Source organism: Thermoanaerobacterium butyriciformans, from assembly GCF_017874545.1.
Lineage (GTDB): Bacteria > Bacillota > Thermoanaerobacteria > Thermoanaerobacterales > Thermoanaerobacteraceae > Thermoanaerobacterium > Thermoanaerobacterium butyriciformans.
This window is the reverse complement of the sequence record NZ_JAGGLT010000002.1, coordinates 1-57,671: the sequence shown is the minus strand read 5'-3', so window position 1 is coordinate 57,671 and position 57,671 is coordinate 1. Positions and strand designations below refer to the sequence as shown.

Genomic DNA, 57,671 nt, shown 5'->3' with positions numbered 1-57,671 from the left:
AAATGACTTTTTTGCCTTCTGTTCTGAATATTACTTGTTTTCCGGTATCTATATTAAGAAGTTCACATATTTCTTTCGGAATTGTAATTTGTCTTTTACCTGTTACAGTTGCTTTTAGGTATAAGTTTTTGTTCATTTATAATACCTCCTTGAATTTCCTTGATACATAAATTATACATCATTTTATTAATTAAGTCAAAGAAAAATATTGATAAAGGCATATATAAGCCTATAAAAGAACCTGAATTTGCTATTGGATAAAAACAAATAAAATATTCAGAAAAATTGCAAAAAGCTGATGTAATGTAGTATAATACCTAATAAGAGGGACTTTTTCTCCGTTGTTCCTCCCGCTAAAACAAAAAGGTATGCGCATAAAAACGCATACCTAATTTTCTGTTATGTCATTATCAGTGAAAGAGTCATCAGAGGTAGATTTAATTTTGTCAAAGGCCAAATTAAAGTTCTCTCTGATTTTCTGTTCAATTTCGTCAGCAAGCTCTTTGTGTTCTTTTAAATACTGTTTGGCATTTTCACGTCCTTGTCCAAGCTTAATGTCGCCATACGAGTACCAAGCACCGCTCTTCTCAATTATTTCGATGTTAGTTCCAATGTCCAAAAGACTTCCTTCTTTAGAAATACCTTCACCATACATAATGTCAACTTCAGCCTGCTTAAAAGGTGGTGCAACCTTGTTTTTCACAACCTTGATGCGTGTCCTGCTACCGACTATATTACTATCTTGTTTTATGGGATCTGACTTCCTGACGTCCAGCCTGATAGTTGCATAAAATTTCAATGCACGTCCGCCAGGAGTTGTTTCAGGATTTCCAAACACCATGCCAACTTTTTCACGTAGCTGGTTAATAAAAATAACAGTAGACCTTGTCCTGCTTATAGCACCAGCAAGTTTTCTTAAAGCTTGTGACATAAGCCTTGCCTGAAGTCCAACATGAGCGTCACCCATGTCACCGTCAATTTCAGCTTTGGGCACAAGAGCAGCGACAGAGTCAACAACGATAAGATCGACTGCACTGCTGTGTATAAGTGCGTCAACAATCTGGAGAGCCTGTTCGCCAGTATCAGGCTGCGAAACTAATAAGTTATTAATATCAACGCCTAACTTTTGTGCATATGTTGGATCAAGTGCGTGTTCAGCATCAATAAAGGCACTGGTACCACCTAGTTTTTGTGCTTCAGCAATCATGTGCAATGCTATAGTGGTTTTGCCAGAAGATTCAGGACCAAAGATTTCTATAATACGTCCTCTAGGAATTCCCCCAATACCTAAGGCAATGTCTAACTCAAGGCAGCCTGTAGGAATAACTTCCACGTTCATCTTTGGAGTATCGCCTAATCTCATTATTGCACCTTTGCCGAACTGCTTTTCTATTTGAGCAATAGCCTTTTCTAATGCCTTTTGTTTTTCTTCTTCCATCAAAATTCCTCCCTTGCAGTGGTTATATCTTAATTATAGCAGAAACAAGCGGAACAATATCGCTGAACAAAAAGATTTTTCATATAAGATGGCAGATATTACAAGGTATGCGCATACCGAAAATATGCAGTAACTGCATAAAAAGTACACAATACAAAACATGTCTAGAAAAATACAGGGTATATATACACTGTACAAGGACATTATGAAAAATTATGCAAAAATTAAATAAAAAAACTTAAAACGGACTTAAATAAGTTCGTTTTTTTTATTTACAAAAAATGAAAAAAAGGAGAGATAAAGATGTCTAAAATATTCATATTGCCATATAAGGGTGAAATAATAAGCGAAATACGTCCAGCTTATTTTTTAAAGGCTTTTGGAAAGGAACCGTTACCAATGCGAATATTTTCTTTTGGTAAATGCAATTTTAACTGCGAGTATTGCAAAAGAGAAGGACAATGGAAAAATAAAAATGGAAGTATTTTGCATTCCGTACAAGTAGAAGAAAATATCCTATATAAAAAAATAGACGAAACAATAAGTTCACGACAAGTTATAAGACTGTCGGGAGGAGATCCGTGTATGTACAAAAGATTATCATTAAAAATGCTCAAATATGCAAAACAAAAAGGTGGAATAACAAGCATAGCACATAATGGATCATCTGTAGAACTAGCAAAAACAATATATCCTTATCTGGATTTTGCCTCAATAGATGTAAAAGCATCTAATGCAGCGAAATTTGCAGAGCTTACAGGTTTAACCGAAAGCAAATCGGAAAAAATGCTAAATAATTCATATAAGGTCCAAAAAATATTATCAGAAAATGGAGTATTGGTAGATGTAAGAACATGCGTGTTCGCTGATACGACAATAGAAGATTTATTGATAATAGGAAAAAAAATACAAGAAAGTGGAAATATTACAAATAAGTTTTGGACTATAAGGTTATATAATGAGATTAAAGGTTCGAATAAGAAAACATTAAAAGAAGAAGATGCATTAAAAATGTTAGAAATAGTTAAGAAAGAAATACCAAATTTAAAAATTGGAATAAGAACAAAATGGGAACCTGAAGGTTTCATATACCTATAAAAAGTTTATTATATCAATCAAAAATAACAAAAATGTACTTTGCATGTACGTCAAAATACTTGCAAAAGGCTTAAACTCAAGTTATAATAAGGCAGAACCAAAAATTTCAAGGAGGCGTTTTTATGAACAAAAGCGAATTGGTTAGTAAAATAGCCGAAAAATCAGGCTTGACAAAAAAAGATTCAGAAAAGGCATTAGATGCTTTTGTAAAAAGCGTTATGGAAGCTTTGCAAAAGGGTGATAAAGTGCAGTTAGTAGGCTTTGGTACGTTTGAGGTGCATGACAGAGCAGAAAGAAAAGGCAGAAATCCTCAAACAGGTGAAGAAATAACAATACCAGCAACAAAAGCACCTGCATTTAAGGCAGGCGCAGAACTGAAAAAGGCGGTCAATAGTAATGGCAATTAAAAAATTTACAGTCAATACAAGAATTGACTATAAGACATTAACCAAACTACAAAATCAGTGCCGAGAAATGCACACAACACCATCATCTTTCTTAAGAGATTTGTTAGAGAAATCTGTTAATGGAAAAAATGTATGTACTGCTGAAGAAGTTTATAAAACTTATAACGAAACCGCAAGTATTTTTTATGACAGAAATAATATTTATGTAATAGGCAGTATATCTATCGACGAAGATATAATTAAAAACAAAATTAATGAGTATGTTAATCAACACAATTATGATGTTATTAATGTTATTTATACGGAAAATGCAAATGTTATAAATATTGAGAGAAAAAACGAGAAAAATAAATAAAATTAAATATAATATCAAATAATCAATTATAACAATGAATTATTGTTAAAAATCACATATTATGAGCGTATACAAAGTAAGCAATATGTGCTATGATAAACATGTAAGATAAAGATGAGGCGCAATGAGGGGTTACTTCGTACATTTTGGGTATTAGAAAGCACCTCTCAAAATCTTTCCTCATTTGTTACATATGTACGAGGCGTTAGGACGGGTTACTTCGCTTGTTAAGCCGGGAATCGCAGGTTCGAATCCTGCCCGCAGGAAATCCTGTGGTAGCCAAGAGGTAAGGCACCGTTATGTACCTGTCCGCTTCATTCCTCGTATTCCATGTAAAATAGAAATGCGCCTCCAAAGATAAAAAGGAGGTTATTTTTATGTCGAGAGCAAAAGAATTATTTTCAGTAAAAATGGCAGACACGACAAATAGAGAAGGTTATCCAGCTTATACTAGATCACTGGAAGAACAATATGTACAGACATTGCTCACAAACACTATCGGAAACACATTTTATGCCGATAGTGATACGTTGTTAAGTGAAGCTGATGCATTGCATGATCAGATGTTAGAAAGAAATCCGGAATTTGTTGCAAAGGCATTAGTCTTTGCACGTAATAAAGGATTAATGAGATTGCAGCCTATATTTGGACTTGCAAAGTTATCTTCTATATCAACAGAATTATTTGCAAAAATTTTTGACAATGTTGTGCTTATTCCTTCAGATCTGCAAGATTTCTTTACGATATTAGAAGGATTAGGAAGAGGACAGGGAGGACGTTCTATAAAGCGTCAAGTAACCAGATTTCTCAACAATATCTCCGAATACTGGGCTATCAAATACAATGGTCGTGGACGTGGATATAGCCTTGGAGATATTGTTAAAACAGTGCATCCGAAACCGATTAATGACAAACAGAAGGCTATATTTGCATATCTTGTCGGCAAGGAATATGACAAGACACAAGTGCCACAAATATCAGCTTATGAGACTTTAAAGAAAACAATAAATACAAGAGAACAGATTGCACTTATACAAGAAGGCAGACTTCCGCATGAGGTAGTAACAGGTGTTATAAAGCCAGATAAAGAAATTTGGAATGCTATTCTCCATCAAATGCCAATTTTTGCTTTGTTGAGAAACTTAAATACACTCGATAGGGCTGGTATACTTGATGAGAATAGAGACTATATAACATCTGTTTTAAATGATCCAGAAAGATTAAAAAAGTCTAAAATACTGCCATTTAGGTTTGTCACTGCCTTTCATCAGGTAGAAAAGGCATGGGTAAAGGACGTTTTAAGACAGGCTGTAGAGCTTACTTTTGATAACTTATCTGAAATTTCTGGAAAAACAGCAGTATTTTTGGATGTATCTGGATCTATGAAAGGAGATTATTTGCGTATTGGTTCAGTATTTGCACTTGCCTTATACAAAAAAACAAAAGGCAATGGCATATTCTGGACGTTTGATACACGTGTATATGATCCAAGCCCTTCTATGTACGATTCTATCCTTTCACAGGCCGAAAAGATAGAGGCTAGAGGCGGTACAGACACAGGTGCACCTGTTGAGAAGTTAAGGAAAGATAATGTCTGTGTAGATAACATAATAATTATCACAGACGAACAGCAAAACACCGGTTCACCATTCTACAATGAATTAGAAAAGTACCGTCGTTCAATCAATCCGAATACAAAAGCCTTTGTCATAGACATTGCACCATATCGTTCTTCAATGGTCCCGCCAACCGATAAAAACACTCATTATATCTACGGTTGGTCTGAAACAGTGCTTGAGTATATTGCAATGTCGATCAAAGGTTATGGTAGCATGATCGAAAATATCAATAAAATAGAAATAGGACAGGCATAATACCTGTCCATATTTTTTTTTAAAAAATGTATTGACACGAAGGAAAAATGTGCTAAAATAAAATTAAGTTAAGTTTTTTAGTCTACCTAGTAAGGGATTGAAACATTTTTAAAAAATAACTAAAAATCACAAAAGATATTTTTTTAGTCTACCTTTAGGTTTTTTAAAAACTTTTAGTCTACCTATAAGGGTGAAATAAGTCTTGCATATCCAAAAAGGGTATTGCAAGGCTTATTTCTTTTTTTGTAAATATGTTAATTATACCTGCTGATAGATTTTTATCAATAAAAAAGACTTACATTCCCTTGTTGGATTTGTAAGCCTTTTTTATTGGAGGTGATAACCTTGAATGATTTTTTCACCTATGCCACGTTAGGCACATTAGCAGGTACAATAACAGCAACGACGTTAATAGTACAATTTATCAAAGATTTAAAACCATTTAAGCAAATACCAACAAGACTTTTGGTCTTAATTGTATCATTTACAATCATTTTAATAACATCTTTAATAACAAAGCAATTTTCTATAAAAAACATTCCTTTGTACCTTATAAATTCACTGTTAGCAACAACATCAGCAATAGGAAGCTGGCATAGTATAACTGACATAAAAAATGGAAAACAGACTTAAAGACCTTTTCCAAAAAGCACAAGAAGGCAATAAAGATGCCTTGTTGATGCTAATAGAACAATTCATGCCACTTATAAACAAGTATAAAAGAAAACTAGACTGTGATGGATCTGAAACGGATCTGTTAATCAAATTTATTGAAATTGTAAAAAGCGAGAAAACAGTAAACCTAATGACCGACAAGCAATTAATCAAGTATATAGAAACATGCATAAGAAACGAATATATAAGACTATCAAAAAATCAAAGCAAAGTACAAAAAAGCGAATTGTTAATATTGGATGATGATATACCAGATAAGATGGATTTATATAATGAAATAAACATAAAAACAACGGTAATACAGGCATTAAATCAATTGACGTCGTTGCAGAGAGAAATAATAATACGAGCAATTATGAATAACGAAAAAGAAAAGGACATTGCAAGTGATTTAAACATTTCACAACAGGCAGTGAATAAAGCAAAAAACAAAGCTTTAGAAAAACTGAAAAATTTTTTTGATTGGAGGTTGTAAAATCGATATAAAAACACTCTTTAATATATAGAGGGATAAATCGGCCGATAATTTCCTTCTGAAAAAACTAATGAAAGTGAGGTGAAAAAATATGTATTGGACGAAAGAATATGCAGATACTTTGACAGTTAGTTTGCAAAATCTTAGAGATATGCAGAAAGCACAATATGATATGTGGAATGATGGATTTGAAGAACAAAACTTTTCTAAATTGTCAAGTGATTTAGGGTTAGTATCTACTATATTAGGTTTTGCTTTTGGAACACCAACTGTAGTGGCTGCCGTGGGTGCAATATCAGGATTGGTTAGTGCATTAGGATCTGGATTCAAAACTACAGAAGGTATTGTAAAAGAAGGAGAATGGGAATTAGAGGGACTTGTAAGTTGGATGACAGACCATCCACAATACGATTTAATAAAAGTAAAAATGTCATTTTTAGAATTCTATGGAGATTATAATATAAGATTTGTGGAACATACAAGTCCAGATTATATAACAGCCGTTCACACTAGTGGTGGGTGGATAATGTCTGCTTAAGTAAAATGTGGCGGAAGAGAAGTTTATTATTCCCTATCCGCCTATTTTTAATTATGATTTATTAAAAAATTATCATTTTAATAAATTGTTAATATCCGTGAAGTCAATTGGCTTATTCAAAATTCTATATTTTTTATATATAATTTTATTTGGTATCTTTAAGCCAATTTCAATAAAATTTTTGTTTAATATTGTTATTCTTAATGAATTATTAGTTTTTGAATTCTCAAAACTTATCATATATTTATTTGTGCTTTTTGGAATATCATTTTTTAAAGATTCTATAATTGTCAGTTGTTTCATATATGATAACAAATTATTGATTTTATTTTTATCTTTTATTGTCATAACTGAATTGTTATCATAAATATAAAGATAATTAAATTGTTCTCTTGATAAGTTATTAGAAGTTAATATCTCATTAACTGTTGTTGGTTTGTAATAAATAGTATATGTTATAAAAATAAACACAAAAAAAATAATTATATAAGATACTATTTTAATACGTTTCATATAATATCATTCCTTCCAATAAAATACTTTTAACAATATTATACAAAATAAAAAAGAAAAAAGTAAGCCAAATTAAGAAAAATTTTAAGTTCGGATAGAAAAATTAATAAATTTTTTAAGTTCTTCTAACGCATTTTTCCATGTTTTAAAATGTTTGATAATGGTCTTGTGTGAAGGCTTAAAATGTCCACTACTGTATTCATTAATGCTCGGCAAATGTCCAAAGTATTGATAAGCCTCGTTAAGTCCTTTAACACAATCATTTTTCGTATATTTGGTTCGGTCATTATAAGGTATATTTAAAGCTTTTTTAAATTTTGTAATACCTCCGTGTCTTTCTATTTGGGATTTTGTAACGCCATGTTCGACCATTAGGTTTATATTCACCGTGCCATAAGCTTCATAAATTTTTTTAGCAACGTCTAAAATTTCTTCATCAGAAAGATCTTTATGAGAAAAACCTTTATGTATTTCCAAATTAGGCTTAAAACCTGCCTGCTTTAAGGCATTGTTCCAAGAACCAAAAATTTTCACGTAAACAAATGATGAAGAATAAATACTGTTTTTTGCCAAACGATCTATTTCAAGTATAGAAGGAACATGACCTAATAGTCTGGCAATCTCTTTAAGTTCATCAATAAGCTGTTGTTCAGATATATTCTTGCGAAAAGAATATATAAAAATATATCCATGTTTCTTAAGCAAATTAGCAGCAGACATGCCAAAACGTTTTATATATGTAGTAGGACTAGGAAGTCCATACTTAGAAAATTCAGAACCTTTTGGTATACGTCCTAACTTTTTGCAAACTCCAACTAACATGTCCAACATTTCTTCATTTGATAATGACCTATAAGAAGCTCTAACAGGTACTTTTGCAGCCTTAAGTGTACTTGACCATGTACCCCAACGCTTTCTAAAAAGTTTCGAGTCACCGAATAGCTTGATAAATTCAGACTCAGAAGGTGACCGTCCATTGGCTTTATAAAAATCCTGAATCCAGCCTAATATGTCATTATCGGAATAAAAATGCCGATTAACAGGCAGACCAGCCTTAATCAAAGCATTATTAAAGCTGCCAAAATGTTTTCTATAAGGGCTTTCACTATATTTTTTTAAGTCTCTTTTTCTAGGAGTTCTGCCAAGTTCTGTATAAAGTTCTTTCAGATACTCAATAAGTTCTTCATCAGAATATTGCATAACCTACACATGCCTTTTAATTTCTTCTAATGCAAGTTCCTTGTTAAGTTTAGAAATATATCCGACTTTAATGTTTCTTTTACGTACTTCATTAATAACTTTATAATAAAGAGCATGACTTAAAAAGTTCGGGAAAAAGAATACAATGTCAATATTGTCTAAAACTTTTATATCAAAGTTTTCTGAATTAATAAAACTAAAATTTGGCAAACTTTTTTTAAGTTCTTTTTGCCATGTTTCTTGACCACCTGCTATAAGACCTTTAATAGATGAAAGATCAACTTCTTTTTCAGAATTAGAATAAACTTCCTTTGTTTCCAGTGAAAACATAAATTCACGCAGTGCATTAAGCTCTTTGTCCTTTTGATGTTCTTCATCAAGCTGCATTTTAAGATCCTTAATAGTTTTGTTGAGCATCTTGATTTCTTGCAAATATTTGTTTTCCAGTGATTTTTTGTAATCTGCAAGAGTTTGAGAAAGTTCACTGATTTTATTTTTCAGCATGTTATTTTCAGATTTAAGTTTTTCTATTTCCTCGTCACGTCTTTCCATTTCAAGAAACATAGTCTCCTGATTATGCTCAAAAAAATACGTTTTTACCTGTTTATAAGCCTTAAGCAAACACTTTATAGTTGTTCCTGACACAAAATGTTTAGTTGCACTTTCTACGTCTATGTTTTTAAAAACACTATAATACAGCGCAAGAATCTCGATAATATCCTTTTTACTGATGTCATTTTCAAAAAAAAGAGCATCCATGCTCAATTTTTCAGAATTAAACAAAAAAGATATAAAATCTATTTCACGTTTTACTATATCGACATCACTGTCAAACAGTTTTTCGTATGTAGATATTTTCCCTATTTCAGCAAAAATATGTTTTCTTAAATCAGCAGCATATTTTTTAATATTATCAGGCAATTTATCAAAGGAATATGAAGTTGGCTCTAGACCAAGATAATGCTTTTCACGCTGCAAGAGATTTTCTTCAAGAACCTTAAGCCCTTCATTTATGACGAATTTTTTATTGAAATTAATTGCAAGAAAATACAGAACAGCAAGTTCTGAATTAAAGATGTCAATATGCATGTTATCAATTTCTGAGTTTAAATTAACTATGTATTGCTCAATGTCAATATTATCATGTTTTTCAACATAAGAAAAAGCACGTGGCCATCCTTTTTTAAGAATTTGCAGGAACTTTTCGGCAAGATTAGTGTCTTTATTTGCACATAAAATTATACCAAGTGCTTTTTTGGCATAAACTTCACGATAAATATCACCTTCTTTCACGATAAGGTTATTATACCACTCTGATTCCTTTGCCTTCTTATAAAACCTGTATTTGTCCAATTCATATAGCATGTCAATGTCTTTTCTGATTGACCTTTTTATACTTAAAGCTTCAATCAGAAAAGGCAAAATATTAATTGTAATAGGCTCTTTTTCTGCTTGTTCCATAATTAATTTACCCTCCCAAATACACGTTTCATTCCATCACGTGTAACAAGCCAAGTTGAGCCTGATTTACGACACTCATAGGGCATAAAACGTCCTGAAATACAGGCTTTTCTGATAGTAGACACACCTATACCATAAAGTTCCGCTGCTTCAGCAACAGTTAACACACTGTCCAAAGCTTTTTTGCCTTCATCAGCGATAATTCCGCCTTCTTCATCATAAAATATACCTACAAAAGAAGCAAACGGAGAATTACGATTGTTTAATTTAAAAGCGTTGCAAATGGCTTCATCATCATAACGTCCTTCCCACTCAATTGCATCTTCGTCATCAGAAAAAATAATTTCCTCGCCTTCTATCTGTGCGTTATGCACTTCATCAGGCTTATCAAAAAACCAAAATTCAGGATCGTCCAATAAATAATCCTCTATAATATCATTTTCCTCAAAAAAGCACTGTCCATCATTAAAATACACAATATCAACAGGATCGCCGTACAAAAAAGCATGTACAATTGCATACATAGGCATATTACCAAATGCTTTAGCGTTCTTATATTCTTCATATTCGAATTTTGACAGTACACCTATTTCATTTTCAATTAAATAATCAGCAAGATTAAGATCAGGCATTTTAAGCTTAATCACAACAATCATCTCCTAATCACGAATTCGTTCTTATTTAAGTATATCATATCACGAATTCGTGAAATTAGCAATATAAAAATAACTTTTTTCAGGCTTAAATGCCTGCTTTTTTTTATGTATAAAAATTTTTTCAAAAAGGAGATGTTATTAATGGATTTAAAAAACAAAGTAACATTAGGCTTAATAGGTACTGTAATGTACTTATTAGTGAGCGTGTGGCTTTTAATGCCATTAGTTAAATTTTATCAACTAGCAATAAGTTTAAACCAAAATGTCAACTCAAAAGCAGATTTTTCGCCTATAAAGCAAATGTATCTAAATCCGCTTTTGGACTTTAAATCGCTGCAAGATCCAACTATGTTTAAGGGGTATCTTGTTGCGTTGATGTTATTGACTTTAGCGATAGTGTTTCTGATAGTCGCAGCGAAAAACAGTGCAATAAACGATGAAGGTGTAAAATACCTCAAAGACAATGGTACGCACGGTACGGCAAACTGGATGACAGAAGGAGAAGCAAAAAAAGTTCTAGGCATAGGCACAAATGAAGGCTTGATATTAGGCAAGATAAATGGCAGAACAGTAACACTTCCAAAAAAGACGTACTTCAATAGAAACGTAGCAGTATTCGGTGCACCTGGCAGTATGAAATCAAGGTCATACGTAAGGACTAATATATTGCAGCTTGCAAAAGAAGGACAAAGCATAATAGTAACTGATCCAAAAGGCGAACTGTTCAACGATATGGCACAATTCTTAAGAGACATGGGATATAACGTAAAAATATTCAATCTTGTAAGCATGATACACTCTGACAGGTGGAATCCAGTAGACGTGATACAGGACGATATAGACGCACAGACATTTGCAGAGGTAGTTATATCAAACACAAAGATAGCAGGTTCAAAATCAGGCGATCCATTCTGGGACAGGGCAGAGCAGAACCTTTTAAAGGCACTTGTATTGTACGTAGCAACGGAATATTCAGGACGTGAAAGAAACCTGGCAAGCGTCTATTCACTTCTGGCAAGTTCAGATCCAAAGCAAATAGACATGATCTTTAAAGGACTTCCTAACGGACATCCAGCAAAAATGCCATATAACATCTATGCACAGGCTAATGACACAGTCCGTACAGGCGTTGTAATAGGACTTGGAACAAGGCTTCAGGTGTTTCAGAACAGGCTTGTACAAAGGCTTACTGAAGAAAGTGACATAGACCTTGAATTACCCGGAAAAGATAAATGTGCATATTTCTGTGTATCCAGTGATATGGACTCAACATTCGACTTTTTAGCAGGACTTTTCTTCTCGTTTTTGTTCATAAAACTTATAAGGTACGCTGACATGAACGGAGGACATTGTGATCCTAACGTTTATTTCCTGCTTGATGAATTTCCTAATATAGGCGCAATACCAGACTTTACAAAAAAGATTAGTACAATGCGTTCAAGAGGCATACATTCAAGCGTAATATTCCAAAACATAGCACAATTAAAAAACAGATATCCTAATGATGCATGGCAGGAAATAATAGGCAACTGTGACACGAGACTGTTTTTAGGCTGTACAGATACGGCAACGGCAGAATTTGTGTCTGCCTTGTTAGGACAGGCAACAGTACAGTCACAGTCAATAAGGAAAAAAGCAGGCTTTGAAGGCATGTTTGACTTTGGAGACGTGTCAATAAGCACACAAAAACGTGCCTTATTAAATCCTGATGAAATCTTGAGACTTGAACCTATGAGTGCACTTTTAATACTGCGTGGTCAAAAACCGTTTAAGGTTGAGAAAATGGACTATACAAAACACCCGTTATCAAAACAGATAAAGCCTATTCCGATAAGTGAATACAATCCTGAATGGGTACAGCAGGAAGGCGGAGATTACAGTCCTGTATGGGACATTAGAGTTAAAGAAAGGCTTTTAAAGAGCAAAGAAAAGCCTGATAAAAAATCTAAAACAGAACCTGATATAAAACGTGAAAAGGAAACAGATCCTGAACAACTGACCTTCTATATTAGTAATGAACCTATTGCAAAAGAGGTAAAAGAACCTGACGAGATCGTAAAAGAAACAAATATAGAGCCTGAAACGAACCATGAGACAGAACCTAAACAAAAACCTAAAAGAAAAAAGAAAAGCGTGTGGTAGGTATGCGCATACCTTAAACTGTGCATAAGCGGGCGTTAAGCCTGCTTTTTTTATGTGCAAAAAAAATTCAGAAAGGAGTTTTGATTTATGGAATTAACGATTTTGGATGAAATCAAAAATCAATTATTTCCTCTGCAAAAGGAAGAAATGGAACTATTGGAAGAAAGTATTTTAAAAGAAGGCATAAGAGAACCGCTTATTGTTTGGAATAATAATGGCAAACAAATATTAGTAGACGGACACAACAGGTACGAAATTGCACGTAAACATAATTTAAGTTTTACGACCATAACAAAGGAATTTGCCGACATAGACGAAGCAATTGACTGGATAAACAAAAACCAATTGGGCAGACGCAATTTGACAGATGAACAGCGAAAATACTTAATAGGCAAGATTTATAACCAACAAAAGAAAAAACATGGAGGAAACAGAGGAAATCAATATGCTGGAAAAATTTCGGAAGTGGCAAAGTGCAACTTTTGCACTTTGCCAAATACAGAAAATACCAAAAAAGAAACGGCTGAAAAACTTTCTGATACAACAAAATATTCGCCAAGAACCATAAAAAACTGTGGCGATTTTGCAGAAGCAGTCGAAAAAGTCAAAGAAATTTCTCCTGTTGCAGCGCAAAAAATATTGCAAGGAGAAATAAAAGATGCTATTACAGCCTTACCTCAAATAACAAGAAAGGAGCCTGAAAAACTACCTGAAGTTGTTAAAAAAATAGAACAAGGAAGTCAAAAAGTTAAAGAAGCGGTTAAAGAAATACGCAAAGAAGAAGAAATTAAAAAAGCAGAAATTGTAACACTTCCTCCAGTGATTGATATAAGGCATGGTGATTTTCGAGAAGTCCTAAAAGACATTAAAGAGGTAGATGCGATAATAACAGATCCGCCATATCCAGCAGAATATCTTTATCTTTGGGAAGATTTAGGCAAATTCGCCAAAGAAAAACTTAAAGAAGGCGGTTATCTTGTGGCGTATACAGGACAATATCACCTGCTTGAGGTTTTATCAATGCTTTCTAAAAGTATAGATTATGTATGGACGTTTTGCCTGTATCATGAAGGTCAGACACAGATAGTTAATGGCATAAATGTTATGTGCAGATGGAAGCCTGTTTTGATATTTCAGAAAGGCAAAACAAAGTTCACAAGAACAATTCAGGATTATATTGTGTCAGAACAAAGAGAAAAAGACGGACATGACTGGCAGCAAAGTATGTCAGGTGTAAAGAAATTTATAGAACTTTTTACAGACGTGAGTGACACTGTATGTGATCCGTTCACTGGCAGTGGAACAACAGCAGAAGCCTGCAAGCAGTTAAAAAGGAAATTTGTTGGCGCAGAGATAGACGAAGAAACGTATAAAATAGCAGTAGGACGTGTAGGTGTAAACATATGACACGCCCTGAAATAACACATAAGAGAGATCTCACTTTTAGTAGCTGGATTCGTGAAAATCTACCTGACAGCAAAACAGGTTTTTGGGTGTCTGACATAGACTTTATTTTTTTCAACGGCAAGAAACGGACACTAATGCTTTTGGAGGTTAAACAACATAACAGCAATTTGCGTCCATTCCAAAACAAACTATTTGCTTTTCTAGACAAAGTTATTCAGAAAGGCATACCAAAAAGTTTCACATATTTAGGCTTTTGTACGTTAAAATTCCAGAATACTTGTTGGCAAGACGGCAAAGTTTGGCTAAACGGAAAAGAAATAGACGAAAAAGAATTTGTGGACTTTATTTATAAGTATTTTTAAGCAGGCATTAAGCCTGCTTTTTTTATGCCTGAAAAAATCTTAAGAAAGGAGTTTTTGATATGGAAGATAAACTTAATAGAATAACAGAAATGTTGGACGTTAATTTACTTAAACCGCACCCATTAAATAAAATCTATTTTGATGACATAGAAGGACAGGCATGGCTGGACTTTTTAGAAAGCGTAGAAACAAGTGGAATAATAGAACCACTTATTGTTACTAAAAATTATGTACCTGAACCTCTTAAAGAAAATGAAACAGACAAAAACGTAGAAATAACAGAACTGACTGAAGAAGAATTAAAAAACTGCTATGTGGTTGTAGCAGGACACCAGAGACTACGTGCAGCAAAAGAATTAGGTTTACCAAAAGTGCCATGCGAAGTGCATGAGTACGTAGATAAAGACGGTATTAGTGCAAATGATTGGATTTTAAAAGAACTGATTGAGACAAATTTAAGACAGCGTGGTATAGGCAATACTAATCCTATGAAATCAGCAAGATGTCTATTAAAGCTATATGAAATATATGGAATTAGGAAAGGTGGATATAGAGGTGATTTACAAAATTTAGGAGGTCAAAGCGACATAATGTCGCAATCATTACCTAAAAAATACCAAAAATATTTAGCTGATATTTTGGGAATTTCAGTAAGACAACTACAACGCTTATATAAGCTTAACGATCTAATACCAGAACTCCAACAGCTTGTAGAAGAAAAAAAGCTAACAACAACAGAAGCGATGCAGCTTGCATTGCTCGATGAGGAAGTACAAAGCAAACTCTATCATGCTCTCGGAGACGATATAAACAAAATGACAGCAGAACAAATAAGAGAAATAAAAGAAGAAGCTGAAAGAGACCAACAGTCACTTCTATCAAAAATAAACGAACTTGAAAAAGCATATAAAGCAAAAGAACTGGAATTAAAAAACAAGGAAAATGAAATAAGCCAGAAAGAAAATTTAATTAAGCAATATGAAGCAGCAATAGAGCTTAATAAAAAGCGTTTAAAAGAACTTGAAAATAGAACTGTTGAAAAAGTTGAAGTAGTGCCTGACAGCATAAAGCAGGAACTGGAAAGACTTAAAAAGGCACAAATCGAGTCTGAAGAAAGATTTAAAGAAACTTACAATGAACTTTTAAGTTTAAGGCGTGAATATGAAAAACTCAAAAACAGCAAGATTGAAATCAAAGATGACAGAAAAATAAAAGATGCTATAAAGCTTCTTGATGAAGTTCATTTAAAACTTATGGAGATTTATCCTGAAGATATAAAGAAGTGTAATCCTGAAACTTTAGAGAACTTTAAAATAGTCCTTTCAAACTTAAATGAAACTATAGAAACAATATTGGACCGCGAAATGAGTGAAACTATTAACAACTAAGGTATGCGCATACCTTTTTCTGTGGATAAGACAGGTTTAACGCCTGTCTTTTTTTTATGTCCAAAAAAATTTTGTAAAGGAGAGATGAACATGATAGACGAAAGATGGCAAGACATTTATGCATCAAGACAGACAAACAAAATCTTGACAGGAGAGTTAAGCGCAATTGAAAAAGTAAAAATAGGAGGTGATGAAGCAAAAGAATGTGCGGTAGTTTTCTACAATGGTGCAAAGGTATTGATTCCATTTGAAGAGATGGGACTGCCGAGAGAAGATGTCACAATAGTACGTTCAATGATAGGTGCAGAGATAGACTTTGTTGTACGTGGCATTGACACTGACAGAGAAATAGCAGTAGGCTCAAGAAAATTCGCAATGGCATTAAGAAGGAAACTCGAATTACCAAAACACAATGTAGGCGACATTATACAAATAAGAATTGACGCTGTTGGAAAAAACAGTGTAATAGCTGAAGCTTATGGCATTGAAACAAGAATACCAAAAGAAGATATAGACTATGGTTATATAGACAACATTAACGATCTCTTGCAAGTGGGTGATAAGGTTCAGGCAAAAATAACAGAATTAGACATTGAACAAGGCATAATAAAAGTCTCAATAAAAGAGACAAAGCCTAATCCATTCTTAACAGTAGGCACAAAATACGTAAAAGGAGGTGAATATTTAGGTACAGTAAAAGGCGTAAAAAGATATGGCTATTTTGTAAATCTTGAACAAGGTATAGACGTTTTATGCCCCAACACGTATTGGAAAGATGTGCCTAAACGTGGTGACAAAGTGACAGTACGCATAACGTACATTAACAAAAATAAACAGTATGTAAGCGGAATACTGAAGAGAATTATTAGAAAAGCTTAATCGCAGGCGTGGAGCCTGCTTTTTTTCACAAAACGTATTGAGAATAATTATCAGTTGTCTTTGTTTTAAAAAACTATTGATTTTTAACAATTTTGTGCATATACTAAATTAGAAAATCTAATGTTGAGATCAGCATAAAAAAGTAGGTATCTTTTCCAGCAAGGTTGTCTATTACTGTACCGTTCATTTACAGTAATAGACATAAAAGAAAGCCTAAGAACGGTTGCTGATCAGACATTAGCGGTGGCTCAATCGCACCGATAAAACGGAGCTTTAAGTGCATTGCAGAAACACAGGTGCAAATCCTGTACGTGCAATTCCTGTTCAGGGAAAAGATATGAACTGAAATGTTCATATCAATGCAGGTTAGGTCAGTAAAGGAGACCGCTGCATTTGCACTTAATATAAAGGTGAAATGGCACTTCACCAGTGCAAGTTTGTTGGTTTCTTGCAAGCCCAACGTTTCGGTCTAATCGTCATGGCAACTGAGAAACGTGGCACCAATACCAACTGGGTAGAAAGGCAGGGAAATCGGGTTAGGACGATCCTGCTACCGAGAAAGCACTCCTGACAAAGCTCTGGACAGTGCCAGTAATGAGAAGGAGCATCCAGAGGACTTTTTCGGGACAAGGCTAACCGAAAAAGGGAAAGGCTCCCACGTGAGGAAGGCGGATTTGCATCATTCCGTTAGCGAACAGCCTAACGGTCAGAATGGCAGACGTATCGTCCTATACGTTAAACTGTCTACCTGATGAGTACTTAACGGTGTCAGTGTGACACTGTATGGGCATGTCAACAGCGTGATGCACTGTTGGCGGAAAGGCTTTTGCAAGGTGTGAAAAACTTTGTAAAAGTCTTTTTTTTATTGTTTCATCCCCACTGCAAAAAAATTAAAAGGAGGAGTTTTTATGTCAGTAATTTTGTCAAATGCTTTTTCTCTGCAAATGTTAGATTTGCAGAGAACATCTAACGTCGAGGTTGAGCCTTTGACGTTAGATGAGGTTCGTCAAATTTTAAAAGAAGGTTTTGTCAGCGCAGTTGGACATCAAGACACAGCAGCAGTCCTTTCGGATATACTTGGTCTTGACGTTCCATGTAACCGCATAAATGTTCATCTTACACCAGATGACGTTCTTGTGGTTGCGCAGCTTGTCGGCGGAAGGCTGCCTGAAGGCAGTACAAAGCTGCCTGACGGTTTTTCTTTCCAGTTTGTGAAGGTTAGAGTTTTGTAAGGCACAGCCGATGTGCCTCATTTAAAAATTAAAGGAGAATAAAGAATGTTTAATGAAATCGAAGAAATCAATCAAGAAAAACTTACTAATCATTTAAACAAAAAAGTAAAAAAATCAAAACAAAGAAAACAAAAACTTGCAAGTAAATACAAACACTTGCAAGTAAAAGCTCCATGGTGGATAAAAAGTATGAAGCCATGGAAAAGGAACTACATTAATTCTGGCAAATACAGATTTTATGCCAGAAGAAAAGCTCGCAGATGGTACAATAATATAAATAAGGCAGATAAAATCAATAATACGTCATATAAAAAAATCTACGACGTGTGGTGGACAATATTTTAAAAGGAGGAGTATTATGATAAGGACGTATATTATATGCAGTTGCGGTAAAAAATTTATTAATAGTTCAGAATCTGGATATGCTTTTGCAATTGTTAATCACAGAATAAAACAATTATTTTATAATTTTATAGCTCAAATTCATTTTTTACTATATAAACATAAAAAATTTCAAACATACGAAACTTTTAAATAATCTTTTAAGAAAAATTTCAAAAACCGTTAAAAAACAAGGCTAACAAAAGCCTTTTTTATTTTTTAAAAAAATTTAAAGGAGGATTTTTTTTATGAAAAATCAAGTAGAAGCATTGTCAATCGCAGTACAGGCAGGTGTTCCAGTACTATTATGGGGTTCACCAGGAACAGGCAAAACTAGTGCTATAACAGCTTTAGGTGAACAATTAGGTTTATTAACGGAAGTCGTTATAGCGTCAATCAGAGAGCCTGCTGATTTTTCAGGATTGCCTATTGTCGTTGATGGCAGCGTAAAAATGGCACCTCCTGCATGGGCGAAAAAATTAGCAGAAGCAGGAAAAGGACTATTGTTTTTGGATGAAATTTCAACGGCACCTCCAGCAGTTCAGGCTGCACTTTTAAGAGTTGTCCTTGACAAGACTGTTGGAGATTTAAAATTGCCTGACGATGTTTCAATTGTGGCAGCAGCGAATCCACCAGAAGAAGCAGCAGGCGGTTGGGATTTAACACCACCACTTGCTAACAGGTTTTGCCACATTGACTGGAACATAAACGCAGAAGCTTGGATAGAAGGCTTTACAAACGGCTTTGAAACAAACAAAGTCAAAAAGTTTCCAAAAGATTGGCAAAAAACATTAAGACAGAATAAAAGCCTTATTTCAAGCTTCATACATTTGCGCCCACATCTACTTTTGCAAGTTCCAAAAGAAGAAGTACGTGCATGGGCAAGTCCACGTTCGTGGGAAATGGCAGCGTACTTAATGACAGCGTGTGACTCGGTTAATGCTGATGATGACGTTAAAAATACGCTTGTCATTGGCTGTGTTGGTGAAGGAACAGGCATAGAGTTTTTGTCATGGCTGAAAGACCTTGACCTGCCTGATCCTGAAGATTTGCTAAAAAATCCTAATAATTTTAAGCTTCCAACACGTGGCGACAAAGCTTATGCAGTGCTTTCATCAGTTGCAACAGCAGCCGTAGAAAACCTGACAAAAGAACGTTGGATGGCTGCTTGGGACATCTTTGCAAACGCAGCAAAGCAAGGCGGAAAGGACGTAGCTGCTGCAAGTGTAAGAACATTAGCACAAGCACGTAAGTCGAATTTACCGCTGCCAACCAAACAAATACAGGAATTTATACCACTATTAAAAGAATCTGGATTGCTATAAGGCAGACATAAGTTCTGCCTTACTTTTTTTAAAAATAAAAAAAAAGGAGGAATTTCAAAATGATAATGATTAAACATATTCATTGGGAAAACAAAAATAAAGAACAAGGTGGTATTTTAGGGCTTAAGCGTGATGAAGCAACAAATAAAGTTACAATTGCTTCATTAAGAGGCAATGCTTTGCCAGTCGAATTTTTGTTATCAATTTTAAATGCAGGTTTAAAAGAAGGATGGGAGAAAGAAGCAGAAAAACTGCATTTGTCAAGAAAAAATCCTTGGCTAGTGTCAAGGTATGTCAGTACTTCAGGCGCAGAAGATTATTATTTGACTGTATTGTCAAATCCTGTGTGGAAATACGTATATAATACAGCACATATTCACATTAGCATGTACGGAAAATTAAATGAAGATTTAAATTTGTGGTTAGGTGATATACCGCCACTATTAAATGAAATACTTAAAAATTATAATTCTTCTGAACCTGATTATATATATGCATATACACCTACGCTTAACGAACATGAATTTATACCTCCATCTACACCTTCAGGGCTACTTGAAACAATAGAATCCATAAAAGCACTAAAAACATTAAGTAATAATTAACAGGCAGGTCTACATCCTGCCTTATAGTTTTTTTAAGGAGGATTAAAATGTCCAACAAGGTTATCAAAAAAATTCGTGTTAGATGTTCAGGGCATCTGCACGAAATAGGTTTAAATCAAAAAGGACAATTAATATTTTTTAATCATACAAAAGCTGAAATTAAAGCTGAACAGGCTTTATTCGAACTTGGCGCAGAACCTTGCGGATGCCTGAAGTTTTTATATAAATGGAGAAAAAAACAAGTTAAAAGAAAAGAGCTAAAAGATGAAATAGAAGAAATGAAAAGCAAACATACTGCAAGAATAGTAAACAATATTGTAAATCAACGAATAAGAATAATAAACTTGCAAAATATTAAAAAATATGGACACATTAAAGAATTTCAAAAATTATACATGGAACGTCAAATGAATCTTTCAATAAAGCTTGCTAAAAGAACTTTAAGAAGACAAAAAGCGCAAATTATGCATACTAACATATATACACACTATGATTATCTTCTACGACCTGTTTTTGATATAGAAATAGCATTTGCATATCTTAACAATGTATTTTCCGTTTTACTTCATCATGACTGGTGGAAAATTTATAAAAACTTTAAAGGTGGAGTAATCAAAAATAAATTAATTACTTCCGTTGAAGCACATACAGAAATAAGAGAAAACATTTGTCTGGTTTTGGCAACAGATTTTACTGCTAAAAACAAAACCTATGGTATTGAATTTAAGAAAAATAACAACGAGTGGCAAATTGTAAAGGAGGAATTGCTATGACACTTCCAATGCAGTTACAGGCAGCTCGATTGAAACTTGCAAAGGAGAGACCGTACCTTGCTAGTGCCTTGTGGGCATTGCAGCCAGTGGAATTTAAAAAAGGCACGATGGCGGTTGATATGTACTGGAGACTTTATTATAATCCAAAATATATCGATAAATTGACAATAGATGAATTTTCTGGTGCGCTTTATCACGAAATATGTCATCTTTTAAGGCAGCACAACCAGCGCATGAAAAACTTTCCAAAGAAAATAGCAAATATTGCAGCAGATATTGAAGTGAATAATGATTTAATAGATGAAGGAGTAACTATGCCGAAAGGCATTATAACACGTGAACTTTTTGGTTTGCCTGAAAACTTGCTTGCAGAAGAATACGCTGTTTTGCTTATGCAAATAAAACAAGAACTACGAAAAAAAGACCAGCAAGAACAAGACCATCAAGAACAGGATCAACAAGATTTGCAGGATCAACAAGAACAAGACAAACAAAGTCAACAGCAAATGCAACAACAAGACCATACTTTCAAGCTTCCTCTTCCAGGTGGATTAGGTAACAATGAAAATTCTCCGCTTCCAGGTTCAGGACGGTGCGGTTCATGCGCAACAGGTCAACTTGAAGATTGGGAACTACCTGAAGGAAAAAGTGAACAGCCAGGCATCACAGAAAGCGAAGCAGAACTTATACGCAGAAACGTTGCAGTTGCCATACAACAGGCAAGTATGCAACGTGGCGATGTGCCTGCTCATTTAAAAAGATGGGCAGATAAAAAATTAAAACCTAAAGTGAATTGGAAAAAAGAACTTGCCACTGTTATAAAAAACACTATTTCAAACGTAGCAGGCTGCATTGATTATTCATACAGTAAACCTTCAAGACGTTCTTATAAGGACATTATAATGCCGTCTTTAAGACAGCCTTCTATAAGTGTGGCAGTTGTCGTAGATACATCTGGAAGTGTATCTGACAACATGCTTTCACAGGCATTGGCAGAAATTGATGGAATATTGAAGTCAGTAGGACTTAAAAATGGTGTTCATTATATTGCCTGTGATGCGGAAGTGCATGTCAGTAAAAAGATCACTGATATTAAACAAGCAGAACTTGAAGGCGGTGGAGGAACAGACATGGGAGTTGGCATTAAAGCTGCTATGAGTCTTAAGCCGAGACCAAACGTATGTATAGTCCTGACAGACGGTTATACTCCATGGCCAGATACACCTCCACAAAAAATGAAAGTCATTGCAGGCTTGTTGGATTTAGAAAATGAAACATGGCAAGTACCTTCATGGGCAAAAAAAGTTTTGATAAGGGCAGACTAACTGTCCTTTTAAATTTTTAAAGGAGGAATTAAATTATGACTACATATTGGTGCGATACTGAAGTTGTTTTTATAGGTAAAAATACCAAAAAACTTTATGACGACTGGCAGAAAGCTGATAAGAAAATCAACGAAGGCGATCAACACTAGTTAGGAAGATTGTTTTTATACAAATGCGTTTCCAAAAAATATAGACCATTTTGCAGAAGTTTTATTGAAAACATTCATATAACGTCAAAAAATACTTTACTTATGTCGACTTTAGACGCATGGAAACCTATGATAGATGCATATAACAAAATCGCTGACATGTATAATTTAAACTTCGTTGTAAAGGCGGAAGAACCAGGACATGAAATATATATTAATACTGATATAACAGGTAAATATTTTCCAGAACGTTATATTTTTAAATTTTATTGCAATTCGGATCTTCCTTGGAATTTTCTTGTTGATAAATTAAAATCATTAGATACTCAAATGTACTTTTCAAATTTTACACAAATATCTGAAGTACTTTCTGAATATGGCGTTAATGATGAACAAGATATGGAATATTTTTGCGAATATATACGCAATAAATATCCTGATTATATGATTAATTTTCATAAATACAAGGAGGAACTGTGATGAAAGCAATGGTCATTTGTCAAGGTAAAGTTCATGAAATAGGACTTAATAAAAAAGGACAATTAATTTTTTATAATCATACAAAAGCTGAACTTAAGGCAGAAGGTGCACTAGAAAAGCTTGGCGGAACGCCTTGTAAATGCTATATGATATTGCAAAACTGGCGTAATGGCGGTCCACTACCAACAGAACTATCAGTCGAATACGACAAGGCAGAAGCAAAAAGGATTCAACGCTACATAAAAAGGAGGAAGCAAGAAAATGCAAAAGTTTGAGATCAGTTGTATGCGCAAAAAGCATACAATATTTGTTAATGACAAAGGACAATTAATCTTTTTAAATCATACAAAAGAAGAACTCGAAGCAGAAATAGCACTTATGCAGCTAGGCACAGACAAAATAAGTAAATGTGCAAAAGTGCTATACCAATTAAGAAATCCCAAAAAAGAAACTAAAATAAATTTTGCAAAAGAAGAAATTCCTTTAAAAGAATTTCTTAGCAAAAGACTTCAAATTCATGAAAAAAGAAAAACAAAAAACTATAAGAGTATTAATTTAAAAATTCATTTAGCTAAAAAAATATACAAAAAAATAAACGAAACAATAAAATTTTTGATTTTAAAACAATCTACCTATCGGTTTGCCAATAACCGCTGGGTAGATTCTGAAAATATCGTTACTGTTGTTAACGACAAAACTCCTAATATAGAACAAAGGAGTTGGCGTGTTTGGAGTAGAAATGGCAAATGGTCTGGTAACTCAACGGAAATAACAGTGTCAGTTCCTTTTATACGCTGGTATAAGAACGTGTATCAAAAAGGATTAGCACTTGTAGACGGCATTTTTATATTAGATATTTTGGAAGAAACACCAGACCATTATATAGTCCTTGCAGGGAAAAAAGGTCGTGGATTCACTATAACACCTTGCAAGGCAAAAATAAATAAGACAAATAAAAACCTTAAATGGCTTAAGCAGGTTTAATCACCTGCTTATTTTTTTTGTTATTTTTTCCTTGACAAAATAAAATTTTTGAACATATAATAAGTTAGAATTTCAAGGTTAACCTAGCATAAAAAGCACGATCCTTTCGTTATATATTCCGTTCCACTCTCATTGCGGAAGAAAGGATACGAAAGAGTGGTTGCTAGTGAACTTGGACGGCATCATATCCCTCTGCCGTAAAAAGCGGATATGTATATTTCTTGGAGGAAGGCATAAATGTGTACCACTGCGTGACTTGATATTTTGGTACACAGTGATAAAAGGTGGATAAATAAGGCAACAAGGTATGCGTACATACTTCCAGAATTTTCAAGGTATGCGCATACCTTTTTATATAAGGCATATTCAAAGGCGAAACAGGTTTTTGAATATGCCTTTTTTATTTTTTAAACAAAGGAGAGTGTTAAAAAAATGAAAAAGGAAACTGTAAAGTCTAACAAAAGTATGCTTGAAATTTATAAGTCCATTCGTGGTGACTGGGGCGAATTAAATCCAGTCACACGGATTGCAGGTTCCAAAAAAGCATACAACAGACACAAAGAAAATCAAAAGGTACGTCAACAGATACAGACGTACCTTTACTAATTTCCAAAAAAGGAGGATAAAACATGGCTAATATACAAACAAACTCACAAAAACAAAAACAAACACGGACACAAAATAGCCTTGCTACCTGTCCTGACTGCGGTGCAAAACTTGTTCCAGAATCAGGCTGTATGTACTGCCCGTTTTGTGGCTGGTCACAATGCAAATAAAGTGCGGACTTAATTAGTTTTAAAAAACATGAAAGGAGAAATTGAAATGGATATTGATGAAAAAGTTCTTAATGATTTTTTAGAAGGCAAAATTGACGAAGAATTTATGGATTATGTTAAACTTACACTAAGTTTTGTAGGCATGACAAACCGTCTGAACAATGCTTTCACAGTTGCGGAAGATATGACTTTTAAAAATCCTAAAATTATAAACAAAAAAGTCATAAAAAGCGAATATGATAGCGCATTAATTTTACTTTTACTGTTTGAATTCCTTGATTATAAAAGTTTCAAGAGACAAATTATTGATGAACTTTAAGGCGGACTTAATTAGGTTCGTCTTTTTTTTATTTTTAAAAACATGAAAGGAGAAATTGACATGATTTTCATCAAAATGCCTTTATGGCTTGTGATTAGTCTTGCTTGCCTTGTTATTTATTACGTAGGACATTTAGATGTCCAAAAAGAAAAGGAGGATGTTAAATGATGGAAGATTTTGTTAAACTTGAAGAAGAATTTTTAAAGGATACCGAAAAGCAGTTTACAGACGATAAAGGTATCCATGACGACAACTATGCCGACTGGACAATAAACAAAATCAAAACTTTACAGGCAGAACTAGAAAGAAAAAAAATGTTCGTCGAGAACAAAAAGGCAATGCTCGACGAATGGTACGAAAAAGAAAAGAAAGCAATAGACAACAATATTGCCTTCTACACATCACGCCTTCAACAGTACTTTGACAGTCTCGATCCGAAACTGCTTACTAAAAGCAAGACTCAACTGTCTTACAGCCTGCCTTCAGGCAAGCTTGTTAAGAAGTTTGAAAAGCCTGAATTTAGGCGTGATGACGAAATTTTACTAACGTGGATCGAACAAAATGCGCCTAATTATATAAAAATCAAAAAGGACATAAATTGGGCAGAATTTAAGAAAAAATTGACGGTTGATAAAGGCAAAATTATTTTGACTGATACAGGCGAGGTTGTCGAAGGTATTGGCATTGAGAATAAGCCTGCTGAATTTGAGATTAAATAAAAGGAGTGTTTTTGAATGATAAAAATTGTAACAGAAAAAAGCGTAAAAGATTTTACGCCTTACAGGAAAATAATTTCTATTGAAGGCATAAAAACAAAAGAGGAATTGCCAATAAATTATCTTCAAGGTTATCCTTATTTTTACTTCAATCCACAAAATAACGAAATACTCTTGCGTGATTCAGACGGCAAAAATGCGGGTCTTTATATCAATGATTACATGTTCGAGAGTGTTTTTCAAGAACATCTAAGAACTATAAAAAAATCAATAGAAAGATACAAGAAAATTAAAAAATACAATGCCATGCTTTTAAAAGAATGGCATGGTCAAGAAATATTTGAATTATAAAGGAGGAATTTCTGTGGATAGAGAAGTAGACGAAATTCTTGCTGCGATGAACAACGCAATCGCAGAAAATAACTTTAAAGACTCACTTGAAAGGTTTGAACAGGCAGCATATATGTTGCTGTCAGACTGGGATTCGTTACCAGAAGACAGTGACATAAAAACTATAATATCAGAAAAATACCCGTTCAGAAAAAGTTTTTCAAAAGTTTGTGATGATATTTCGGAATGGGTAGAACACACAATCAATCAAATCAAAGAGAAACAGGTTTAAAAAAGCCTGTTTTTCTTTTTATAAAAAATTTTAAAAGGAGAGATGTAAAAATGATCAAAGGGTTAACAGATAGGATCAAGATTGCAAGATTAGGTAAAATACATTTAGGAGAAAAAAAGACATCAGAAAAAAGCGGAAATTTGTATCCTAGTGCAACAGATTATTTTGTTGTTCATGAGGATGCAAACACACCTAAAGAAATTGCTGAAAAGTTCCATGAAATTTATGGAAATCGTCCAAAAGAACTGAATATTATGTTTCCATTGGACGATCCAGAAAAATTTTTCCCACAGTGGCTTAAACGCTACGCAGGAGGAACATTAGTATGTAAAGGCGACGGAGAAAAAGCTGTTGAAACAGATCCAAAGACAGGAGAAAAAAAAGAGATTGCATGTCTATATAAAAATTGTCCATACTACCAAAAGAAACAATGTAAAGAGGTCGGAAACCTGCAATTCTACATTGCCGAAATACCTGGAGGAGTATTTCAGGTAGACACATCATCATACAACTCAATTTTAGAAGTTAATACAGCAATTAAACTAATAAAATTTCAAAATAACGGACATATTGCCAATATTCCTTTGAAATTAACGTTACGTCCTATGCAGGTTACTGTAAATGGTTATCCTAAAACTATTTACGTTTTAAACTTATATAAGCCTTTGCAAAAGATTAATATAAAGCCTGAAAAAGAACCTGTAAAGAAATTTGTAACAGAAAAAGGTATTGCAGAACCTGAATTACCTTACAGTGATGATGTACCTGAAGATTTGTTTCCGCCTGATGTAGATAATGAATTTGAAGATATGGAAGATCTGCCAGACTTTGAGCCTGTAGATAACATTGATGATCCGTTTGGTGAGACAACAGCAAATGCAAAGTATGGGCAATTAGAAGTTACGGCTATTAAAACTTTGAAAAAAAATGATACAGGTGAGATATTCCATTTCTTAACCTGTATTGATGACAAAGGCGAAAAACACAGCATAACATCACAAGATGACACTGTTAAGCAGCTAACAGGCAAAACTTTGATTGAATACGAACTTGAACCAGCTGACAACCATTTTGAAAAACTAGTGTCATATAAAGTTTTAGAAAACGTGCAGGAAGTCTAATTCCTGCACGTTGCTTTTAAAAAAAATAAATTTTAAGGAGGAATTTTTTTATGTATATAGTCAGAACTTATCTTTCTGAAACTCTTCCAAAACAATATTCAAAAATAGAAGAAATTGCACAAGACTTCCAATTTTTAGAGAAGCCTACTAAAGAAGGCTTTTATCGTGACATTTTCACCAATGATTTGATTGAAGTCAAAAAAGATAAACAAATAAAAATAATACACCATATGTTTATAACTAAAATAAATTGCAGTAGTTTAAAAGCTGTTTATCAAGCTTTTCAATTACGAGAAAAGCCTAACAAGGAAGGTTTTTACAGAGACCTTGAAGACAACCTTATTGAAATTATAAAGGAAGAAATGCAGGAAACCTAACTCCTGCACTTTACTTTTTAAAAAATTTTAAGGAGGAATTTTTTATGATTACAAAACCGAAAATCAAGTACGATGCAGTTTGTCCTGCTTGCGGTTCACTTCACGCTTGCAAGGATTTTGCTTATGTTGGCGGTAAAGGACGTGTGCGTGCCATTTACTGCCATGACTGCGACTCTGTTACGACATTAGACGAGCTTAAAGAAAGATATAAAAAGAGTAAGATACGCAGCTATTTAGAAATAGCAGCGTATCAAATTTTAAAAGATATGCTGACAGTAGAGGAATTTAAACATATCATCAGAACAAACAAAAAAGCCGTCTAAAAAAAGGAGGATTTTTATGAAAAAAATAATTATTGAAGTTGAGAGAGGTCTCGTGACAAATATTTATGCCAATTTTAAGGATGTAAAAGTCCTTGTTTTAGATCATGACACAGATTTGTCCGATCCTGATGGAATATTATCACTCGAAGAATTACAGCATTTTAAGGGAAAAGACAAATTTGTTTCTGTTGATTTTGTTTCATAAATTAGTAAAGGAGGAAAATTCATGACACAGTTAGAACAAGTCCAAAACAAACTTGCTTATGCCTATTCTATGCCTTATCAAAAAATATTACAATACAAAAACAGAATCAGGCAGTTAGAAAAGCAGGAGTTGCTGCTTTTTATGCCTGAATGGAACGATGATAAAGCCTTTAAGTACCTATCAACGTACTTACAAAGACTTTCAAAAAAATACACAGGTCAGAATGTCTGTGCTATTGCATGGACTTCTGGCAATAATAAAAAACTTTCAAATTTACATGATAAGGCAATGGCAAAAGTGGATCGAGCATTTCATGAACATGATCGTAACATGTTTTTTACGGGCTTAATTGAGTTTGATGAGATCATAGAAAAAATTATCGAAGCCTACAATCAGGCTCAAAAAGCATCATAAAAAAATATATAAAGGTGAAAAAGGCACGTAAAAGTCTTTAACAAGGCTTAATACGTGCCTTTAATATTGTGAAGGAAAGGAGAAAAATAATGTTAATAGAATTGTGGGGTTGTGATGTTTGGATAGTTTTTTCAGGACATGCTTTTGATAGAGTTGATGATAGAGATATTGTAATGGAACTGATACCAAATGACATAAAAAGTGCTGAAGATGAATTAGGCAATTTAAAAGTTGGAGATAAATTTGTTATTAAAGATACATTTTCAAACATCACAGTAGTAGGAATAATCAAAAAAAGTGATCTAATAAAAATAATAACAATTGTCGACAAAGGTAAAGATTTTATTGCAAAAAATGTTAGCGACATAATCATAGAATTATCTTGACAAATTTGTTAATAATGCTAAAATATAATTAAGTTAATAGAGAGTATGCATTTGGTCGAAAAAGTGCATACTCTTTTTGTGTTTTATGCACTCTTTCGATAATATAAAAAAGAAAGAGAGTGTTGTTTATGAAACTAATACTTGATCCTGAAGTAAAAGAATTTTTACAAAAAAACAATATGATAACAAAGCAAGACTTAATTAATAAGATGCACCAACTTTTCCCTAAATATCCTGACAAGTATACATTGATTTGCAGTAATGTTATTAAAGAAGATAAAACATATCAAATATTTTACGAAACAAATATTAATAATATCGATATAAACTGTATTGACATTACAGAAAAAACAGATGATAACAAAACTATTAAAGAAATATGTTTAGAAAAAACTAGAAAGCAGAACAAACAGCCAGTATAATTTCTATACTGGCTGTTTTTTTATATTAACAGAACACAAAAATATTATATAATAACATATAAGTCCAATAAGTCTAGTTATGGAATATAACTTATTCTAGAGAATTTTTTTGATTCTTTTCGGTAGCTGTTGTAGGCTTTAATTGCCTGCTTATTTTTTTGCTAATTTTTCCTTGACATTTAAAATTTTTTGAGCATATAATAAGTTAGAATTCAAGGTTAACCTGACATAAAAAGTACGATCCTTTCATTAAAGATTCCGTTCCACTCTCACTGCGGAAGGAAGGATACGAAAGAGTGGTTGTCAGTGTACTTGACGGCATCATATCCCTCTGCCGTAAAAAGCGGATATGTATATTTTGGAGGATTGCATAAGTGTGTACCACTGCCGACCTGATGATTTGGTACACAGTGATAAAAGGTGGATATTGTCTAGAAAGAAAGGTATGTGCATGTATTACCAAATTTTTCAAGGTATGCGCATACCTTTTTCTGCGTTATAATGGACATAATAATAGGCAGGATAACCTGCTTGTATAAAAAAATATAAAGGTGGAAAGGCACGTAAAAAAGCGTGCCATTTTTTATCAAAAAAAATAAAAGGAGGATGATGCCTATGAAAGTGATTGTAACATAGGAGGTTTTTAAAAGTTGAAGAAGCGTACTGTGACGCCTGAACAGGTGCCACATACGTTAAAAGAGCTTCATGAATATTGTACTGCAACGCTCATTGACATGATCTTTGAGCTGTTTGGGTACAATGCCAACGTAATAACGCTAGTATACTGGACTATACTAGCGTTATTGCTTGGAATGAAGCTCTTATATTTAAAATAAAAGGCGAAATGTCAAGCAGGCAATGTCCTGCTACGTCCATTATAACGCAGTAATTTTTAAAAATCAATGAAAAATGAAAGGAGAAATAATTATGCATGGTTTAATTTTTCAGTTGAATGATGAAATCATTGATAAAGACGATTTTTTGACTGAAGAAGAATTATATGACGACTTTGTAGGCATTATTGCTGATTATGTTGATGGCGATATTGACAGAGATGCAGCGATTAGTGAACTTGTTATTTCATTAACGCCTTACGGCATAGTTCATGATCCAACAGAGCAGTCAATTGTCTTTAAGAAAGGTTTTAAAGAAAAATTTTTTAAACCGAGATTAGAAAAACTTAAAAAGCGTATTGCGAATCTTACTCTCAAAGATTTCATTGGCAATTCAAATACACTATTTTTATACGAAATAAAAAATCTAATAGAAGAAAAATATGGGATTTATGTATATACCAATAAATGTTGGGCTACTTTTGACGAATTTGTACGAGAAATGAAAGAAGGACAAAAATACTACTTTGGTTCAGCAATAGATTATCATTTTTAAAGCAAAGAGAGGATTTTTCTCTTTGCTTTAGTTTAAAAGTCAACTATAATTTAAGGAAAAAATGGTGGTGATAAAATTTATGAAACGTCTAAAGAATAAAAACAAAAGAGAAATACTTAAGGAGGATAAAGCATGGCTAAATGCAAATTTGGTAAACTTTCCTGAATTTGATTGGGGTCCCGAAGGACCACCTAAAGGCAGACCCGTTAAATATATTGAAGGTGTTGGAATTGTTGTAGAAGGAGGAAGACCTGATGAGAACTGATTTAAAACCAGGTGATATCCTCCTTATTTTATTGCCTAAACATTCTCCTAGAGGACATGAACAAGAAGAAAAAGACCAGTTATAGTTGTTGCTATACCTAAACTTGTACGTTATCCAGTAGTAATTGCTGTTCCTCTTACTACAGTAGATGGACCGTGGGTGGACAAAAATCCATCTTTATATAAAAGAATACCTAAAAATGGTTAGAACAAAAGGAGGAATTGAATCATGAATAAGGTCTACCAATATGTTACTGACCGTATAATAAAAAAAATGGAACAAGGCATTATACCGTGGAGAAAAGGCTGGAACAGTATTCCAGCCTTAAATTATGTAACAAGAAAACCGTACAGTGGCGTTAACAAGTTGCTTTTGGACGGCGGAGAATACTTGACATTCAATCAAATACAGCAGTTAAAAGGCAAAATCAAAAAAGGCGCAAAGGCAGAGATGGTTGTCTTTTATACGTCATACAAAAAAACAGAAAAAATAAAAGACGTTGAAACTGGAGAGGAAGAAGAAAAAGAAATTTCTATACCTGTATTAAAGTACTATCACGTCTTTAATTTAAAAGACGTAGAAGGCATACCGTCAAAGCTTGAAAAGATCGAACATGATCCTATAAAAGAAGCCGAACAGGTTATATCAGGCTATAAAACATGCCCTGAAATAGTCCATGAAAATCCTGATAAAGCCTGCTATTATCCAGTTAAAGACATTATAAATGTGCCTGAAAAGGGCTTTTTCAGAGATATTAATGAGTATTATTCAACGCTTTTTCACGAAATGGTACATTCAACAGGACATGAAACAAGACTTAAAAGGTTCGGCAATAGTCCTGATGAGCATATGTTCGGCAGTGACAGCTATTCTAAAGAGGAACTTGTTGCAGAGCTTGGTGCTGCCATGTTATGTGAACATGCTGGTATTCTTAATAGGACTATTGAAAATTCTGCTGCGTATCTGCAAAGCTGGATTAAGGTTTTAAAAGATGACATGACGTTAATCGTGCACGCATCAGGCAAGGCACAGAAGGCTGTTGACTATATATTAGGCGTGAAGGAGGAAGAATGATGGAAGAAAAAACGTACGAGTATTGTCCGTGGTGTGGAACAGAATCAGAAATCTCTGCAAACGAGCCTACACCTTGTCCTAATTGCGGTCACATTCTAAATCCTTGTTCAACCTGCTATGACCATTTGGATGGTTATAAGGAATGTGACTGGACTGAAGAAAAAGGATGTTGGAGATTTCCAAAGGAGGAATTGTAATGGCAGTCAGCATAGGAAATTTAGATAAAATGCAAAAAGGCGTAATATATGGTTGCGATGTGTATGATGGCGTATATGATTATGCCATTGTCACAGAAGACAACCTGTTAATATATTTTAACAATTTGGCGGATGGTACATCTATTATAGACTTAGGTACAGGCGAGGAATTGTTTAGATTAGACCATCCACGTTGGTTTAAAAAAATAGTCAGACATTATTTGTCTGAAAAAGAGTTCCGTTCATTGACAACTGGTAGAAAGAGTAGACTTAAAGGCATAATCTACTTGGACTGGGATAATTTTTTAGACTGGGATCACTGCAACTTTGGTGAAGGATACGGAATTAGTTACAGTGATCCTAAAAGTGCGTCAAAACTTTTCAAAAGGTTGCAAAGCACATTTTTACAAAAAAGTGAAAAGGAGGAATTATAATGGCAAAAATAAATTTTGATAAGGAAATTTATGAAGGCTGGACTGTTAGAGATTTTATCAATGAATTAGAACCACAGTTAGACATTATACAGTCAGGTAGAAGCTTTATGAGACCAATCAGAACAAAAGAAGAACTTAAAAAGTGGTGCAAAGACAATCAACCGTACTATAAAAAGTACGTACCTGACGTTGTTAACTACTTTGCGCAAAAATACAACATAAAGTAACAATCAAAAGGTGCAACTAATTAATTTTAGCTGCACCTTTATATTTTTTTAAATAAAGGAGGACGTGAGATGTACTATTTCCTGTATTGCAACGGAGGAATTCATAAAATTGGTGTCAAAAACAGACAACTTATATTTCTGAATCATAAACAAGAAGAAATAGAAACAGAAGCAGCTTTAGGGATACTTAATGACGGACAGTTTCAGTGCAAGTGTGCGGAAATATATACATTGTGGCAAAAAGGACAAATAAAAAAGCTGCCAAAGTTTCTACAAAAAATGTTAAAGGAGGAAGTTAAATGAGAATTGAAGGAAAATATAAGATGGGCTATTATCCTACGCCCAATAGTATAGTAGATCGCATTAAGTCTTTTTTAGATTTTCCAACGCAATATAACGTCCTTGATCCATGCTGTGGTGAAGGTGACGCAATAAGTAATTTAATAGACAATAACGGACGCACTTATGGCGTGGAACTGGACTATCAAAGATATAGCAAAGCCTGTGAAAAACTCACACGTACTTTATATGGTGGATATGAAGAAATGATAACGCAAAACAATGCCTTTTCCATACTTTTTCTAAATCCGCCATATGATACTGACGAAAATGGTGAAAGAAAAGAATTGATTTTTCTTAAAAAGACAATAAAGTACCTGACTACAGGCGGTATATTAGTTTATATAATTCCACAGCATATCATACATGACACAGCAAGACTCTTAAGCTATGCTTTTGCTGACATAAAAGTATACCGCTTTACTGACGAAGAATATAAGGCATATAAACAGGTTGTTATTTTCGGCATCAAAAAAAGAAACAAAAAAGTTATCGCAAGTGATGTTGAAAAACTGTTAAAGGCTGAAAAAGCAAATACAAATTTAGAAGAAATACCGCTTTTATCCGAACCTGTCTATAAAGTTCCTGTAACGATTCCGCCAAAGTACTTCAATAATGGTTATATTGATGAAAATTATTTACAGAAAAAACTTTCAGAATCGAATTTATTATTTAATGTCAAAAAACAATTTGAAACACTACAGGAACAGGAAGAAAAACGTCCGCCATTGCCACTGCACATGGCACACATAGGACTTCTGTTAGCAACTGGCAGCCTTAATGGTGAAATGGACGGACATGTTGTAAAAGGCATTGTTAATAAAACTGAAAGAAAAAGCCTGGAGGAGGATGAAGAAACAGGCGAACAGACAGTCAAAAAAACAGAAGAATTAAGTGTCAGCATAAAGATACTGACAAAAAATGGAGAAATAAAAGAATTAATTTAAGGAGGAATTCAGAAATGTACAATATAGAAGTTTATGACAGCGAGAAAAAGGCGTATGTTTATGCATACGCCGATTTTTATTCATACGATCCTATAACCTGGCAGCTTAACTTTGTCAGTTTTGCAGGTTTTGACAGTGCCGTACAAAGCATTAAAGCTGCAATATGGAAACGCAAAACAATTAATCTTGATCATGGCTATTATTATCCAAAAGGAGGATACAAGACTTTTTCTGAAAAAATAGACGAATATACGCACACAATAATGATTTCTGAAGATGCCTTTAATATGCAAGTAGAAAGACCACTTATTATTGTATGGAATAACGACAAAACACATGCAGTTATGAAAGTCTTGCAGGAAAAATTCACAGTGCCATTGTTAGACAGGTGGGCAGACTGGCTTATAAAACAGCTTATAAATCAAGATTATCTGTTATATCAAAATGTATATGGCATTAATATAGACGTATACAGGCTTAATATAACTGAAGATGAGTTAACCGAAATAGTTTTGGAAGGACTTGAATGTGGCAGTATAACCATTAACGGTGAGCTTGACTTTGACGTGGATAACATAACAATGGCGGACTACCTCAAGAAATATTCCAATACATTTTCACAGAAAATCGAAGAAACCTACAAGCCTTTATATGATCCTCTTAAGCCTAAAAATAACGAACTTATAAAGACTTTAAAAATAAAACCTTTTAAGGCTCAAGAGGACGTTATAATGGCGTCTGTCGAAACACTAAAAAGAAAGAAAAACATTGTTGTTGTAGGTGAAATGGGAACTGGCAAGACAGCATTGATAGGACCGCCAATACCGTATATTCATGCTGATGGCAAGCCTTATAATGCACTTGTCATGTGTCCTGGACATCTGGTTAACAAGTGGAAAAGGCAGATAGCAGCTACAATACCTGATGCAAATGCAGTGATAATGGAAAGCTGGAAAGATGTCTTAAAAATACCAAAAACAAAGGACAAAATAAGATACTATATCATATCAAAGGACAAAGCAAAATTAGGATACGCCGAAAAAGTTGCTGTTATAAAACATCTGAACGGACATATATCATGTCCTGTATGCGGAAAAACATTTGTAGACAAAGATGACGTTCCTCTGACGGAAGATTATTTTAAATCGCATACAACAAAAAACGATAAATGTCCGTACTGCAAAACAAAACTATGGCAGGCAGACAAAGACAGTTTTCGCAGGTATCCCGTAGCAGAATATATCAAGCGTCACATGAAAGGATTTTTCGACTATTTCATCGCTGATGAAGTACACGAATTAAAAGGCGGAGACACAGCGCAAGGAAACAGCTTTGGCACTTTGTCAAGCTCGTGCAAAAAGACAATAGCCTTGACTGGAACATTGCTTGGAGGTTATCCGACAGATGTATTTTATCTTCTATACAGGCTTAATCCAGAAGCAATGCTAAAGGACGGAATAAAATATAACGATACAACACTTTTTGTGGAGCGGTATGGTGCCATAGAAACAATAATCAAGGAGAAAGACAGTGAATATAACAAAACATCAAAAGGCAGACAAAAAAGTACCAAAAAGCGCATGCTTCCTGTCATTTCACCTTTAATATTTTCAAAATTTCTGCTAGATCAGTGTGTATTTCTCCAGTTATCAGACTTGCAGCAAAACCTGCCGAAATACACAGAAGAAGTCCAGATTATAGAACCTGATAACGAACTTAAAGAAGCCTATGACGATCTGGCAGATGAACTTAAAAATGCAATCTTTAATGCTGACAAAAACATGCTGTCAACGTACCTGATGACGCTTTTAAGGTATCCTGACAGTCCTTTCAACAACGAAGCAATACCTGTAACAGACTATTATCAAATTGTTCCAAAAGACCTGCCTGAAGATTTTATTTATAACAAAGAGCAGCATTTGCTAAATTATGTATTAGACGAAACTAACAAAGGCAGAAACGTGTTTATATATGCACAATTCACAGGACAAAAAGACGTCACAAAACGTCTTGAAAATCTGCTAAATGGTATAGGTATTAAAACATGCACACTTAAAACCTCAATAAAGCAGGAAAAACGTGAGGAATGGCTTGACGAGAAAGTCAAGGACGGATACAGGTGCATTATTTCTAACTTTGAGCTTGTCAAAACAGGACTTGACCTTCTGGACTTTCCTACAATCATTTTTTATGAAACAGGCTACAATACGTTCACGTTAAGACAGGCAAGCAAAAGATCATGGAGAATCGGACAGACAAAACCTGTTAAAGTTGTGTTTATGGTCTATAAAGACACCTTACAGTACAATGCACTTGCCTTGATGGGCAGTAAACTTGAAGCTGCAATGAACATTGAAGGAAAGTTTTCAGAAGAAGGCTTGCGAGCTTTATCCAATACAAGCAACATCATGGTTGAGCTTGCAAAAAGCCTTGTCAATGGACTTGACGAGAACATTAGTATAGAAAAGATTTGGCAGGCTCAAAGCGATAATGTCATTGATTTATCAACATTCTTTAAAACTGTCAAAGTCAATTATTCCAAAAAGAAAAAATCTCAAACAGTCGAACAACTTTGTTTCGATTTTGACGCTTTACAGCAGGCATAACAAGCCTGCTTTTTTATTTTTTTCTTGACTTTTTTTAATTTTTGAGCATATACTAAATTAGAAATTCAAGTCAACCTATCGGAAAAAGTACGAACCTCCATATTTTCCGTTCCACTCACATTGCGGAGGAGGATCTCGAATGAGTGGTTGATAGCGTACTTGAACGGCATAATACCCACTGCCGTAAAATTAGGTATTTGTGCATGTTGAAGCATGCCATTTTATTGGAGGAAGGCATAAGTGTGTACCGCTGTGTGACTAAATGTTTTGGTACACAGTGATAAAAGGTGGATTAGTTTAGCAAGAAAGGTATGTGCATATATTTCCAGAATTTTCAAGGTATGCGCATACCTTTTTATATTTTTTAAAAGAAAGGAGAATTTTATATGTTAACAAAAATTCAAGTGAGTGGTACAATAAAAGGAGAGATTGATATGATGGAGGCGATTAAATTGAAAAAGAAGAAAAAAGCTTCCAAGAAAAAAGTTAATAAAATTTTTAAATTCAAAGATAAGCCAACTCCTATAATTCAATATTCAGAATTAGGATTTCCTGTCATATGTGGTGGCGGAAAATCGATGAGAGAAATGTACGAAGAGGAGAGAATTGGCTTATGAAGGAAATTGTATATCCTTTTGATAATACAGTATTCTCTTCAAAAACAAGCGTATTTATTGACGCTTGTTTTTTATTAGCTTTATTGGACAAAAAGGACAGAAAATTTCAAGAATGTATAGACGTCTCTAAAATACTTTTAGATAATAAATGTCAATTATATATAAGTCCTATTGTGTTAGCAGAAGTAATCAATAAACTGATTTATCAATTGTTTTTGCAGGATATATTACATCAAACATACAACTCAAAACCTATCAATAGCTTAAAAAATATCAAAATTATCATAAGGAAATTTTCAAAGGCGGATCAAAATAATATTTCAAAATCTATCATCAATGTAACCATTTTAAAAATCTAAAAGGCGAAATCCACGTCAATTAAGGCATATTCAAAACTAAAGTAAGGTTTTTGAATATGCCTTTTTTAATTTTTGAAGAAAAAAAGGAGGACTTTATTATGTGGCCATATTCTAAAAGTCAGGAGGAAAAATTTGCGAAAGTTTTTGAGGACGTAAGGCAGGAACCATATTCCTGCTTTTTTAACACTTTGTATAGGCATGGATACATTCATGTAGGCAAAGATCATCTTCCAAAATTCGTCAACATACTTAAGAAACATTCTATGCCTTTTGAAGTTGAGCAGGAGGACAGTTTCTGGTATGTTTTAAAAATTATAAAGGAGTGATGATTGTGCTGCTTGAAAAATACGCAAGGCAGTATGATAAACAATATAAAAAATTATTGCGGTACATCAATTGTACCGCAGTTTCCTTTGATCTTGGAAACGGACTTCGTTGCATTGTTTCGCCCTGTGCAAAACAGCCAGGACGCTACCAATGCACATTTTATGACAATAAAGGTCCGTTGAGCGACATAATAAGAGACAAAAAAGAGGAAATTTTTAGAGAGATTGTTCTGTACGATAAAACGAAACTGATTGATATGATTGAGTGAAAAGGAGGAATTGGTGTGAAGAAATATAGAGTGACTTATTTTTTAGGTAATAAAGAATGGACGGAAACAATGTCGGAAGGACAACTCAAAAATTTTGAAAAAAGACTTGAGAATGGTGCTGAAGAACAGATAATTTCAGTCAACGAAATTCACGAACTGCCATCAGACCTAATTCAAGCATTTCAAGACTTCAAAAAGGCTGCATATAAGCTTAACGAAATGCTTGAAAAATATGATTCGAATAACGATATTCAAGACTTATTCATTACAAAATATCCGTTCATTAAAGCTTTTTCTGAAGTTGCAGACGACATAAATGATTGGTATACAGCAGTTATTAATCAAGAAACTGCAACATCAGAAACCTTTAGAGAAATTCAAGGAGAAATACTTAATGCCTGTCCAGGCTATCAAGCAGTAATAAAGTTAGACAATAATAAAGTCCTGACGACAAGTCCAGTTAAATACATTTACAGTATCTATAATAATGGACAGGTAATAATATTGTACACGAAAAATTCCGTATACAAAATTAGAAAAGGAGGAGGTATGAATGCTACAAATCAATAAATATGAATATTTAGTTACTCTATGGGGCGAAACTTTGAAAATAAGCTTTTCGCCCCATTCTATTTTAAGATGCAAGCAAAGGCAAAAAAATCCAAAAAGCATTATACAGTCTATTATGTCATGTCAGGAACGCATTAAGGACTTAAGGTATTCGCACCAGAGATTTACAATACTTGATTATGCTTACAACAATGCCTGTATACTAGCTTTTAACAATCCGCATAAATTAAGCGTTGTGACTGTTCTTGACGGAGTTGATGCGTGGACTGAAGGCAGATTGGACTTGATAACAAAGACTAAAAGGGAAGTGCACAGGTACGTGTGCGCTGACTGAAAAGGCGAGAATGTCAAGAGTTCTTGTCCTTTTTTTATTTTTAAAAAGTAAAGGAGAGATAAAAAATGATAACGGAGTATCAAAAACAATTAATTAGAGACTTATATATTGCATTAGTCAATATTAATGACGAGTGCAATAGAGAATATCAAGAAAACGACAGTTCACAATTTGACAATAAGGCAGGAAAACTTTTCACATACATGGCAGAGTGCATACTAAATGGTGATAATGCATTCTTGCCTGACTTGATAAAGATGAAATCCAAAGAATTGTTCAAAATTGAGTTTTAAAAAGTAGGGAAATTTTTATCCCTACTTTTTTTGATTAAAGATGAAAGGAGAATGATGAAATTATGATAAATATAATGTATTTTAGTGGAAAAGTCAAGGATTTAAGAAAGTTTACAAACATTTTAACCAACGTAAAAGGCAAGTTAATTTGCTGTGATATTGACAACACACTTGCTGACGTCAATACACAACTCAAAAAAGCAGGATATGACATTTCAAAATATCCTAATCCTGTACTTGATCAAGACTTCTGGACGTCTTATGAAGCAATACAAATGTTTATCAAGGCTCAAAAAATCAAAAACACTTGCAAAATTTTAGATGCCCTTGATGAACTAGGCACAGACATATTTTTTGCAACTAGCAGAAACATAAGGTTAAAAGAATTGACAAGAAAGTGGATCGAGAAGCAAGGAATATGGAATGAACATGCAATATACTTTACAGCCACAAAACACATTCTTGAGGCAGACATTTATATCGAAGATAATCCTGAACAAATATCAAAACTCCTTTCACTTGGCAAGCCTGTACTGATACCATCATGGCAGTATAATCAAGGCTTTGATAATGAAAATGCAATTTACTTCAATATATAGAAAGGAGTTCGATAAACATGTCAAACTATAACGATCCACGTCTGTCAATATTAAATGTTGCTCAAAAGTCAAAAATAATGATTTTAAGACAAGTATCAAACGAGGAATTTATGGCAAGATGTCCGTTTTGTGGAGATTCAGAAAAAAGTCCGCAACATGGTCATCTTATGCTAAATATAACAAAAGATGCTTACCACTGCACAAGATGCGGAGAAAAAGGATACGCAATAGGACTTTATGCACGACTACATCGAATAAATAATAGTGAAGCGTTTAAGGAATTAATGAACATGGCACCTGAAACGGTGTCTAAAATCGAAATTAAAAAAATTCCTCAAAGTCCTGTTGCAAATATCAATGAACGTGATAAAGTATACAGGGCTTTTTTAGACAAGTTAACTCTTAAAGGCGAACATTTACAAAATCTTATTCGCAGAGGGCTTTCTTGGGAAGAAACTGGTAGAAATTTGTATAAGTCAGTGCCTACAAGTCCTCAGGAACGCTTAAGAATATGCAATGAACTATTGCAAGAAGGATTGAACCTCAAAGGCATACCAGGCTTCTTTCAAGTCCAAAAAGAAAATCAAACGTACTGGGATTTTTATTCAAACAACGGCTTTTTCATACCAGTACGTGACATTCAAGGACGTATTCAAGGCATGCAAATACGCCTTGATGACGACCATGAACGGAAATATGTGTGGTTTTCTTCACGGGGGAAATTGAGTGGAACTAGTGCACACGCATGGATAGGCGTACATGGAGTACCTGCAAAGACTGTATTGGTTACTGAAGGACCGTTAAAAGCCGATATTGCACATTTTTTAAGCAGATATACTTTTGTGTCAGTTGCAGGAGTAAACGCAATAAAAGGCATTGAGCAAGTTTTAAAAGAACTTGATGCCAAACGTATCTTTATAGCCTACGACATGGATTTAAAAAACAACAAAAATGTGCAGAAAGCTAAAGAAAGACTTGAAAAGAAGCTTGTACAGGCAGGCTTTGAGGTGCATGATAAGACATGGGATGAGCGTTTAGGAAAAGGTATTGACGATTATTTAGTTTGGAAAAAACGTCAAAAAGTGGTATAGGACTTTGTTCCTATACCTTTTTCCATAATAAAAAGAAATTAAAGGAGGAATTTTACTATGTTATATGATTGGCAAAAAGAAGCAATAGAAAAAATACAAGGAGAAAATGCATTGTTATCAGCACCTACAGGTTCAGGCAAAACGAAAGTTGCCTATATGTGGACTAACTTAATAGATAAAGATGAAAAAGTACTATCGCCAACAAACAAAATAAACAAAATAATATTTACAGCACCAATCAAAGCTTTGAGCAACGAACGATATATAGAATTGAAAAATATGGGCATTAATGTCGGGCTAGAAACAGGTGATTTTAAAAGAAACATAGATGCACCTGTGATATGCTGTACTCAAGAAATATATACAAACAAATATGCTCAATGCCCAAACCTTAATGTTGTTATTGATGAATTTCACTATGTATCAACTGATCCTGAAAGAGCAAGAGCATATATAGACGGAATTGCAAATAGCAATCCGACATCAAAAATATTAGTTATGTCGGCAACTTTTGGACATCCTGAAACTGTCAAAAAATATCTTGAAAGACTGTCTAACAGACAGTTTTCACTGTATGCTACAAACGAAAGAGCAACGTCATTAATATTTGATAAAAAACCTGTTATATTAGATAAACTGCAAAATGCACTTGTGTTTGTTTTTTCAAGGCGTGGTGTTGAATCTATTGCCTACGATATAGCACAAAATAGAAATAGAATTGCAACTGAAAAAGTCAGTATATTAGAAAAACTTGCAGAAATCTTTTCGGTTTCTGATATTCCTGATATTTGTTATAAAGGTGTTGGTATGTATGTAGGTTCATTATTGCCGAAAGAAAAGCTATTTATGGAGACTGCCTTCAGAAATGGCATTTTGGACATTATGGTTGGCACTGATGCGCTTGCATTAGGTGTGAATCTTCCTGCCGAGACGGTAGTATTTGCACAGCTTGCAAAATACTACGACGGACCTATAACAAAAAATGAATTTATACAAATGGCAGGACGTGCAGGAAGAAAGGGATACTTTAACACTGGTTATGTGTCATATTATCCAAGCAAATATGAATCATTCGATTATGACACAGACGAACTATATCAATATTTGCTAAAAGCCCCGCAAGAGCCTATGAAAATAACCATAGATATTTCCATACCTAGTATTTTGAAAGGAAAATCCATAAAGGAAGAAGCTGAGTATGTAGCGAAAAATTCAATTCCTATGCTATCAGCTTCAGAGGTTCAGGAAAGAATTGAATATATAATGGAACAAATAGACGAATTTGCCAATGAATTGAATATACAAAACTTTAAAGAAATTTTATCGGACATATATTTTCCTGAATACTCACTTTGGACAAATTTAAATATAGCACAAATGTTTGCTGAAAATGAAACAATAGACATTAATGATTTAAAAGATATAATTTTAGATTACGAAGAAAGTAGAAACTTTTTCTATTCTTTATTGCAATTAAAAAAATACATTAAAATATTGCCAAAACAATATAAACGCAGAATAAAAAACCAAAATTTATTAGACAAATTAATTAACAAAATTGATCCGACTGTTAACGACTTTGAAACAAGAATAAAAAATGCAAGAGAAATAGTATAGTCTTAAGGTGGATATTAACAGGCATGATGGCGAAAGCTGTCGTGCCTGTTTTTATTATTTATGTTAAGCTTTATAAAATTTTTTTTATGAACCGTAGAAGGAATTTTTCGATTTATGTCGAATAAGCTTTATAAGGTATTAATATCCAAGAATATTTATGCTGATGTTTCGGCACACGTAAATATTTTTGGTGGTTAAATAGGATTAAAAGCGGAGGTAGTAGTTTTATGTCATTGACGTCCGTAAAGTGAAGCTTTGCTTTTTTTAAAAAGTATAAAGTCTTAAAAGTATGCATATGCAAAATGTTGGATTTATACTTAATAAAGTTGCAGAACAAAATTTCAATAATACTAGTAAGTATGATTTTGAAAAGTTATTGGCTGATTCTAATAATATAGAAAACAATTTTAGTATTTAATTATAAACAAAGGTGGTAAATATGGAAAAAATAACTAAAGAGCAAAGAGAATATATCATAAAACTTATTCAAGAGGGCAAAGATCTTCCTGAAGAGTTTAAGTATTTTTTATTTCCAACAAAGCAAAAAGAATATGAATTAGTTTATGCTGGAAAGATAAGGAAAGAAGATTTACTTGCAAATGAAGACGGAGTTTTCCCTGTTCCTTTGCAAGTTGATAAAGTCTTTAATGGCGAAAGAGAAAGTTGGAATGACGGATGGAAAAATATGATTGTTTTTGGAGATAATTTGCAGTTTTTAAAAACAGTTTATGAAAATAAGGATCCTTTAATAAAAGATAAAGTAAAGGGGAAAGTAAAGCTTATTTATATTGATCCACCATTTGGAACCGGAGACGAATATGATGGAAATAAAGGGCAAAATGCATATAGCGCAAAAAGAAAAGGCGCAGATTATGTCGAATTTATTAGAAGAAGATTATTAATAGCATATGAAATATTGGCAGATGATGGTCTGATTTTCGTTAGACAAGGTTATAATTTTGGACACTACATAAAAATTGTTTTAGATGAAGTGTTTGGTAAAAATAATTTTATAAATGAAATTATAGTAAACAGAGGAAAACAACGACTTGGTGGAACCAGAAAATACAGCACAGCAACTGATTCTGTTTATCTATATTCTAAAATGCCTAATTACCAATTTGCGCCGTTTAAAAGACCGAGATATGAAAGTGAAGCTAAAGGTACAAATATGCTTATGAAGGGCGAAAGAAATCCTGCTGAAAGAACATTTTATGACCCAGATGGTAATAAAGTGACTCTGCTTCCTCCGCCTGGTATGCATTGGAAATTTGTACAATCTAAGATAGATGAAATGTATAAGAAAGGGGTTATTTATTTAGCCCAAAGCCGAGATAGATTTTCATCAGGAATAAGAAAGATAGAAAATGGAGTCGAAATACCGGTTGATTATTCCCCAAGCTTTAAATTTGACGAAGATAAAACTGTAGATTCTAACTGGACGGATATTTCTGGGTATAGTCAAGAAACAGGATACCCTACAGAAAATTCAGAAGAATTACTTAAAAGAGTAATATTGACTGGAACAAAGAAAGGAGACCTAGTATTGGATTTTTTTGGAGGTTCCGGTACGACAGCTGTTGTTGCAGAAAAACTTGGCAGAAGATGGTTGGTAGTAGATATTGGAAAATTTGCTTATTACACGATGCAAAAAAGAATATTACAGATTGAAAATTCAAAAGATTTAGAAGATCCAAAAAAGAAATATGGTAAAAAAGCAAGAAGTTTTATTACAGCAAGACTTGGTATTTATGATTTAAAACAAGCATTAGATTTAGAATGGAAACAGTATTTAACGTTTGTATCAGAACTTTTTGAATTTGAGATTAAAGAGTTTGAAATAGCAGGATTAAAATTTGAAGGAAAAAAAGGAGAGTATCCTGTAAAAGTTTTTAATTATATAAAATTTAAAGATGCTTCTGTTGATGAAAATTATTTACAAAATATCCAAAATACAATTGGAGATAGAATAAGTGGAAGAGTTTATGTTGTTGCTCCGGCAAATTATGTTGATTTTATACAAGATTATTATCAAATAGGAAATATTAGGTATTATTTTCTTAAAATTCCATATCAAGTTATAAAAGAGTTACATAAAATTCCATTTAAAAAGTTAAGACAACCTCAAAGTAAGAAAAATATTAATGGTTTAGAAGAAATTATAGGATTTCATTTTATTAGACAACCAGAAGTTAAAAGTGAATTGAAAGTTGAAAAAGATAAGATAAAACTAATTATTAAAGAATTTAGAAGTCAATATTATAAGGATGAAGAAGGAAAAATTTTAAATAATTTTGAAACTTTATCAACTGTATTTATTGATAAAAATTATAATGGAAAATATTTTGAGATGGACGAGGTATATTTTGCTGATGAATTATTGCCTAGGAGATCTAAGAAAAAAGAAGAAGATAATATAAGGGAAAAATTAAAAGAGATTAAAGATAATGCTTTGATTCTTGAAATGAATAAAAAAGAAGCTGGTAATAAAATTATGATAGTTTATACTGATATTTATGGAAATGATTTTACTGAAGTTTTAGATATTAAGGAGATGTAACCATGGAAGAAGTAAAAATATATAAAACAAAGGATTTAGTATTAAGAGTAAATTCTTTTTATGATCCTTCAAAACTTAATTTAGATGAGTGGGAAGGTTTTTTAGATGTTTTGTGTGGAGATAGAGAATATCAAAAAGAAGCAATTAAAAATGCAATTATTTATCTAGCTGGTGGTAGATATACAAAAATTGAAGATTTAATTGAAGAAAATTATAATAAAAATCCTGAATTAAAAAACAGGTATGTGACTATCGAAGAATATAAAAAGCATATTCAACTTTCTAATAAATTATCCGCAAACATAGATTTAGCAACAGGAACAGGAAAATCATATGTTATTTATGGCATTGCTCAAATAATGCTTGGATTAGGATTGGTGGATAAGGTTTTAGTTTTGGCTCCATCTTTAACGATTAAAACAGGTTTAACTGAGAAATTTAAAAGTCTAAGCGGAAATTCAAAGTTAAAAAAAACAATTCCAAAGAATGCTAAGTATAAAAATTCAGGAATTGTAAATGCAAATGTAACGGTAAAGAATGGAGATATATGTATTGAAAATATCCATGCTGTTTATGAAAGAACAGGTTCATCTATTGAAGACAGTTTTAAAGGAATAGGAGAAAGAGTTCTAGTATTAAATGATGAAGCTCATCATATTTATAATAAAGTTAGCGGAAGAGACGAAGAAGCGAAAAGTATAAAAAAATGGAAAGAGTTTTTATTAGACCCAGACTATAATTTTAAGTATATTTTAGGTTTTACTGGTACAGCATATATTGAAAATGAATATTTTAATGATGTGATTTATAGATACTCATTAAGAGAAGCTATTGAAGATAAGATAGTAAAGAATATTGAGTACGTTCAAGAAGATGATAGCTTAAATAGAAATAATGAAAATGAAAAATTTCAAAAAATCTATCAGAATCATCAAGAAAATAAAGACAAATATCCAATAATTAAACCACTAACTATTTTAGTAACTAAGGATATTTCCAGTGCAAAAAATTTAAGAGAGGATTTAATTAATTTTTTAATAGAAAAAGAACAACTATCAAGAGAAGAAATAGAAAAGAAAGTTTTGATTGCCACATCTGCGAATGAGCATAAGGCTAATATTCCAAAACTTAAAACAGTAGATAACAAAAATGATTCGATTGAGTGGATTGTTTCTGTTTCTATGCTTACTGAAGGCTGGGATGTGAAAAATGTTTTTCAAATTGTACCTTGGGAAGATAGAGCATTTAATTCTAAATTGTTGATTGCACAAGTATTAGGAAGAGGGTTGAGAATTCCGATAGAATATCAATCCCCACAACCAAGAGTAGTTGTTTTTAATCATGATGCTTGGAGTAAAAATATTAAAGGATTGGTTTATGAAATTTTAGAAATAGAAACAAAAATTTACAGTGAAGCAATTTTAGGAGGAGAAAGAAGTAAATATCATTTTGAAGTTTATAATTTAGATTATAGTAAAGAAGAAGTTGAAATTGAGCATAAAAGAGATAAGGAAATTTATAATTATTCAAGAATAGAAGAAGAAGGTATAAAATTAGAATCACAGGTGGAAATTGTTAACAAAGAAACTGTTTATGAATCTGTTTCAGAAAATATTACTAGAAAAAGAAATTATGCAATTGAATATAATACATGGAGTGTAGAAGAAGTTTTAGATAAGATTTATGAAGAATTTCAGACAAGAGAATGGGAAGGTAGAGTTTTACAATTAGGAGAAAATCAATATACTAAAAATAATCTCCCCCCAAGAGATAGAATTAAAGAGATTATTATCAAATCAATGAGAAAAGTAGGTATAAAGGGAGATAAGTTAGTTGAAAAGAATGTTAACAAAATTTTTCAATCATTTTCAACTTTACTAAGAAAAAAAGGGAAAACTGTTACAACAGAATTCAAAATAAAAGAACCTATACAAATATCTACTAAAGATATTCAAAGAGAAAGTATAAGTATTGGTAGTTTAAAAAGGGATTATTCAATTTTTTATACTAATAATTGGAAAAATGAAATAAAAAATATAGAGCAAAAAGAATTATTTAGCCAATTATTAGAAGATGAGACTTTACCTAAGTATGCTTTAAAGGAACAAAATGAATTTTTATTTAAAACACCTGTAAATTTAGTATTTACGAATAAAGAACCCGAAAGAAAATTTGTTGAGCAATTATGTAAAAAAGAGGTAGCCGAAAAAATATTAGGATGGATAAAGTCGAGAGATAGGAGCTTTTATAGTATTGAATATACTTGGAGAAAAGGAGGACATCAAAAACCTAATTCAACATTTAATCCTGATTTCTTCATCAAAATAGAAAAAAATGATTATAAATATTTTATAGTGGTAGAAATTAAATCTGATGGTGATGATTCAGAAGAAAATAAAGCAAAATATAAATATGCAAAAGAACATTTTGAAAGGTTAAATTCTTTATTACAAGAAAAAGGAATTAAACAAAAATATATTTTTCATTTTTTAAGTCCAAAATCTTATCCAGAATTTTTTGAATATTTGAAAGATAGCAGGCTAATAGAAGAAAAATTTAAGAGCGAAATAGAAAATTTACTGGAAAACGAGGGATAATTTATGATGAATTTCTAAATACTCCATTTGCTTATGTTTACTTCAAGGCTATCGCTCACGCCTAATATATGTGTATTCCGACTTTGCTAATGTTTCGTTTGAATTCATTACTATGCTCGGACTTCAGATACCCGCCAACGGTTAGATGAAATTGAACGTACAAACCAGAACCAATCCTTTTTTACAAAAATTTCGGATAATAAAGATTTAAAGAAAACTATAATTGGTTACCTTGCAGTTGAAATCTACAAAATGTTTAGGAACGAAATAAGTGCATAATAGACAATAATAAATATTTATTATTGTCAGAAATAGGAGGATATAATGATACCAGAAGACTAGACAGACAAAAAACAAAAATAAGAAAAATGCATTATAATGTTAAATACTGCCTGCAAAACGCAGGTGTATTTTTATATCCAAGTATAAGGATTCTAAAAATTTTATCTGAATAAGAAGGATTTTAAGGCAATATGACGAATTAAGTATTAATATTAACAATTAAGTAAAAGAAAGGATTTGATACTGTGACATATGCCATTATCATATTGCTTGCTTTAAACTTTTTGTGCTTACTCTATTGACACAAGTCCATAAAATGATTAAAGATTATTGTTATATTACAAAAATATAACCTAACAATCCGCATCAATTAAGGTATTATTTTTGCAAACATGATTTGGATATAGGAGTTACTATCACAGAAGTTTCTGCTCTTGCAGGATATTCAAGAATAACTACGACGCAAATATATATTAATTCCTCCATGCAAGAACTTAAAGAAAAAATAGAAAGGCTATAAAATTAGGAGTCTTTATCATGGATAATATTAAATTACCTTTTGGTTTAGGAAAATATGATAAGAAAATTTATCACATTTCCGAAGTCAAACAAGGGAAAGAATGTAATTGCATTTGTCCGTATTGTGGACAAGATTTACTTGCTAAAAAAGGGAATATAAGATCGCATCACTTTGCTCATGTAAAAGAAGAATGTAAATATGCTTTTGAGACAGCTATTCACATGTACGTAAAAGAAATTTTAAGTAAAAACAGTAAAATTTATGTACCAGGACATAATTTTGCAAAAGAAATGTATTTGCACTATAATAGAGTAGAACTAGAAACAAGGTTTGGAGGAATTATACCTGATATTGCTATATATGCTGGAAAACAAAGCAAACCACTTTTAATAGAAGTCAATGTAACGCATCCTATAGATGATGATAAGCTAGAAAAAATTATTAATATGGGTATTTCTGTATTGCAAATAAATATTTGTGATAGTAATTTCGATTTTTATAATTTTGACAAAAAGGACTTAGAAGATATTATTCTACATAAAACTGATTTTAAAGAATGGGCATACAATGCGTATGAGGATAGAAAGTTTGAAGAAATAAGTATAAAAGAAGAAAAAAGAAGATCGATGCTAAGAAAAAGAAAGGAATTATTTCTTTTAAAACAAAAAATTGCTGAAGATTTTGAACAAAAATATAAAGTTGCAATAATTTTGCCTAAAGAATGTTCTCAATGTGATGGAATTATGAGCATTAATAAGGCAGATGATCATTATTATTATAAATGCGATTCCTGCAAAGTAAATGAGCCTATTGGACCTTCAAAATATATTAGTTTTATTAAATATGATGACTTTAATATTAATGATAAAAAACAAAAAATTATTGAATGTGTAGAAGATAAAAAAGAAAGAAATCAATTACTTGATTTTGCTATTAAAAATCAAGATAAGCAAGCTTTAGAATATATAACAAAACTAATGATTCAACAAGGAGATAATAAGGATAAAATTGATAGACTAACAATTCTTTATAATTATTTTGTCACGAAACAAGGGAAACCAATACATATTAGTTATTGGAAAAATTATTATTCTAATTGTCCAATTTGTGGGTCGGATATGGTTTTTAGAAAATCCAAAAAAGACAATGAAATATTTCTAGGTTGTTCCTTATATCCAAAATGTTATGGTACAAAAAAAATAATAACAATAAGTGTAAAAGATGTTTTATATATAGATAAAAATGCTTTTATTTATATGTTAAAGGACAAAATATCTAATAAGCATCATATTATTAAGTCTTAATGAACCACCATATATTGAACGGTACGTACGGTAATGTGACAGGATAGTAAATAACTCGATTTTTTATTTAAGGACGTAATAAGGACATTAAATATGCTATAATATTATTATGCAAAATATGGTAAGGGAGGGTAAAAGTTGTATAAAAAGTTTTTATCAGTCTTTTTAACAGTTCTTTTATTACTTTCTTTTGCAGGCCCAACTTATGCAGGCAATACTACAATCATAATTAACGGTCAAAATGTAACTTTTGATCAACAGCCAATCATTATGAATGGAACAACACTTGTACCAATGCGTGCTTTCTTTGAGGCATTAGGCGCAAAAGTAGACTGGGATCAAAGTACAAAAACAGTCATAGGAACACGTGATAATACAACCGTACAGCTTACAATAGGCTCTAAAATAGGCAAAGTCAACGGACAAAATCATGCTCTTGCAGTAGAAGCACAGATTGTCAACGGCTATACATATATACCTTTAAGGTTTGTTGGCGAAGCTCTAGGGGATGAAGTAAATTACAGCAATGGAGTAATAACAATCAATTCAAATAAGGCACCACCTATAGGTAAGCTAACAGTAAGCTATATCGATGTAGGTCAAGGTGACAGCATTCTTGTACAAGCGCCATCAGGCAAAAACATGCTTATAGATGCAGGAATACCCGAAATGGGAAACACTGTAGTATCATATCTTAAGAGTAAAGGCATAAGTAAGCTTGATGTAGTTGTTGCAACACATCCACATGACGACCATATAGGCGGTATGCCTGACGTTATTAATACGTTCGATATAGGAACTTTCTATATGCCTAAAGCAACAACTAATACAAACGCCTTTGAGAACCTATTAAATTCACTTAAAAATAAAAACGTTAATTCAATGTACGTAAAAGCAGGAAACAATATAGATCTAGGAAGTAACATAACAACACAATTCCTTGCGCCTAACAGCAGCAGTTATGACAACCTTAATAACTATTCAGCAGTTATTAAATTAACATACAAGAATGTATCATTCTTATTTACAGGTGATGCAGAAAAGGAATCAGAACAAGAAATGCTTAATAAAGGATACAACTTAAAAGCAGACGTACTTAAAGTAGGCCATCATGGTTCTGATACGTCAACAACAGCAGATTTCCTTAAAGCAGTAAGTCCTAAATACGCAGTAATAAGCGTTGGAAAAAACAATGACTACGGACATCCTAATCAGTCTGTATTAGACAGGCTTAATAATGCAGTCATAAAAGTATTTAGAACAGACTTAAATGGTACTGTTATTGCAACGACAGACGGCAATACAATTTCGTTCAACGTTAATCCAACCAATACTACCAGTGATAACATTTCAGGCAACACAAGTGCTGAGAAAGTGTACGTTGATGCAAACGGGCATGGACTTATAAAAGGAAATATAAACAGCAAAGGAGAGAAGATATACCACTTGCCTGGAGATCCTTGGTATGACAGAACTAAAGCAGAAGCATGGTTTAAGACGGAAGCCGAAGCTAAGGCAGCAGGATATCGTCCAGTAAAATGATAAAAGAACAAAAAAATATAAGACCAAAATTAATCTTTTTGTACGTACTAAATATAATTGCAAGTGGATTTTTTGTTTTTATAGTGACAAAATTTTTGTTAAATAGTAGTACGTTAATAGGTGCAATAGACATTGTATTATTTATCGCTGCGATTGTGCTTGATGTTGTCATAGTAAATTTTTTAAGACTCAAAAAGAACATAAAACAGCCATTAGATGTCATACCTAAAAATATTTATATATGGCATAGTGTAGTATTTCTTATAGGACTTGCTATTTTATTGTATGTTTATTATTTTTAAAAGAATTTAAGTATATCAGGAAACTATAAGATTAATCTTTATGAATAAATTTAGGAGTAAATAGAATTTTATTGCATATGAGCAAAGAGATTATAAGTTTTATATAAGAATTTTATTAAGACATATCAACAAAGCAATGTGTTTAAATTTGTATGTAATATGCATATTTAACTATTTTATGATAAAGCTACTTAATTTTTAAAATAATGGAGGAAAGATGATTAGCAATGATAGATAAAATACCAAAGGTTTTTATTTCATATTCATGGACCACTCCGAAACACATACAGTGGGTTATTGATTTAGCTACTCGTTTATGCAATCATGGTGTTGATGTAGTTATTGATAAATGGAACTTAAAAGAAGGACAAGATAAATATGCTTTTATGGAACAGATGGTTAATGATGATGGCATTGATAGAGTTTTAATTATATGTGACAAAGCTTATGCAGAAAAAGCGAATTCACGAAAAGGTGGAGTAGGAGAAGAAACTGCTATTATTACTTCTGAAGTTTATAACAAAGTCTATCAAGATAAATTTATTCCTATTGTTACTGAAATGGATGACGATGGAAAACCATATTTGCCAACTTATTTAAAATCTCGAATTTATATTAACATGTCAGATGAAACTTATTTTGAACGTGAATACGAAAAACTTTTAAGAGACATATTTGATCGTCCACTTTATCAAAAGCCTTCAATTGGCAAACCACCAGAATGGCTATTTGATGAAAAAGCTCAACATTATAAAACACGAGATGCAGTTAAACAATTAAAAGACGCTCAATATAGAAATCCTTCTAGAATAAATTGGTTAATTTCATATTATGCCGATGCTTTTTGTGAGGAATTAGATCAATATCGGTTAAATTATGAAACTCTTAAAGACAAGGATTTTGATGACATAATTGTAGAAAATATTGAGAAGTTAAAAATAATGAGAGATAGCTATATTGAATTTTTGAATATTGTTTCTCAAAATTTCGATACAATAGGTGATAATATTGCCTTATTTTTTGAACAAATTTATAATTATTCTTTAGAAAGTCAAAAACAAATTCAAAGTGAATTAGAATTTGACCATTTTAGATTTTTGATATGGGAAATGTTTTTATTTACGATTGTATATTTCTTACATTACGAAAGATATGAAGATATAAAAGAAATGGTAAATAGGACATATTTTTTAAAAGGAAATAATTATCACTTAGAAAGTTGTTCTTTCGTAAAATTTAACCAATATATTAGATCACTAGACGAAATAAGGAATAATAGACTAAATTTAAAAAAATATAGCGTTGCTGCTGATATATTAATTAGTAGAGAATATCGTCCGATTTTTAGTAAAAAAAATATTGTAGAAGCTGATATTATATTGTGCCAATTAAGTTATATATGGAATGAAGTATTAGATAGTAATAAATATGAGAAAATTTGGTTTCCTAGTACTTATATATATGGAGGAGAGAATAACGTAACCACATGGAGTAAGCTTATATCAAGAAAATTCTGTGAGAAAATTAAAGATTTATTAAAATCAAAAAATATAGACGAAATACGTATAAGAGCAAAAGAATATGATTTTGGTTATAATGTGAAGTATAATTTTGCATTTAATCATGCACCTTCTATTTGTCAAGTGATACGACCTGATGATATCGGAACAAAGCCTTAAAAGCAAAAAATAATTGTCAAGTATTTCAAGGTAAAAGTACAAGTGGTAAAATGTATGTAAAAGTTAAAGGCACAAAAGAAGATGCTCAAAAAGTTGCTGAAGAATATAAAAATCAAAATTACACAATAAGCGATATAAGACAAGATAAAAAAGAAAGTGATGTATGGTTCTAAAACATAATATCAAAATTTAATAATTAATGTAGAAAGGAATAATAACTATGCCATCAAATACAAAAGATACATATACTCCATCAACTCTTTTAAATATTTTTTCTAACGCACTTTCTGTTCAAGAAGAGAAGAAAGTAATACAAATTAAAGGAATTTATAAAAAAGAAAACTCTATAAATTATAATGGCTATTTTTATGATCATTTGATAGACGAAATAGAAAATCAACTTATTACAATAAGAATACCAGAAAAATTAAGAAAAGAATTTAAAGATGGATATACATATGTAGTAGAAGGTTATTTGAATAAAAAAGTAAATAAATCTGGCCATATTGATATTTGTTTTAATGCCATAGATATTCAATCAAATGAAGGCAAAAGATTTTTTGAAAATGAAATAAGAAAATATGATGTAAGAAAAATGAAATTTAGTAAAGGCTATAAAAATGTCAATGAAATTTTAAGAAGAAAAATATATAATAAGCAGAAAGTGTCGATTTTTTTAATATACGGCAACAATTCTATAATTTTGCCAGATATCCTAAATGCACTAGGAGATGCAAACAAACATTATGATATAAGGCAATGTGCTGTAAATTTAAGTACAAAAGATGATATTATAAGAGGTTTAAATGAAGGAAATAAAAATTATGATGTTGTTGTGTTGGCACGTGGTGGTGGTTGGGGATTAGATATATTTAATGATCCTGATATAGCAGAAAAAGCTATACAACTGGAACCAGCATTTGTAACAGCTATTGGACATGCAGTTGATAATAATTTATTGCAAGATGTTGCAGATATGCGTCTTGATACACCAACTGCTTTAGGCAATTATTTAAAAGAAATAGCAAACGATGTTGAAACAGCTAAAAGAAGAGAAGAAGAATTAGAAAGTAAATTAAAAAGAAAAGCAGAGGAATTAGAAAAAAACAAAAGAGAATGCAAATATAAAATTATAAAGTGGGGAGTTTTGTTATTTATATCTGGAATAATAATTGGATCTTTAATATTGAAGCATATTTAATAAATTTATTGTATCTAAAACAAAATCAGAAAGGTTGTGATAAAAATGGCAAAAACCTATCAAGATTTAATAAAGACCGTACATGACTATATAGAACCTTTAAAGCCCTGTACATGTGGCGAAAATGTACTTGTAACGCTTGCTGTAGAGCCTATTAAAGCAGACTATTTCAAGGATGATAGCGTGCAGCATTGTATAGTACAATGTAAAAGGTGCGGTAAAATGTATATATCGGAATATTAATACGCTTTTTAATGTACTTAAGGAGGGATAATAACAATTGAAAGCAGTAGCATATTGTAGATATAGTTCAGATAATCAACGTGAAGAATCAATTGAAGCACAAGTCAGGGCAATAGAAGAATATGCAGAAAAAAACAATATTGAAATTATTAGAATATATGCGGATGAAGCAAAGTCAGCAACTACTGATGATAGGCCGCAATTTTTGCAAATGATTAAAGATAGTGAAATGAACATATTTCAAGCTGTCATTGTACATAAATTAGATAGATTTGCGAGAAACAGATACGATAATGCCTTTTATAAGCGTCTACTTAAAAAGAATGGTATTAGACTCATATCCGTATTAGAACCACTTGATGATAGCCCTGAAAGTATAATACTTGAAAGTGTTCTTGAAGGCATGGCTGAATATTATTCAAGAAATCTTGCAAGAGAGGTTATGAAAGGATTAAAAGAAAATGCGTTTCAAGCAAAATTTAATGGAGGTATAGCACCTTTAGGATATGATATAAAAGATGGTTATTATGTTATTAATGAAAAAGAAGCTGAAGCTGTTAAACTTATATTTAAAATGTATAATGATGGTTATAGTTATGGATGTATTATAGATGAATTAAATTTACGCGGTTACAAAACTAAAAAAGGTAATGCTTTTAGCAAAAATAGTTTGCATGATATTTTGAGAAACGAAAGATATATTGGGAAATACATATTCAATAAAGGAACTAAAAATAATCATAACATTTGTAAAGAAGATGTGATTATAATAGACGATGCTATTCCTGCTATAATAGATAAAAATTTATTTGAGGAGGTACAAAAAAAGATGGAAAAAGCGAAAAAGATACAAGCTGCACATAATGCAAAAAGAATATATTTGTTTTCTGGACTTATAGAATGTGGTGTTTGTGGTGCGAGCATGGTAGGTTGTTTAGGAAAACAAAAGTATGCATATTACAGATGCAATAATAAACAACGTACAAAGCAATGTAATAATAAAGATATAAGCCAAAATATGATAGAAAATTACATTTTGAGTGAATTACAGGAAAAAATTTTTAATGATGATATTATACCTCAAATTGCAAAATCTTTAAATAAAGAGAATCAAGAAATTATAAACGATAGACAAAATATGCAAAAAACACTTTTAAAAAGGAAAGAAGAAATAGATAAAAGTATTTCTGCTATTGTAGATGCTATTGCAGCAGGACATTTCCATCCAAGCCTTGATGCTAAATTAACCGAACTTGAGCAACAAAAAAATGAAGTTGAAATACGATTAAGAGAATTAGAATTAAAACCTGACGTAAGCATTATCACAGAAGATATGATAAAGGCATATTTAATAAAAGACAAAGATATTTTGATGAAAGGAGATAGAAAAAAAATAAAAGCTATGTTGCCTACATATATAAAAAAAATTACCGTCTACCCTGACAAGGTGGAGGCAATTTTGAAAATCTCGATTAATCAAAAAGTTTGTACATGGGAAGTAGCCTTAAGGGGAGTCGAACCCCTGTCTTCGCCGTGAGAGGGCGATGTCCTAGGCCACTAGACGATAAGGCCACATATTGGCTGCCGAACTAGGATTCGAACCTAGACTAGATGATCCAGAGTCACCGGTGCTACCGTTACACCATTCGGCATCAACTGACAGAAGTTATTATAGCACGGCTTTTTATTTTTGACAAGAGTTTTTTTTAATTTTTTTCTATAAAGTTGCTATAAGCTTTAGTATTATATTCCTTATAAGATAAAATTAGTATATAAATAAAAATAATGTTTAAATTGTTAAATAAGAATTTATATGACCTAAGAAATGATATGTATTTTAATATTTTTAGGCAGCATTAATAGACATACGTATTGTATGCCAAAAAAAATTTATTCGTAATCACTGTTTATACACTATTTTAAAGTTTGCTATATTTTGTATCTTTGTGTAATGCCTAAGATATCCATTATTTCATTAATTCCATATATGGCATAGTATTTTTCTTCTGCAACAATTAGTATTTTTTCTTTTTCATTTGTTTTTTTCTTTCTCCAATTGCGCATGCAATCTATTTCAGATTGCAC

Annotated in this window: 70 protein-coding genes and 2 tRNA genes (1 of these 72 running past the window's edge); 64 read left to right on the top strand and 8 right to left on the bottom strand. The window is 32.5% G+C overall.

The window, feature by feature from the left end; all coding sequences use genetic code 11:
• Window positions 1-136, bottom strand: partial view of an AbrB/MazE/SpoVT family DNA-binding domain-containing protein gene (locus tag J2Z80_RS01415; protein ID WP_209452768.1) — the start only. Its footprint begins 461 nt before the window's first position; the window shows 136 of its 597 coding nt (coding positions 1-136); it begins with the start codon at window positions 134-136; the stop codon falls past the left edge of the window.
• A gap of 252 nt (window positions 137-388) precedes the next feature.
• Window positions 389-1,438 carry a recombinase RecA gene (recA, locus tag J2Z80_RS01410; RefSeq protein WP_209452767.1) on the bottom strand — a complete coding sequence of 350 codons (1,050 nt, stop codon included), beginning with the start codon at window positions 1,436-1,438 and terminating at the stop codon, window positions 389-391.
• A 303-nt stretch (window positions 1,439-1,741) separates the two neighbouring features.
• Between recA and J2Z80_RS01405 the strand changes: the two genes are divergently transcribed.
• The 7 genes from J2Z80_RS01405 (at window position 1,742) to J2Z80_RS01375 (ending at window position 6,860) form a co-directional block, all read left to right on the top strand.
• The gene (locus J2Z80_RS01405; RefSeq protein ID WP_209452766.1) at window positions 1,742-2,536 is read left to right on the top strand and encodes a 4Fe-4S cluster-binding domain-containing protein; all 795 of its coding nucleotides are present in this window, start codon (window positions 1,742-1,744) and stop codon (window positions 2,534-2,536) included.
• A gap of 122 nt (window positions 2,537-2,658) precedes the next feature.
• Window positions 2,659-2,943 carry an HU family DNA-binding protein gene (locus J2Z80_RS01400; protein WP_209452765.1) on the top strand — a complete coding sequence of 95 codons (285 nt, stop codon included), beginning with the start codon at window positions 2,659-2,661 and terminating at the stop codon, window positions 2,941-2,943.
• Window positions 2,933-3,298, top strand: coding sequence for a hypothetical protein (locus J2Z80_RS01395; RefSeq protein ID WP_209452764.1), 366 nt, complete (start codon window positions 2,933-2,935; stop codon window positions 3,296-3,298). Before J2Z80_RS01400 ends, J2Z80_RS01395 begins: the two co-directional genes overlap by 11 nt.
• A gap of 377 nt (window positions 3,299-3,675) precedes the next feature.
• Window positions 3,676-5,172 (top strand): TROVE domain-containing protein, encoded by a 1,497-nt coding sequence (locus J2Z80_RS01390; protein WP_209452763.1) that lies wholly within the window; start codon window positions 3,676-3,678, stop codon window positions 5,170-5,172.
• A 345-nt stretch (window positions 5,173-5,517) separates the two neighbouring features.
• Window positions 5,518-5,805 (top strand): hypothetical protein, encoded by a 288-nt coding sequence (locus tag J2Z80_RS01385; protein ID WP_209452762.1) that lies wholly within the window; start codon window positions 5,518-5,520, stop codon window positions 5,803-5,805.
• The gene (locus J2Z80_RS01380; protein ID WP_209452761.1) at window positions 5,789-6,322 is read left to right on the top strand and encodes a sigma-70 family RNA polymerase sigma factor; all 534 of its coding nucleotides are present in this window, start codon (window positions 5,789-5,791) and stop codon (window positions 6,320-6,322) included. The genes J2Z80_RS01385 and J2Z80_RS01380 overlap by 17 nt, the downstream gene beginning before the upstream one ends.
• Window positions 6,323-6,413: 91 nt before the next feature.
• Window positions 6,414-6,860: a hypothetical protein gene (locus J2Z80_RS01375; RefSeq protein ID WP_209452760.1), complete on the top strand. Its 447-nt coding sequence runs from the start codon at window positions 6,414-6,416 to the stop codon at window positions 6,858-6,860.
• A gap of 72 nt (window positions 6,861-6,932) precedes the next feature.
• Here the strand turns inward: J2Z80_RS01375 and J2Z80_RS01370 are convergent, their stop codons facing one another.
• From J2Z80_RS01370 to J2Z80_RS01355, 4 genes are all read right to left on the bottom strand, one after another.
• Window positions 6,933-7,331, bottom strand: a complete 399-nt coding sequence (locus J2Z80_RS01370; protein ID WP_209452759.1) for a hypothetical protein — start codon at window positions 7,329-7,331, stop codon at window positions 6,933-6,935.
• Window positions 7,332-7,457: 126 nt separating this feature from the next.
• Window positions 7,458-8,573, bottom strand: coding sequence for a homing endonuclease associated repeat-containing protein (locus J2Z80_RS01365; RefSeq protein ID WP_209452758.1), 1,116 nt, complete (start codon window positions 8,571-8,573; stop codon window positions 7,458-7,460).
• Between the two features lie 3 nt (window positions 8,574-8,576).
• Complete coding sequence (locus tag J2Z80_RS01360) at window positions 8,577-10,034, bottom strand: hypothetical protein (RefSeq protein ID WP_209452757.1); 1,458 nt, start codon at window positions 10,032-10,034, stop codon at window positions 8,577-8,579.
• A gap of 2 nt (window positions 10,035-10,036) precedes the next feature.
• Window positions 10,037-10,681, bottom strand: coding sequence for a helix-turn-helix domain-containing protein (locus tag J2Z80_RS01355; RefSeq protein WP_209452756.1), 645 nt, complete (start codon window positions 10,679-10,681; stop codon window positions 10,037-10,039).
• A 150-nt stretch (window positions 10,682-10,831) separates the two neighbouring features.
• Here J2Z80_RS01355 and J2Z80_RS01350 point away from each other — a divergent pair, with 150 nt between their 5' ends.
• The 57 genes from J2Z80_RS01350 (at window position 10,832) to J2Z80_RS01070 (ending at window position 57,123) form a co-directional block, all read left to right on the top strand.
• Window positions 10,832-12,832, top strand: coding sequence for a VirD4-like conjugal transfer protein, CD1115 family (locus tag J2Z80_RS01350; RefSeq protein ID WP_209452755.1), 2,001 nt, complete (start codon window positions 10,832-10,834; stop codon window positions 12,830-12,832).
• 87 nt (window positions 12,833-12,919) lie between these two features.
• A complete protein-coding gene (locus J2Z80_RS01345) occupies window positions 12,920-14,239 on the top strand; it encodes a DNA methyltransferase (RefSeq protein ID WP_209452754.1) in 1,320 nt (439 codons plus the stop codon).
• The gene (locus J2Z80_RS01340) at window positions 14,236-14,601 is read left to right on the top strand and encodes a hypothetical protein (protein WP_209452753.1); all 366 of its coding nucleotides are present in this window, start codon (window positions 14,236-14,238) and stop codon (window positions 14,599-14,601) included. The genes J2Z80_RS01345 and J2Z80_RS01340 overlap by 4 nt, the downstream gene beginning before the upstream one ends.
• 59 nt (window positions 14,602-14,660) lie before the next feature.
• A complete protein-coding gene (locus J2Z80_RS01335; protein ID WP_209452752.1) occupies window positions 14,661-15,989 on the top strand; it encodes a ParB/RepB/Spo0J family partition protein in 1,329 nt (442 codons plus the stop codon).
• Between the two features lie 90 nt (window positions 15,990-16,079).
• On the top strand, window positions 16,080-16,868 hold the full coding sequence (locus J2Z80_RS01330; RefSeq protein ID WP_245301082.1) for a 30S ribosomal protein S1: 789 nt from the start codon (window positions 16,080-16,082) through the stop codon (window positions 16,866-16,868).
• 908 nt (window positions 16,869-17,776) lie between these two features.
• Window positions 17,777-18,100 carry an STIV orfB116 family protein gene (locus J2Z80_RS01325; protein ID WP_209452751.1) on the top strand — a complete coding sequence of 108 codons (324 nt, stop codon included), beginning with the start codon at window positions 17,777-17,779 and terminating at the stop codon, window positions 18,098-18,100.
• A 45-nt stretch (window positions 18,101-18,145) separates the two neighbouring features.
• Complete coding sequence (locus J2Z80_RS01320) at window positions 18,146-18,445, top strand: hypothetical protein (protein WP_209452750.1); 300 nt, start codon at window positions 18,146-18,148, stop codon at window positions 18,443-18,445.
• Window positions 18,446-18,729: 284 nt separating this feature from the next.
• Window positions 18,730-19,806, top strand: coding sequence for a sigma 54-interacting transcriptional regulator (locus J2Z80_RS01315; RefSeq protein ID WP_209452749.1), 1,077 nt, complete (start codon window positions 18,730-18,732; stop codon window positions 19,804-19,806).
• 59 nt (window positions 19,807-19,865) lie between these two features.
• The gene (locus tag J2Z80_RS01310) at window positions 19,866-20,411 is read left to right on the top strand and encodes a hypothetical protein (RefSeq protein ID WP_209452748.1); all 546 of its coding nucleotides are present in this window, start codon (window positions 19,866-19,868) and stop codon (window positions 20,409-20,411) included.
• 47 nt (window positions 20,412-20,458) lie between these two features.
• Entirely contained in the window at window positions 20,459-21,184 is a 726-nt protein-coding gene (locus J2Z80_RS01305) for a hypothetical protein (RefSeq protein ID WP_209452747.1), read from the top strand.
• On the top strand, window positions 21,181-22,509 hold the full coding sequence (locus J2Z80_RS01300) for a vWA domain-containing protein (protein ID WP_209452746.1): 1,329 nt from the start codon (window positions 21,181-21,183) through the stop codon (window positions 22,507-22,509). The genes J2Z80_RS01305 and J2Z80_RS01300 overlap by 4 nt, the downstream gene beginning before the upstream one ends.
• A gap of 251 nt (window positions 22,510-22,760) precedes the next feature.
• Complete coding sequence (locus J2Z80_RS01295; protein WP_209452745.1) at window positions 22,761-23,138, top strand: hypothetical protein; 378 nt, start codon at window positions 22,761-22,763, stop codon at window positions 23,136-23,138.
• A complete protein-coding gene (locus J2Z80_RS01290; protein WP_209452744.1) occupies window positions 23,138-23,413 on the top strand; it encodes a hypothetical protein in 276 nt (91 codons plus the stop codon). Before J2Z80_RS01295 ends, J2Z80_RS01290 begins: the two co-directional genes overlap by 1 nt.
• A complete protein-coding gene (locus J2Z80_RS01285; protein WP_209452743.1) occupies window positions 23,400-24,122 on the top strand; it encodes a hypothetical protein in 723 nt (240 codons plus the stop codon). Before J2Z80_RS01290 ends, J2Z80_RS01285 begins: the two co-directional genes overlap by 14 nt.
• Before the next feature lie 629 nt (window positions 24,123-24,751).
• Window positions 24,752-24,898, top strand: a complete 147-nt coding sequence (locus tag J2Z80_RS01280) for a hypothetical protein (RefSeq protein WP_209452873.1) — start codon at window positions 24,752-24,754, stop codon at window positions 24,896-24,898.
• A gap of 46 nt (window positions 24,899-24,944) precedes the next feature.
• The gene (locus J2Z80_RS01275; protein ID WP_209452742.1) at window positions 24,945-25,217 is read left to right on the top strand and encodes a hypothetical protein; all 273 of its coding nucleotides are present in this window, start codon (window positions 24,945-24,947) and stop codon (window positions 25,215-25,217) included.
• 164 nt (window positions 25,218-25,381) lie between these two features.
• Window positions 25,382-25,936, top strand: coding sequence for a host-nuclease inhibitor Gam family protein (locus tag J2Z80_RS01270; protein ID WP_209452741.1), 555 nt, complete (start codon window positions 25,382-25,384; stop codon window positions 25,934-25,936).
• Window positions 25,937-25,951: 15 nt separating this feature from the next.
• Entirely contained in the window at window positions 25,952-26,284 is a 333-nt protein-coding gene (locus J2Z80_RS01265; RefSeq protein ID WP_209452740.1) for a hypothetical protein, read from the top strand.
• 13 nt (window positions 26,285-26,297) lie between these two features.
• Entirely contained in the window at window positions 26,298-26,555 is a 258-nt protein-coding gene (locus J2Z80_RS01260) for a hypothetical protein (RefSeq protein WP_209452739.1), read from the top strand.
• Window positions 26,556-26,605: 50 nt separating this feature from the next.
• The gene (locus J2Z80_RS01255) at window positions 26,606-27,676 is read left to right on the top strand and encodes a recombination directionality factor (RefSeq protein WP_209452738.1); all 1,071 of its coding nucleotides are present in this window, start codon (window positions 26,606-26,608) and stop codon (window positions 27,674-27,676) included.
• A 50-nt stretch (window positions 27,677-27,726) separates the two neighbouring features.
• Window positions 27,727-28,053, top strand: coding sequence for a hypothetical protein (locus J2Z80_RS01250; protein ID WP_209452737.1), 327 nt, complete (start codon window positions 27,727-27,729; stop codon window positions 28,051-28,053).
• Window positions 28,054-28,097: 44 nt separating this feature from the next.
• Window positions 28,098-28,376 (top strand): hypothetical protein, encoded by a 279-nt coding sequence (locus tag J2Z80_RS01245; RefSeq protein WP_209452736.1) that lies wholly within the window; start codon window positions 28,098-28,100, stop codon window positions 28,374-28,376.
• Between the two features lie 16 nt (window positions 28,377-28,392).
• On the top strand, window positions 28,393-28,581 hold the full coding sequence (locus tag J2Z80_RS01240) for a hypothetical protein (RefSeq protein ID WP_209452735.1): 189 nt from the start codon (window positions 28,393-28,395) through the stop codon (window positions 28,579-28,581).
• A gap of 21 nt (window positions 28,582-28,602) precedes the next feature.
• Window positions 28,603-28,995, top strand: coding sequence for a hypothetical protein (locus J2Z80_RS01235; protein ID WP_209452734.1), 393 nt, complete (start codon window positions 28,603-28,605; stop codon window positions 28,993-28,995).
• Between the two features lie 89 nt (window positions 28,996-29,084).
• Window positions 29,085-29,381, top strand: a complete 297-nt coding sequence (locus J2Z80_RS01230; RefSeq protein ID WP_209452733.1) for a hypothetical protein — start codon at window positions 29,085-29,087, stop codon at window positions 29,379-29,381.
• Window positions 29,382-29,509: 128 nt separating this feature from the next.
• Entirely contained in the window at window positions 29,510-29,803 is a 294-nt protein-coding gene (locus J2Z80_RS01225) for a hypothetical protein (RefSeq protein ID WP_209452732.1), read from the top strand.
• Between the two features lie 650 nt (window positions 29,804-30,453).
• Entirely contained in the window at window positions 30,454-30,639 is a 186-nt protein-coding gene (locus J2Z80_RS01220) for a hypothetical protein (RefSeq protein WP_209452731.1), read from the top strand.
• A 91-nt stretch (window positions 30,640-30,730) separates the two neighbouring features.
• Window positions 30,731-31,192 carry a hypothetical protein gene (locus J2Z80_RS01215; RefSeq protein ID WP_209452730.1) on the top strand — a complete coding sequence of 154 codons (462 nt, stop codon included), beginning with the start codon at window positions 30,731-30,733 and terminating at the stop codon, window positions 31,190-31,192.
• Between the two features lie 79 nt (window positions 31,193-31,271).
• Window positions 31,272-31,457, top strand: a complete 186-nt coding sequence (locus tag J2Z80_RS01210; protein WP_209452729.1) for a hypothetical protein — start codon at window positions 31,272-31,274, stop codon at window positions 31,455-31,457.
• A 228-nt stretch (window positions 31,458-31,685) separates the two neighbouring features.
• Window positions 31,686-32,531, top strand: a complete 846-nt coding sequence (locus J2Z80_RS01205; protein WP_209452728.1) for an ArdC family protein — start codon at window positions 31,686-31,688, stop codon at window positions 32,529-32,531.
• Window positions 32,531-32,728: a hypothetical protein gene (locus J2Z80_RS01200; protein WP_209452727.1), complete on the top strand. Its 198-nt coding sequence runs from the start codon at window positions 32,531-32,533 to the stop codon at window positions 32,726-32,728. Before J2Z80_RS01205 ends, J2Z80_RS01200 begins: the two co-directional genes overlap by 1 nt.
• On the top strand, window positions 32,728-33,162 hold the full coding sequence (locus tag J2Z80_RS01195; protein ID WP_209452726.1) for a hypothetical protein: 435 nt from the start codon (window positions 32,728-32,730) through the stop codon (window positions 33,160-33,162). The genes J2Z80_RS01200 and J2Z80_RS01195 overlap by 1 nt, the downstream gene beginning before the upstream one ends.
• Window positions 33,162-33,389 (top strand): hypothetical protein, encoded by a 228-nt coding sequence (locus tag J2Z80_RS01190; RefSeq protein ID WP_209452725.1) that lies wholly within the window; start codon window positions 33,162-33,164, stop codon window positions 33,387-33,389. The genes J2Z80_RS01195 and J2Z80_RS01190 overlap by 1 nt, the downstream gene beginning before the upstream one ends.
• A gap of 69 nt (window positions 33,390-33,458) precedes the next feature.
• Window positions 33,459-33,692: a hypothetical protein gene (locus J2Z80_RS01185; protein WP_209452724.1), complete on the top strand. Its 234-nt coding sequence runs from the start codon at window positions 33,459-33,461 to the stop codon at window positions 33,690-33,692.
• A complete protein-coding gene (locus J2Z80_RS01180) occupies window positions 33,689-34,675 on the top strand; it encodes a DUF6094 domain-containing protein (protein ID WP_209452723.1) in 987 nt (328 codons plus the stop codon). Before J2Z80_RS01185 ends, J2Z80_RS01180 begins: the two co-directional genes overlap by 4 nt.
• Window positions 34,676-34,689: 14 nt before the next feature.
• Window positions 34,690-37,281 carry a DEAD/DEAH box helicase family protein gene (locus J2Z80_RS01175; RefSeq protein WP_209452722.1) on the top strand — a complete coding sequence of 864 codons (2,592 nt, stop codon included), beginning with the start codon at window positions 34,690-34,692 and terminating at the stop codon, window positions 37,279-37,281.
• A gap of 386 nt (window positions 37,282-37,667) precedes the next feature.
• Window positions 37,668-37,898: a hypothetical protein gene (locus tag J2Z80_RS01170; RefSeq protein ID WP_209452721.1), complete on the top strand. Its 231-nt coding sequence runs from the start codon at window positions 37,668-37,670 to the stop codon at window positions 37,896-37,898.
• Window positions 37,895-38,257: a hypothetical protein gene (locus J2Z80_RS01165; protein WP_209452720.1), complete on the top strand. Its 363-nt coding sequence runs from the start codon at window positions 37,895-37,897 to the stop codon at window positions 38,255-38,257. Before J2Z80_RS01170 ends, J2Z80_RS01165 begins: the two co-directional genes overlap by 4 nt.
• Before the next feature lie 98 nt (window positions 38,258-38,355).
• Window positions 38,356-38,583 carry a hypothetical protein gene (locus J2Z80_RS01160; RefSeq protein ID WP_209452719.1) on the top strand — a complete coding sequence of 76 codons (228 nt, stop codon included), beginning with the start codon at window positions 38,356-38,358 and terminating at the stop codon, window positions 38,581-38,583.
• Between the two features lie 5 nt (window positions 38,584-38,588).
• On the top strand, window positions 38,589-38,852 hold the full coding sequence (locus J2Z80_RS01155; RefSeq protein ID WP_209452718.1) for a hypothetical protein: 264 nt from the start codon (window positions 38,589-38,591) through the stop codon (window positions 38,850-38,852).
• Window positions 38,853-38,867: 15 nt separating this feature from the next.
• Complete coding sequence (locus tag J2Z80_RS01150; RefSeq protein ID WP_209452717.1) at window positions 38,868-39,422, top strand: hypothetical protein; 555 nt, start codon at window positions 38,868-38,870, stop codon at window positions 39,420-39,422.
• Entirely contained in the window at window positions 39,406-39,756 is a 351-nt protein-coding gene (locus tag J2Z80_RS01145; protein ID WP_209452716.1) for a hypothetical protein, read from the top strand. The genes J2Z80_RS01150 and J2Z80_RS01145 overlap by 17 nt, the downstream gene beginning before the upstream one ends.
• Before the next feature lie 65 nt (window positions 39,757-39,821).
• Window positions 39,822-40,049 carry a hypothetical protein gene (locus tag J2Z80_RS01140; protein ID WP_192402510.1) on the top strand — a complete coding sequence of 76 codons (228 nt, stop codon included), beginning with the start codon at window positions 39,822-39,824 and terminating at the stop codon, window positions 40,047-40,049.
• 62 nt (window positions 40,050-40,111) lie between these two features.
• A complete protein-coding gene (locus tag J2Z80_RS01135) occupies window positions 40,112-40,648 on the top strand; it encodes a 5' nucleotidase, NT5C type (RefSeq protein WP_209452715.1) in 537 nt (178 codons plus the stop codon).
• A 17-nt stretch (window positions 40,649-40,665) separates the two neighbouring features.
• Entirely contained in the window at window positions 40,666-41,739 is a 1,074-nt protein-coding gene (locus J2Z80_RS01130) for a DUF3854 domain-containing protein (protein WP_209452714.1), read from the top strand.
• A 57-nt stretch (window positions 41,740-41,796) separates the two neighbouring features.
• Window positions 41,797-43,356, top strand: a complete 1,560-nt coding sequence (locus J2Z80_RS01125) for a DEAD/DEAH box helicase (RefSeq protein WP_209452713.1) — start codon at window positions 41,797-41,799, stop codon at window positions 43,354-43,356.
• A gap of 439 nt (window positions 43,357-43,795) precedes the next feature.
• Window positions 43,796-45,916 carry a site-specific DNA-methyltransferase gene (locus tag J2Z80_RS01120; protein WP_209452712.1) on the top strand — a complete coding sequence of 707 codons (2,121 nt, stop codon included), beginning with the start codon at window positions 43,796-43,798 and terminating at the stop codon, window positions 45,914-45,916.
• 2 nt (window positions 45,917-45,918) lie between these two features.
• A complete protein-coding gene (locus J2Z80_RS01115; protein WP_209452711.1) occupies window positions 45,919-48,513 on the top strand; it encodes a DEAD/DEAH box helicase family protein in 2,595 nt (864 codons plus the stop codon).
• Window positions 48,514-49,192: 679 nt separating this feature from the next.
• The gene (locus tag J2Z80_RS15075; protein ID WP_280953149.1) at window positions 49,193-49,315 is read left to right on the top strand and encodes a hypothetical protein; all 123 of its coding nucleotides are present in this window, start codon (window positions 49,193-49,195) and stop codon (window positions 49,313-49,315) included.
• Between the two features lie 17 nt (window positions 49,316-49,332).
• Window positions 49,333-50,619 carry a topoisomerase DNA-binding C4 zinc finger domain-containing protein gene (locus tag J2Z80_RS01105; RefSeq protein ID WP_209452710.1) on the top strand — a complete coding sequence of 429 codons (1,287 nt, stop codon included), beginning with the start codon at window positions 49,333-49,335 and terminating at the stop codon, window positions 50,617-50,619.
• A gap of 138 nt (window positions 50,620-50,757) precedes the next feature.
• Window positions 50,758-52,161, top strand: a complete 1,404-nt coding sequence (locus tag J2Z80_RS15415) for a stalk domain-containing protein (RefSeq protein ID WP_245301081.1) — start codon at window positions 50,758-50,760, stop codon at window positions 52,159-52,161.
• Window positions 52,158-52,463, top strand: coding sequence for a hypothetical protein (locus J2Z80_RS01095; RefSeq protein ID WP_209452709.1), 306 nt, complete (start codon window positions 52,158-52,160; stop codon window positions 52,461-52,463). The genes J2Z80_RS15415 and J2Z80_RS01095 overlap by 4 nt, the downstream gene beginning before the upstream one ends.
• A 227-nt stretch (window positions 52,464-52,690) precedes the next feature.
• Window positions 52,691-54,142 (top strand): SEFIR domain-containing protein, encoded by a 1,452-nt coding sequence (locus J2Z80_RS01090; RefSeq protein WP_209452708.1) that lies wholly within the window; start codon window positions 52,691-52,693, stop codon window positions 54,140-54,142.
• 50 nt (window positions 54,143-54,192) lie between these two features.
• Complete coding sequence (locus tag J2Z80_RS15070; RefSeq protein ID WP_280953146.1) at window positions 54,193-54,315, top strand: hypothetical protein; 123 nt, start codon at window positions 54,193-54,195, stop codon at window positions 54,313-54,315.
• 47 nt (window positions 54,316-54,362) lie between these two features.
• Window positions 54,363-55,343: an exodeoxyribonuclease VII large subunit gene (locus tag J2Z80_RS01080; protein ID WP_209452707.1), complete on the top strand. Its 981-nt coding sequence runs from the start codon at window positions 54,363-54,365 to the stop codon at window positions 55,341-55,343.
• 45 nt (window positions 55,344-55,388) lie between these two features.
• On the top strand, window positions 55,389-55,586 hold the full coding sequence (locus J2Z80_RS01075; RefSeq protein WP_209452706.1) for a hypothetical protein: 198 nt from the start codon (window positions 55,389-55,391) through the stop codon (window positions 55,584-55,586).
• A 37-nt stretch (window positions 55,587-55,623) separates the two neighbouring features.
• On the top strand, window positions 55,624-57,123 hold the full coding sequence (locus tag J2Z80_RS01070) for a recombinase family protein (protein WP_209452866.1): 1,500 nt from the start codon (window positions 55,624-55,626) through the stop codon (window positions 57,121-57,123).
• Here J2Z80_RS01070 and J2Z80_RS01065 read toward each other — a convergent pair.
• Both J2Z80_RS01065 and J2Z80_RS01060 read right to left on the bottom strand, forming a co-directional pair.
• Window positions 57,086-57,158 (bottom strand) — tRNA-Glu (locus tag J2Z80_RS01065). The two genes, J2Z80_RS01070 and J2Z80_RS01065, sit on opposite strands and share 38 nt — an antisense overlap.
• A gap of 6 nt (window positions 57,159-57,164) precedes the next feature.
• Window positions 57,165-57,238, bottom strand: a tRNA-Gln gene (locus J2Z80_RS01060).
• Window positions 57,239-57,671: the final 433 nt, after the last annotated feature.

Coding starts and splice junctions, on each gene's coding strand:
- recA (WP_209452767.1), bottom strand. CDS start 1,438: ATGGAAGAAGAAAAACAAAAGGCATTAGAAAAGGCTATTGCTCAAATA.
- J2Z80_RS01405 (WP_209452766.1), top strand. CDS start 1,742: ATGTCTAAAATATTCATATTGCCATATAAGGGTGAAATAATAAGCGAA.
- J2Z80_RS01400 (WP_209452765.1), top strand. CDS start 2,659: ATGAACAAAAGCGAATTGGTTAGTAAAATAGCCGAAAAATCAGGCTTG.
- J2Z80_RS01395 (WP_209452764.1), top strand. CDS start 2,933: ATGGCAATTAAAAAATTTACAGTCAATACAAGAATTGACTATAAGACA.
- J2Z80_RS01390 (WP_209452763.1), top strand. CDS start 3,676: ATGTCGAGAGCAAAAGAATTATTTTCAGTAAAAATGGCAGACACGACA.
- J2Z80_RS01380 (WP_209452761.1), top strand. CDS start 5,789: ATGGAAAACAGACTTAAAGACCTTTTCCAAAAAGCACAAGAAGGCAAT.
- J2Z80_RS01375 (WP_209452760.1), top strand. CDS start 6,414: ATGTATTGGACGAAAGAATATGCAGATACTTTGACAGTTAGTTTGCAA.
- J2Z80_RS01365 (WP_209452758.1), bottom strand. CDS start 8,573: ATGCAATATTCTGATGAAGAACTTATTGAGTATCTGAAAGAACTTTAT.
- J2Z80_RS01360 (WP_209452757.1), bottom strand. CDS start 10,034: ATGGAACAAGCAGAAAAAGAGCCTATTACAATTAATATTTTGCCTTTT.
- J2Z80_RS01350 (WP_209452755.1), top strand. CDS start 10,832: ATGGATTTAAAAAACAAAGTAACATTAGGCTTAATAGGTACTGTAATG.
- J2Z80_RS01345 (WP_209452754.1), top strand. CDS start 12,920: ATGGAATTAACGATTTTGGATGAAATCAAAAATCAATTATTTCCTCTG.
- J2Z80_RS01340 (WP_209452753.1), top strand. CDS start 14,236: ATGACACGCCCTGAAATAACACATAAGAGAGATCTCACTTTTAGTAGC.
- J2Z80_RS01335 (WP_209452752.1), top strand. CDS start 14,661: ATGGAAGATAAACTTAATAGAATAACAGAAATGTTGGACGTTAATTTA.
- J2Z80_RS01330 (WP_245301082.1), top strand. CDS start 16,080: ATGATAGACGAAAGATGGCAAGACATTTATGCATCAAGACAGACAAAC.
- J2Z80_RS01325 (WP_209452751.1), top strand. CDS start 17,777: ATGTCAGTAATTTTGTCAAATGCTTTTTCTCTGCAAATGTTAGATTTG.
- J2Z80_RS01320 (WP_209452750.1), top strand. CDS start 18,146: ATGTTTAATGAAATCGAAGAAATCAATCAAGAAAAACTTACTAATCAT.
- J2Z80_RS01315 (WP_209452749.1), top strand. CDS start 18,730: ATGAAAAATCAAGTAGAAGCATTGTCAATCGCAGTACAGGCAGGTGTT.
- J2Z80_RS01310 (WP_209452748.1), top strand. CDS start 19,866: ATGATAATGATTAAACATATTCATTGGGAAAACAAAAATAAAGAACAA.
- J2Z80_RS01305 (WP_209452747.1), top strand. CDS start 20,459: ATGTCCAACAAGGTTATCAAAAAAATTCGTGTTAGATGTTCAGGGCAT.
- J2Z80_RS01300 (WP_209452746.1), top strand. CDS start 21,181: ATGACACTTCCAATGCAGTTACAGGCAGCTCGATTGAAACTTGCAAAG.
- J2Z80_RS01295 (WP_209452745.1), top strand. CDS start 22,761: ATGTCGACTTTAGACGCATGGAAACCTATGATAGATGCATATAACAAA.
- J2Z80_RS01290 (WP_209452744.1), top strand. CDS start 23,138: ATGAAAGCAATGGTCATTTGTCAAGGTAAAGTTCATGAAATAGGACTT.
- J2Z80_RS01285 (WP_209452743.1), top strand. CDS start 23,400: ATGCAAAAGTTTGAGATCAGTTGTATGCGCAAAAAGCATACAATATTT.
- J2Z80_RS01280 (WP_209452873.1), top strand. CDS start 24,752: ATGGCTAATATACAAACAAACTCACAAAAACAAAAACAAACACGGACA.
- J2Z80_RS01275 (WP_209452742.1), top strand. CDS start 24,945: ATGGATATTGATGAAAAAGTTCTTAATGATTTTTTAGAAGGCAAAATT.
- J2Z80_RS01270 (WP_209452741.1), top strand. CDS start 25,382: ATGATGGAAGATTTTGTTAAACTTGAAGAAGAATTTTTAAAGGATACC.
- J2Z80_RS01265 (WP_209452740.1), top strand. CDS start 25,952: ATGATAAAAATTGTAACAGAAAAAAGCGTAAAAGATTTTACGCCTTAC.
- J2Z80_RS01255 (WP_209452738.1), top strand. CDS start 26,606: ATGATCAAAGGGTTAACAGATAGGATCAAGATTGCAAGATTAGGTAAA.
- J2Z80_RS01250 (WP_209452737.1), top strand. CDS start 27,727: ATGTATATAGTCAGAACTTATCTTTCTGAAACTCTTCCAAAACAATAT.
- J2Z80_RS01245 (WP_209452736.1), top strand. CDS start 28,098: ATGATTACAAAACCGAAAATCAAGTACGATGCAGTTTGTCCTGCTTGC.
- J2Z80_RS01240 (WP_209452735.1), top strand. CDS start 28,393: ATGAAAAAAATAATTATTGAAGTTGAGAGAGGTCTCGTGACAAATATT.
- J2Z80_RS01235 (WP_209452734.1), top strand. CDS start 28,603: ATGACACAGTTAGAACAAGTCCAAAACAAACTTGCTTATGCCTATTCT.
- J2Z80_RS01230 (WP_209452733.1), top strand. CDS start 29,085: ATGTTAATAGAATTGTGGGGTTGTGATGTTTGGATAGTTTTTTCAGGA.
- J2Z80_RS01225 (WP_209452732.1), top strand. CDS start 29,510: ATGAAACTAATACTTGATCCTGAAGTAAAAGAATTTTTACAAAAAAAC.
- J2Z80_RS01215 (WP_209452730.1), top strand. CDS start 30,731: ATGCATGGTTTAATTTTTCAGTTGAATGATGAAATCATTGATAAAGAC.
- J2Z80_RS01210 (WP_209452729.1), top strand. CDS start 31,272: ATGAAACGTCTAAAGAATAAAAACAAAAGAGAAATACTTAAGGAGGAT.
- J2Z80_RS01205 (WP_209452728.1), top strand. CDS start 31,686: ATGAATAAGGTCTACCAATATGTTACTGACCGTATAATAAAAAAAATG.
- J2Z80_RS01200 (WP_209452727.1), top strand. CDS start 32,531: ATGGAAGAAAAAACGTACGAGTATTGTCCGTGGTGTGGAACAGAATCA.
- J2Z80_RS01195 (WP_209452726.1), top strand. CDS start 32,728: ATGGCAGTCAGCATAGGAAATTTAGATAAAATGCAAAAAGGCGTAATA.
- J2Z80_RS01190 (WP_209452725.1), top strand. CDS start 33,162: ATGGCAAAAATAAATTTTGATAAGGAAATTTATGAAGGCTGGACTGTT.
- J2Z80_RS01185 (WP_209452724.1), top strand. CDS start 33,459: ATGTACTATTTCCTGTATTGCAACGGAGGAATTCATAAAATTGGTGTC.
- J2Z80_RS01180 (WP_209452723.1), top strand. CDS start 33,689: ATGAGAATTGAAGGAAAATATAAGATGGGCTATTATCCTACGCCCAAT.
- J2Z80_RS01175 (WP_209452722.1), top strand. CDS start 34,690: ATGTACAATATAGAAGTTTATGACAGCGAGAAAAAGGCGTATGTTTAT.
- J2Z80_RS01170 (WP_209452721.1), top strand. CDS start 37,668: ATGTTAACAAAAATTCAAGTGAGTGGTACAATAAAAGGAGAGATTGAT.
- J2Z80_RS01165 (WP_209452720.1), top strand. CDS start 37,895: ATGAAGGAAATTGTATATCCTTTTGATAATACAGTATTCTCTTCAAAA.
- J2Z80_RS01160 (WP_209452719.1), top strand. CDS start 38,356: ATGTGGCCATATTCTAAAAGTCAGGAGGAAAAATTTGCGAAAGTTTTT.
- J2Z80_RS01145 (WP_209452716.1), top strand. CDS start 39,406: ATGCTACAAATCAATAAATATGAATATTTAGTTACTCTATGGGGCGAA.
- J2Z80_RS01140 (WP_192402510.1), top strand. CDS start 39,822: ATGATAACGGAGTATCAAAAACAATTAATTAGAGACTTATATATTGCA.
- J2Z80_RS01135 (WP_209452715.1), top strand. CDS start 40,112: ATGATAAATATAATGTATTTTAGTGGAAAAGTCAAGGATTTAAGAAAG.
- J2Z80_RS01130 (WP_209452714.1), top strand. CDS start 40,666: ATGTCAAACTATAACGATCCACGTCTGTCAATATTAAATGTTGCTCAA.
- J2Z80_RS01125 (WP_209452713.1), top strand. CDS start 41,797: ATGTTATATGATTGGCAAAAAGAAGCAATAGAAAAAATACAAGGAGAA.
- J2Z80_RS01120 (WP_209452712.1), top strand. CDS start 43,796: ATGGAAAAAATAACTAAAGAGCAAAGAGAATATATCATAAAACTTATT.
- J2Z80_RS01115 (WP_209452711.1), top strand. CDS start 45,919: ATGGAAGAAGTAAAAATATATAAAACAAAGGATTTAGTATTAAGAGTA.
- J2Z80_RS01105 (WP_209452710.1), top strand. CDS start 49,333: ATGGATAATATTAAATTACCTTTTGGTTTAGGAAAATATGATAAGAAA.
- J2Z80_RS01095 (WP_209452709.1), top strand. CDS start 52,158: ATGATAAAAGAACAAAAAAATATAAGACCAAAATTAATCTTTTTGTAC.
- J2Z80_RS01090 (WP_209452708.1), top strand. CDS start 52,691: ATGATAGATAAAATACCAAAGGTTTTTATTTCATATTCATGGACCACT.
- J2Z80_RS15070 (WP_280953146.1), top strand. CDS start 54,193: ATGTATGTAAAAGTTAAAGGCACAAAAGAAGATGCTCAAAAAGTTGCT.
- J2Z80_RS01080 (WP_209452707.1), top strand. CDS start 54,363: ATGCCATCAAATACAAAAGATACATATACTCCATCAACTCTTTTAAAT.
- J2Z80_RS01075 (WP_209452706.1), top strand. CDS start 55,389: ATGGCAAAAACCTATCAAGATTTAATAAAGACCGTACATGACTATATA.